The sequence below is a fragment of the Rothia amarae genome (genome assembly GCF_042677725.1).
GTDB classification, from domain to species: domain Bacteria; phylum Actinomycetota; class Actinomycetes; order Actinomycetales; family Micrococcaceae; genus Rothia; species Rothia amarae.
Window position 1 is genome coordinate 57,672 of sequence record NZ_JBHUCN010000002.1, and the last position, 57,671, is coordinate 115,342.

Consider the following 57,671-nt stretch of genomic DNA (forward strand, 5'->3'; position numbering starts at 1 on the left):
CAACGATTCCGAATACGATGCCGAACGGGCACTTTTCCCGGCTGATCTCCTCAAATGGTTGCAGATAAGCGATCCGCAAAACTACGAGCGCATCGTCAAACCTGGCTTGAGCGCTGATGAAACAGCCAAAGCCAAAGAACGTATTCTCGATTCACTCGTGCGCACACTTGCTACTCCTGAACTGCAAGGAGGCGGCACTCTTAACGTACTGCGCAAGGGTTTCAGAGTGCTTGGTGCGCGTCGCCCCTTTAAAGTACTTCAGCTACCCCCACAAGATAACCGCAACCCTGAGCTCTCGGACCTCTTCGAAAAGAACATCCTACGGGTAGTTGAAGAAGTCCATGCCTATCCTACTCAGCCCCAAAAAGCTCGGGTTGATCTAGTCTTTTTCTGCAACGGTATACCTGTGGCCACAGCAGAGCTCAAAAGCGAATATGCCCAAACGTTGCAACAAGCCATTAAACAGTACAAGCAAGATCGTGACCCCAAGCTATCCCCGCTCTTGCAGGAACACCGCGGTGCTCTCGTCCATTTCGCACTTGCCCAAGACGAAATTTTCATGACCACCCGCCTTGATGGGAAAGCCACCACCTTCCTCCCCTTCAATCGCGGCAAAGACAACGGTGCAGGTAATCCAATCAATCCTGAGGGCATCTCTACTTCTTACTTCTGGGAAGAAATTCTGCAACGTAATACCTGGATTACTATCCTCAGTAAATTCATCTACACCAACCACGAGAAGAAAGTAGATCCGTTCACCGGCAGGATTACTCATCACTCACAAACACGATTTCCCAGATACCACCAGTGGCGAGCAGTCACCAAACTCGTTGACGCGGCTCGGTTTGAGGGACCAGGGCACAGGTACCTTATCCAGCACTCCGCCGGATCAGGTAAAACAGATTCCATCGCTTGGACAGCCCACAGGCTCGCCAACCTTCATAATGAAGACGGCAACAAAGTCTTTGACTCCGTCATCGTTATTGCAGATCGGCAGGTTCTCGATAGGCAACTTCAGGACGCCGTAGGCCAGCTCGTGACTGCAACCGGGACCTTTCAACCCATTACCCGCGGAGGCGAGGGGTCTAAGGCAAAGCAGCTCAAAGAAGCTCTCGAATCCGGTGTGCAAATCATCGGTGTTACGTTACAAACCTTCCCCTACGCGTTAGAAGAAATGCAGAAGAGCGGCAGCCAGCTAGCGGGAAAACATTTTGCAATCATCGCCGATGAAGCGCACTCCTCCCAGGCAGGTAAAGCCACCGACTCCGTAAAATCGTTGCTCTACCAGGGTGCTGAAATAGACCTGGATCTCGAAGGCAATGAATCTGATGCCGACCAAGAAGCGCTCACCCGCATGGCAGAGCGGTTAGATTCCGCTCACCGCATCTCCTTCTTCGCTTTTACCGCAACACCTAAAGAAAAAACCCTACAGATTTTCGGACGCCGACCCGCACCCGAACTGCCACCAGTGCCTTTCGACCTCTACCCCATGAAACAGGCAATCGAAGAGGGCTTCATCCTCGACGTCTTAAAGAACTACACCAGCTATGAAATGGCTGCTCGCATTGCTCAACGTGCAGAAGAAGACAGCGCCAACGAAGAAATCGATATTCAAAAAGGCACTAAAACTCTCATCAATTTCGTAGAGCTCCACCCCACGAACATCTCCTCTAAAGTAGCGATTATTCTTGACCACTACACCGGCACCGTCAAAAATGAGCTGGGTGGCAAAGCTAAAGCTATGGTGGTTACTAACTCGCGCGCAGCAGCCGTACGCTACCAACGTGCTTTTGAAAAAGCGATTCGTGAACGAGGATTGCCGTTACACACACTGGTTGCTTTTTCCGGCGAGCTCCCTGACCCAGATGTAGAAACTCTTCCCGGTGGCGAAACACCCACTGTGACTGAGAGCTCCATGAACCCGCAACTTCACGGACGAGATCTCGCAGAAGTTTTCGCCCAGGAAGACCAGCATATTCTGATTGTGGCAAACAAGTACCAAACTGGTTTTGATCAGCCACTGCTCGTGGCCATGTATGTTGATAAAAAGCTATCTGGCATCACAGCGGTTCAAACTCTTTCTCGCCTCAATCGCCGCGCCGCTGGCAAAGACAACACCTACGTTTTAGACTTCGTCAATGATCCTCAGAAGATTCTGCAGAGCTTCAGCGAATACTATACCGAGGCAGAAATTCGCCAAGAATCTGACCTTGAGCTCATTTCCAAGCAAGTTTCAAAACTGGATACTGAAGGCATCTACACCGTCGAGGATGTAAAGCAATTCTGGGAAAAATGGTCAGCATCAAATGTACGCCAGGCGAATTTCGATTCCCTGCTCCGCCAACCCGCAGAACGTTTCGCCATTCGATGGAGCAACGCTCGCGAAGACGGCAACAAAGCAGAATTAGATAACCTCACCGACTTCCGCTTCACACTCACGCAGTACGTAAAAACATATGCTTTTTTCGCCCAAATCTTTGATTTTAATGACCCTTACTACGAGGAACTAGCCGCTTTCGCTGACCTTCTCAGCAGAAGATTACGCAAGTTCACCCTCGATGAGCCGAACCCTGAACAAGTAGATGTGGACGACGTCGTCCTCACTCACTTCCGCCTAGAAAAGATTCGAGAAGAAGACCTCAGACTCTCCAAAGGAGAAGCTAGCGGGCTCACGGGAATTACCGAAGCTGGCATGGCACAGGTGCGAGAACGGGAGCGCAAAAAGAAATCTGTAGTCATCGAAAAGATTAACGAGTACTTTCAGGGGCTCGATTTAGGCGACGAATTTAAGGTGGGATTCGTGTCCACCATGGTTGCCGAAATCGCGAAGGACTCCCGGTTGCAGTCCACGGCCAGATCTAACACCAAGGTTGATTTCCAATACTCCCCCGGCGTGCGCACAGCTATTGAAGATAAGCTTTGGCAGTACGAAGAGGGCACCGATGAAGTAGTGAAATACGCCCGCAACTTACCTGTTCAAGATTTACTCAAGCTCTTCTTAGAGCTAGGACTCTATGAGCGGCTGATAGAAGGAGATACAAGCTCCGAAGATACGGCAAGCTTACGAATCGTCTAGCTGAATTCGGCGGCTGATAGGTCCCTGCCCTTATATACACGGCAAGCGTTGAATGCTCATCTTGTTCGGTGAGCATTCAACGCTTTGAGTGTATTTTAGGCCGACCAGCCTGCCGCCGTCCTACAGCGCAGGCTGCATTTCGGCAGGCTCTGCAATCTTAGGCAAGCGGGAAACCTTCGTTCCGCCTGTCATGAAGAACAGCACAGCGCCCAGGGCGAAAGTGAGGAATTCGGTGACGGTCAGCGCCCAAACCAGGCCGGTGAAACCCCACCACATGTTCATCAGCAGAAGGACGGGGATGAAAAGCACTCCCTGAACCGACGCCATAATCATGGCTGGTGCCGCCTTGCCTGCTGCCTGGAACAACACCATGAACAGCATGGTCAAACCATTGAAGAGCACTGAAATCAGCATGGCGGTCATCATCTGATCGCCGCGATCCAGCAGAGCTTCGCCGCCGATGAGCAACAAAGCCTGGTCGCGGAAGACGAAGACCAGCGCGCCGAAGACCAGTGAGGTACCGGTAATCATCAGTGCTGCCGTGCGGATGGAATCACTGATTCGTTCCTGGTTACGAGCGCCCACCGAGTAGGCAAACAGCGACATGCCGCCGAGGGTAACACCCATCGAAATCATTTCGGGAAGCATCACAATGCAACGCATCTGGTGTACGGAATATCCACTGCTCCGGAACCTGTGACACGCACCCTCTGTGGATTACTGCATCTAGTGCTACTTATCCACATATAGCGACTCTCTCCTGCCCACAGATGTAAGCAATAGACGAGAATAAAAAGGATGCGAACTATAGAAGACTTAGGAAAGCTCCTTCTCACAAAAGACTGCCTTATACGCCAAGGCTATACAGATTACGGACTCCGCACGGCCATCCGGCAAGGGCATATTACTCGTCTACGACAAGGAGTATATATAGGAACGCAAAATTTACAGCAGATCTCCGCCTGGGAACGTTATCCTCTCCAGATCCTTACGCAATTCAAGAGTGCTCCGTCCACTGTTTTCTCGCATCAATCAGCAGCAGTTTTGCACGGCCTCGCCCTCATCAGAGTGAACCAGCAGAAAATACACCTTTACTGCAAGCCAAGTTCACGTGGGTATTCACCGGAGACTACTCGCCACGCTCTATTGCAAGAAAGCACTCCTTACGCAGTGACTCCCGTGGGCGCAATAACAACCGATATCCCCACGCTTCTCTTGGACTGCGCACGAACTTTACCCTTTGAGGAAGCAGTAGTTATAGCCGATTCGGCTCTTTATGCTCAAAAGATTTCTCTTGCTGAACTCTATATTTTGCTTCGTTCCTTTCAAGGCAGAGGAGCAGCCAAAGCATACAAGGTGGCAGAAAATCTCAGCTACTTATCTGAATCTCCCGGTGAGACTCTCACGCGTATGCGTCTTTCAGAATTGGGCATACGATTTCGCCAGCAAGAACCCGTGGTGCTAGGCAGCAAAACCTATCGAGGCGATTTCTACTTGATTGATTTTGATTGTTTTGTGGAATTTGATGGAAACATGAAATATAGCGATTTTGGCTCACCTGAAGTAGCTATAGCGAGCGAACGCGCTCGAGAAAGACAGTTTCTCAATTCAGGAGCAAGGATTTTTCGTACCGATTGGAGCGAGGTCTTTTCTCATCCTGAACGGTTTGAGAACAGGTTGAAGGTCTTCCTCCGAAAGATTTCTGAGCCCAACGTGCATAAAAAGCGGTGAATGCTCACCTTTTTCAATGAACATTCACCGCTTTGGCTGTACTTTTCCTTTAGTCAGCTAGCTCTTAAACCACAGGGTAGCCGAGCCAGGCACGTTCTCGCCGTCGAACTCGGCTGAGCCCAGCACGAACCGTGCGCCTCGCACAGCTTCGGGGAGGACGACGGCGTCCTGCCCAAAGTTGGTCACGCATACCCAGCCGTTGGGGCGGGTAAAGGCGAGCACCGATTCCGAACCTGTTTCGAGCCATTCCAATTTCTCGGCAGCCTGCAACTCCCGCCGAGCCTTCAGTGCAGCGCGGTAAAGATTCAAAGTAGATGAAGAATCTGCTTCTTCTACCTCGACCGCGTAATCAGCAAACCACGTTGGCTGAGGCAAGTGCGCTCCTGCTGGACCAAACCCCAAAGATTCTCCGGTGCGTGTCCAGGGCAGGGGCACGCGGCAACCGTCGCGACCCACATTGACTCCCGGCGAGCGGAAGAACGTGGGGTCTTGGCGGTCGGCATCAGGGATCTGACCAGCCTCGTGCAAGCCGAGTTCCTCACCCTGGTAGAGATACGCCGAACCGGGCAGCGCCAGCTCAAACAAGGTTGCCGCACGGGCGCGGCTCTCCCCCAGCTCACGATTAAGCTGGTCGTCGGGGGCACCGGCAAGAAGCCAAGCGCGGGCAATCTCTTCATTGGTCTTCTCGGTAGAGATAGGTAGACCATAGCGAGTGGCGTGCCGAACGACGTCGTGATTAGAAAGCACCCAGGTACTCGACGAACCTGACTTCGCCGAAAGTTCCAGATTCTGCGCAACAATCTTCTTGAACTCTCCGGCCTCAAAACGAGCGGTGAGCAAATCAAAGTTGAAGGCCTGCCCTAGACCATCGGGGCTGGCATAGGCGGGAACCCTCTCGCTTTCTACCCATGCTTCGGCGACGGCGGTGCGCGGCGGGTTGTATTCATTGAAGACCTCACGCCATTCGCGGTAAATCTTCTTGGTTTCATCGCGATCCCAAATAGGGTGATTGCCGTCTGACTTGGGAATAGTCTGGAGCTGAGCCTCAGTGGGGAGGTCTTCATTCTTCTCTGCCAAATCTTTGGTGAGCGCGTGTGCAACGTCGATACGGAACCCGTCCACCCCACGATCGGACCAGAAACGCAGAGTCTTCTTGAAGTCCTCGTGAACCTCGGGGTTCTTCCAGTTCAAATCAGGCTGCTCGGGTGCAAAGAGGTGCAGATACCACTGACCATCTTCAACCTGCTCCCATGCCGGACCGCCGAAAATTGCCACCCAGTCAGAAGGGGGTAGCTCGCCGTTTTCGCCGCTACCTTCGCGGAAGATATAACGGTCTCGCTCTGCTGAACCGCGGCCAGCCTTCAGCGCCGCCTGGAACCATTCGTGCTGGTCAGAGGTATGGTTGGGAACGATATCAACCACAATTTTAATGCCAGCTTCTTTCAGTGCCACCGCCATCTCATCAAAATCTGCCAGGGTGCCGATTTTGGGGTCAACATCGCGGTAGTTCGCGACGTCGTACCCACCATCTGCTAGTTCCGAGGGATAGAACGGGGAAAGCCAGACGGCGTCAACCCCCAGCTCTTTCAGGTAAGGAACGCGGGAGGTGATGCCCTTCAAATCACCGATGGTGTTGCCGTCTTGATCGGCAAAAGAGCGGGGATAAATTTGGTAGACAACCGCCTGCCGCCACCAATCGGGGTCAATTCCCACAGGGCCCGCAAAATTTTCGCCGTTGAAATTCTCAGCCATGATTCTCCAATCAATAGGTTTTCTTTAACGCTATCGAAGTGGTGCGGGTAACTGAAGCTTTCTGAAGTCGGTGAGTTTTCCAAAAATTGAAAATAAATTCCACCTATAATTTTTCTGTGGTGAATCTTTCTCCCTACGCGCAGAGGGCGCGCCGGTTCCTTCTCTCAGACACAGCGTTAAGAATCTCAGCATTCCTTGTGGGAATCATTATTTGTCTATCTGACTATGTGGATGGGTTATTCGATCATCAGGACACGCAAAGCATCTTTTTTCTGTCGCTTGCTTACGCACCTCTGGTTGCGGTTGCCCTTAATACTTATATAGGGGTGGGCGTCTGGTTTCTCGTGTGGTTTATCGTGGGAATGAATCCTACTGGTGAATCTATGAATCAGGTAAGTCTGGTGTTGCCAGCGACTCTCAGCAGCGGACTCATCGTCTACTTTTTACCGTGGCGTCAAGCCCTGTGGTACTCCATGATGACTTTACTCATGCTAGCTTTCACTCCCTTTTTGATTCCGCCGTTTGATTCGGCGGTTCATCTAGTAGCTACCATTGGGGTGTTGCTTGCTCTGATTAGCGGACTCCTCATTAATTGGTTCAAACAGACCACCCTTCAAACCCGGTCGGAGCTTCTGCTAAGCCAGGCATATCAGGAGCAGGTTCGCCAAGAAGAACGCATCAAACTTGCCCACGAGCTGCACGATATCGTGGCACACGAAATCACGCTGATTGCTATGCAGGCGCAACGCGCCAGGTATCTTAAAACCCCCGAACAAACGGAGATGATTTTAGAGAGTATTGGCAAGTCTGCTCAACAGACGCTGCAAGATTTACGCAGTGTTGTTTCTCTGTTAAAAAATCACGGCGCGGCAGTTGAAGAACCGCTTCTTCACTCCGAGGATCTTTTAGAGATCGGTGATCTTTCGGGTGAAACCACCGATGCTGAATCTTTAACGAACGATTTACACCGAATTGCTAAAGCACTGAGAGAACTCGGGTTTTCCGTGGACCTAGATATATCCGGGGACATCCGGGAGATCCCTCGCGCCATACGCCAAGCCTTACGCCGAACCGCCCGAGAGATGGCAACCAATGTGTTTAAACACGGCGACCCTCGGGTGCTGGTCAGAATATATCTGCGGATAAATAATCAAGGATTTAGTCTCAAAACAATCAACGGAATCAGTCACGAGAAATCGACCATAGGGTCTACTCAAACCGGTTTAGAGGCGATGAAAACAAGGTGCAATTCATTAGGCGGAAAATTAGAGATCGCAGAGGATAATAAGTTGTGGATTATCGAGGCAATTTATCCTTTGCACCGGTAAATTTTCAAGGTATGCCAGTTGCCTTGAATATAAAATGGCGAGCTCGAAAACGGTGCATTAAATCTAACAGGGGAAAGAACAATCAATGATAAAAGTCCTGATAGCAGATGATGAAGCCATCATGCGTGAAATTATTAACGATTATCTCGCCCATGAAAAGAATATTTCGGTAGTGGGAGAAGCCCGCGATGGGCAATCTGCTATCGTACAGGCGCGCGGTCTACGCCCCGATGTCGTCCTGATGGATATGCAGATGCCGGGAATTGACGGTGTGGAAGCTACTTCGATTATCCATCAGGAGTTACCCGATGTGCGCATCCTGGGGTTATCAACCTTCGCAACTGACCGGTATGTGGTGAACCTACTTCACGCGGGAGCATCCGGATATCTGGTAAAAAGTTCCTCCCCCGAAGAAATCGTTTCTGCCCTTCATACAGTGGTGGACGGCGGTTCGGTACTCTCTGCAGAAGTCACCCGCCATGTGGTTCACACACTCAAAGAAAATGGACCGGCATCCCCACAAAATGTTTCCCCCTACAAAGATCTTTTAACAGACAAAGAACTCGAGGTCATTAAATTACTCGCGCAGGGGCTCAATAATAAAGAAATGGCGGAGCAACTTTTCATTAGTGAATCGACTGTAAAAGCGCGTTTTGTAAAGATTATGGAAAAGATGCAGGTGCGGGATCGCGTGCAAATTCTTATCAAAGCGATTGAACACCATATCGTGGATGTGGGAAAGCTCTAAGACTTTTTCCTGCAATATATGCGGAAATGGAAAAGAAGACCCGCACGCTTTGATTACCTCAGCTAGGGCTAGCATCAACGCCCATAGAGGTTTTATGCGTTGATAAGCTCACCAGGGAAAGTGGCTGCAATAATCGCCGATTAAGGGGCAGTGTGCAGGTATAGGGGTCCCTGCTTCACGGTGTCCTTGAATCGGTTGAAATTCTGGATGATATGCGGGTCTTCTTCGCTATTTATTTATCAGATGAAGGGGAAACAGCCGTCATTTCATGAGAAGTTATCCCTGCTCGACCTCATGCATCATCGATCAGTGAATTATCATCTGGCTAGAATGAAATTCTGGCTTGAAAACTCTCCTTCATCTCTCACTCTAAAAGAGAGAAAGCGATTTCTTTTTATACTTTTGTATAGATTGTTGGGCTCTGTTTGACCAACCCGGTAGGAAAAATCGCGTAAACCAGGCAGGCAGTGGTGGTTCCTAACGTGAGCCCGGCAAGTACGTCGCTGCCCCAGTGCACTCCCACGTAGAGGCGTGAGCAGGCAACCGCGAGCATTAATAGCCCAAGAAGTATGCCTAAGATCCAACGAGCACGCCGGTTCAATACCACATAGCATGCCAGAAAAATGGAGACGCACAGTGCGGCAATTCCGGTCGAGTGGCCGGAGGGGAAAGAGAACGTGGTTTCGTGAACGAGACGGTCTACCAGCGGTGGGCGTTGGCGGTCGAGAATATTTTTGACCAGAACCATAGCGCCCGAAGAGAGCAACATCGTCAGCCCGATAGTCACCAAGGGCAGCCAGGAGCGCCGCCACAAACCAATAATCACAATGGCAACGACTGCGTAGGCCCAGTCTGGCAAGGTGTTGAATCCGGAGGTGAAAATTTCTATCGGTTTATTCGCCCAGCTCTCTCGTTCGGTGACAAAGAGGTTCCAGATGAAGCTATCCACGGCGTTTTGGGGGTTGCGAACATTGACCAAAAGCAAGCCGAGAAACAGAAGGAGACCGCCTACGGTAGCGCCGAGTAACCGCACCCGATGGTACTGGGTGATCAACGCAAGACGTGCCTGTGCGTCGTCCATCGTCTGCACATATTCGCGGGTGGAGGTTCGAACCCCAGGAGTATCTTTTCGTTGGGAGAGTGAGCTCACCAAATGATCTTTCTACTAGACCGATTTTTTCTCCGCAAAAAACTGAAGAACCACAGGAACCAACGAGACTGCAATGATTCCAAGAACGATGAGGTCCACATGGTCACGGATAAAGCTGATTTCACCCAGGAAGTGGCCGGCGATAGGTAATAGCGTACCCCAGGCAAGAGCGCCTATAAGATTCCAGCGTATAAAGGTGGCGCGAGGCATCTCGTTGATGCCTGCAAGCACAGGCACTACGGTGCGAATCAGCGGCGTCGTCCTCAATCACTAAAACTTTCATGCCGACACCGCTAGAGGGTAAAGAACCCTTCAATCGCGCGCGTCATGAATGCCATATCGTGCACGTGGCACATTTCGCGTGCCGAATGCATGGAGAGCAACCCGATTCCGACGTCGACGGTACGCATTCCCAGTCGGGTTGCCGTAATGGGGCCGATAGTCGAACCGCAGGGAACATTATTGTTAGACACGAATTCCTGATAAGGCACATCCGCCTTCGAGCACGCCAGCGCAAAAATTCCCGCCCCTACCGAATCCGTGGCGTACCTCTGGTTAGCGTTGATTTTCAGGAGCGGACCATGCCCTGGCTGAGGGTGGTTTGCTGGGTCGTGGTGCCCCACATAGTTAGGGTGAACCAGATGCCCGGCGTCTGCTGAAAGGCATACAGAATTGCTAATAGAGCGGCGGTATTCCTCAGTGTTCTCACCACGCGCGGCAGAAATGCGCACCAGAATGTCTTCAAGAAACGGTCCTGCCGCACCCGACCGGGAGGCAGATCCGATTTCCTCGTGGTCAAACGCTGCGAGCATCACGGTCTCTTGGGCTCGGCGGTTATGTTCCCCACCGGCGTAGCGTTCAAGCGCCGTCAAACCGGCATGAACCGATGACAGATTATCGAGACGTCCTGAAGCAAAAAATTCATTGGCTCCCCCAAAGACGCGCGGCGCCTGGGTATCTGCAAACAGCAGGTCATACCCCACGATGTGTGCGGAGTTAATTCGTTCTGCCTCTCCCCGCTCATTCTGGGCGTATTGGGCTACGAAACCCAGCACATCATTTTCAATATCTGCGGTGGACCAAACGGGGTAAAGATTGCCCTGTTTATCCAGTTTCAGCCCCTCGTTGGCGCTCCGATCGAGGTGAATTGCTAGCTGAGGCAACCGTGCGATGGGCCCGGTGGACACCAGAAAATCTTTGAGTTCAGACCCACAACGAACGGTGAGCCGCCCTGCCAAGCACAGTTCGCGATCCAGCCAAGAGTTCAGCAGAGGGCCACCGTAAATTTCAACGCCCACTTGATTCCACCCGGCGGTGCTCACCGAAGAATGAGGTTTGACCTTCAACGACGGCGAATCAGTATGCGCCCCCAGGATGCGGTAACCAGAGGCTTTCTCCCCCGCACCGCCTGCCCAAGCGATGACCGCGCCATCGCGCACTACAAAATGCTGCCCCGAGGCGACGTCGCTCCCCCATGCCTCCCGCTCGTTGAGCTGGCTGAACCCAGCTTGCTCTAGACGACGAGCCACCTCCTGCGCAGCGTGAAAACTGGTGGGGGAAGCCGCCACAAAGGCACCGAGATCTTCAATATTTTTCTGAGCGTCAAAGGTCATAAACCCAGTGTAGCTAACTCGCGAAAAGAGCAGAAAGAAGTGCACAAGCAGCTAGGTAACCTCCTCTGTGACGTAAAAGAAGCTCCCCATTCCTGCTAGGAAAAATTAACCCCATAACTGTTATACCCAGCCATGAGCGGAAAATGCTCATTCTTACTCGTATACCCAGCCAAACAGGTGACACTCTATAGGCTGTTATTCCAGAGTTAGGCGCGGACAATAACGCACGGTGCAATCGTTCCCATTTATAGACTTAAGCCAACCCCCGCACATTCACCACTTAGTAAATATTTTGAGGAAAAATCACTCATGGCTCTCATCTTTAATATGCCACCGAACTGGCCCCAGAAACCACGCGGATGGAAGCCTGAGCCTGGCTGGCAGCCCGACCCTGAGTGGGGCCCCGCTCCCGAGAAATGGCAGTTCTGGCGGGAGGAAAGCAATCTTCCGGCAGAGAACTCTGAACCCGAAGCTACAGCAGATTCTCACCCTGAAACTGCGGCAGAGGTCCACGACGACGTAACCCCCGCTGCCGCTCAAGAAGAAAAAGTGGCACCGTTAGCAGACCGCAAAGAAGAAGTAGCTCCTGCTGCCGCCGCTTCTGCTGCGCCCGCCACCTCTGCGGCTGCGGCATCTGCAGAACCTACCGAACCCGCGAAAGCTTCAGTTGCCGCAGAGGGCGAAAAGCCCCGCCGTCGTACCGGATTGTTGCTAGGCACCGGCGCGGCTCTACTGGCACTTCTCGCTGGAGGAATCCTCCTCGGTCATCACGAAGAAGAAACCACCAATGCTTCCCAGGATTCGACGTCCGCTGCGGCGCCGTCGACCTTAGAAACCAGCAGCGCTACCGCGCTTCAGTCAACGGTGGCACCTTCAAACTCACCTTCTGCGTCCGTAGTACCTGGCACTCCCAAAGAGGTCAAGGGCGAGTACAACGGCTACAGCGGCAAGGGCCTGGAAGTTTTCGACATGATTATCCCCGGCGGTGCAGGCGCCTACTACACTTACACGTTCAAGGGCAATGACGAAAACAGCAAATTCTCCCTCCAAGGGATGGATCTAATGGACAAGCCCAACGAATACTCCCGCACTTACCAGGGCAAGAACCTGAAGGGCGCTGGTCTCTTCGACGTCGTGCCTGGTGGCACCCGAACCTTCAAAATTAAGGCAGACGGCGACGGAGAGTGGAACATCAAGCTCTTCCCGCTATCGAGCACCCCCACCTATGAAAAGGGTGAAACCGCTAGCGGCGATTCCCCAAGCGCCTTCTTCTATGAGGGTGATTCCAGCAAACTTGACGTGCGTTTCGTGCCTGATGAGGGATCGAAAAAGAGCTCATTTTCCTTGCAGAGCGGAGTAGATGATGACCCGCTCGTCAAACCTGCGCTAGAGACCAAAAAACCTACCGTGAAGACCATCAAAGTGAAGGGTGGAAAGACCCTCTTCTTAGTCTCTGCCACCGATGGCAAATGGAGCGTGACCTTTAAGTAAGAGAGACTTCTCTGCGCAATCGATGCTGCCCACCGTACATAGATACGGTGGGCAACATTGTTTAACGAATCGCTTGAGCCTTTTCTTCAGCAGACATGTGCACCCACCGCTGAGGGGAAATCACTACAGGGAATGTGCCTCGCCGTGTGATACCTACCTTGCGGGCGGCGTACATAATCACCACAACCAGCAGCAACTCAATACCTGTTGCCCAGAGAAAATCTACAAAAGTTGATCCCTCCTGCGCGTAAGGATCAACGAGACCTATCACCCCCATAAACATCAGGTAAACGTTGTTCACCACGTGCATAGCAATCGAGGCTTCTAACCCGCCGGTGTACCAGACCATGAATCCAGCCGCCACACCCATGACCAGGATAGAAAGCTGACCCCACATATCGTAGGCATGGCCGAGCATGAACAAGGGAGCGGGCAGAATGATTGCCCACGCGGGATGTTTGAGCCACCGCCCGAGCGTCTGCATCAGGTAACCGCGAAAGACCAGTTCCTCGGCATAGCACTGTAGCGGAACCAGTAAAAAGACCAGAACCATCATCCAGATCAACGTGGTAGCGGGAATCCTGGCTTCAACGGCAAATGATCCTCCGGTGATCAGTTCAAACACCACCGGGAGCAGTACAAAGAGAACAATCGAAATCCCCATGCAGAGAAAGAGCCAGCTCCACCGCATTCGCCCGACAACCGAGTGAATAAGACCCCAGGGCTTGGGCCTGCAAATCAGTCGGGCAAGCCACAACGCAGGAAACATGAGAGCGACTGTGCCGAACATCAGGAAGAAGAAAGCAGGCGAAGAGAGGGACTTAGTCTGTAAGCCTTCCAACGTAAAATCAGCTTCCGTTGCCCCAGAATTCATAGCCCACACAGCAAAAATCAAACCAGCAACCACGTTAAAAATCGCATAAATAAAGCCGCCAGTTAGACCTTCTAGCAGCGGCGACCACCAGCGGGTTCGCGCATCCGCATGAGAGAGTCTGTGGTACTCAAGTTCTGTAAGTTCACGCGGTGGCTGAAATTCCCCGCCGAGAACAGGCGGCGCAGGCGGCATGATGCGCGGAGGTTCAGCAGGATGCTGCCCCTGGATAAAGGAGGCGTTTTGCTGCTGCCAAGGAATGGGGGTGCGGTTCGGTTCGGTCATGTATTAAGCCTAGTGATTATGGGTGCCAAGTGCATCATTCCAGAGGACGAAAGGCTGGGCGCATCGTCCAGCTGTACGTGAAGGAGTGGTCGCCCCGGCGCTGGGTTTAAGAGAAAAATCCCGCCTCAGTGTGCGTGAAAATTAGCTCTTTCACGCACGCTGAAGCGGGATAATCTATAAGAATCTCAGACTTATTTGCCCAATGCCTCTGCAAGTTGGATGCCCTGAGCTACGCCGGCAAGGGTCGAAGCAATACGGATTGCCTCATTGACCTGTTCCTTTGAAAGACCTTCTTCGCGGACGGTGTGCTCGTGTGCGGCTACGCAGTGAGAGCAACCGTTCACAGCGGACACTGCCAGTGAGAAGAACTCGAAGTCTACCTTCTCGATTCCCCCAGACTTGCCGATAATCTGCATGCGTAGGTTTGCACGCTGATCGTCGTATGCGCCGTCGAGGAAACCACGGGTGCGGTAGAGAACGTTGTTCATTCCCATGATGGTCGCTGCTCCGAGCGCGGCGTTGTAAGCCTCGTCGGAGAGGTGCTGCTTAGCTTCTTCAGCAATTTCAACGACAACCGAGTCAACCTTGGTAGCTGCTGCGGATGCGAGAATTGCACCCCAGAGCTGCTGTTCGGACAGCGAGGTGATGCGGGTCAGCGAAGAAAGGTTCAGGTTCATGTCCTTCGCGTAGGAGGGCAACGCTGAACGGAGGTTTTCAATGCTCATTACTTGTCACCACCCATTTCCTTGAAAGCGTCGATGGTTGCTGCGCCCTTCTTCCAGTTGCATGCGCAGAGTTCATCTGACTGCAGTGCGTCGAGCTGGCGAAGGATTTCATCGGTGTTACGCCCTACGGAGTCAGCGGTGATGGATACCGACTGAATAACGTTATTGGGGTCAATGATGAAGGTTGCGCGGTCTGCTACGCCATCGGCATTCTTGATGCCGAGCGCGGTCACGAGTTCACGGTTGAGGTCTGATGCCATGACGATGGGCAAATCCTGCAGTTCTTCGTGTGAACGACGCCATGCGTAGTGGGTGTACTCGTTATCAACCGATGCACCGATAACCTGGCAGTCACGTGCTTCAAACTCGTCAGCAAGTTTGCCGAATGCTGCGATTTCGGTAGGGCATACGAAGGTGAAGTCCTTGGGCCAGAAGAAGACGACGCGCCACTGATCTTCATCACGGTCCTTTGAGGATACGGTGGTGAAGTAGTCTTCTGGTTGCTGTGCGTCCACCTTGGAGAGATCGCCGGGAATAACACCGGTCAGTTCGTACTCGGGGAATTCGTCGCCAATAGTCAAAACGGGCATGTTTATCACGCTTTCTGTGGTGCGGATTCCGCGTGGAGCGCGGAATGATCGTTGAGTGCTTTCCCGGTTTGGGTTAGCTTCGCTTATCAGCTTATTATGAATTTATCATAATAGCAACACTCGGTGGATAGCAAATTTTACTTCGCAGTACCCCGCCTCTTTTGTATTACCCCTGCCTAAACAGGGGTTCAGTCAGTGCAAACTTGCTAGTTTTCTCTCGCCCTTCGCGGTTTACTAGTTCCATGAGACAACAGCACCTTGCCACCGCAGGAAATCCTCCGCGCGTCCCCGGCCCCTCTCCTGCAGAACGTAAAGCCGATTTATTGACCTCCGTTTCCCACGAAGCACGTTCCACCTTCAACCTCCACAACCACGAACCTCACAACAACAGCGCCTACCAAGAAAAACTCAACCGCCTCCGAGCGGCAGTGCTGGGAGCCAACGACGGCATTGTGTCTGTAGCAGCTACCGTAGTCGGTGTGGCAGGTGCGACATCATCCACTACAGCTATTGGCGTAGCGGCAGCAGCCGCAGTCGTCGGTGGTGCTATCTCAATGGCGCTGGGAGAATATGTATCCGTCTCTTCACAAGTAGATAGCCAGGAAGCGCTCATCGAAAAGGAAAAGACGGAACTCGCCCAAGAACCCGAAGCGGAACTCGATGAGCTCACGGCAATTTTGATGCAACGCGGGCTCTCGGAACGCACCGCCCGCTCAGCAGCAATCGAGCTCACCCACGAAGATGCCCTCCATGCCCACCTAGATTTTGAGTTGGGAATCGACGCCGAAGATATCCCCTCACCGTGGACTGCTGCGCTTGCTTCTGCGGGAGCTTTCTTTATCGGCTCCATGCTCCCCACCCTGTTGATTCTGCTCTGCCCGGTGGCTTGGCGAGTACCTGCAACTTTCATCGGCGTACTTATTGCACTAGCGATTACCGGCACGTTGGGCGCCAAATGGGGCGGTTCGCCCAAGTACGGGCGCGCAGCGCTTCGCGTCGTCATCGGCGGGGCACTGGCACTGGCGACAACCTACGGAATCGGTCTATTGTTAGGGGTCTCGGTAGCCTAAACAGACTCGGCGCGGTATAGGGCTTCCACCCTATACCGCACCATTTCTGTTTAATAACGCAGAGCCTCGACGGCGACGTCGTCGCCCGCCGCAGGAGTCGCAGCAATCTCCCGGCGGTGCTGCAGACCAACCACAATCCACAGCATCACCGTGATGAACATAGCGATAACCGGAATCGCTGAAATCACCAGGGGACCTTGCGCGATGTAGTCCAGATTGTCATTGGAACCGTGCAAGCGCGAACCAATCCACATGGGCCCGGCATACAAACCGATAACTCCAACCCACGCGCAGATCTGCGCGGCAATACGCATCCCGGTGGATGCGCGGGAGAAAAAGGCGGGGAAAGCGTCCAGCCACAGAGCTGCCACCAGCAGAGGCAGCCAGGTGTTGTGGTGGGACCAGCTGATAGGGCTCATGGAAACCATCAGGAAGGCGTTCAGTGCTACCTGTGAAAGCACCATCTTGTGCTTTTCGAGAATAGGAATAAGAAGCGCGATGCCCACCAGTAGCACGAGAATCAGCCCGTAGTGCATCAGCTTCAGTCCCGCACCGGTAAGCCCTAAGTGCATGAGCCAGCCCTGAATTGAGATGTTATCGAGGTAGTTAATATTGCCGACGCGCGAGGGGTCAGAAACCGCCGACGTCCAAAATTCCACTGCCTCAGAAGGCAAAAAGAGGAAACCGATGCCCACGGTTGCCAAAAATGAAAGACCGAGAGTGATAACGCCCTTGATATCCTTGCGCATCAACAAAATGAGACCAAACGCCAACGGGGTGAGCTTAATACCACCGGCAATACCGATGAAGAAGCCGCGGGGAAGACGAGTTGCCGGGCGCAAAAAGTCCCAGAGCACCAGCAACATAATGAGCGGGTTAATCTGGACCAGGTTCAAGCCGCGGAGCCAGGGACCGGACCACAGAATCACTGCCATGAGCAACACGATGGTACCGGTTCGCCCCAAATAGCGCTGCAACGGAAGCACGCGGCCGCGCTTATTGGCGTAGTTAAGAATAATGACCGAGAGCCAGAATGCCACCGCGTAGGCAAGGAGCATCATCAGCACCACGCCCAGCCACTTAGGAATGAAGGCAATCGGCACAAAGAGTAACGCCGCAAACGGTGGGTAAGTAAAGGGAAGGGAGAAGTTCGGGCCCAAACGAAGCAGGTCGATAACGTAGAGATCTTTGTCAAAGCCCTCGTTATTGAACACGGTCATCGCGCCATAACGGTACACCGAGAAGTCCAGCGCGCCCACGGTCAACGCATAGTTCATCGTGTACCCGATAACAAAGGCAAGTACAGCGAAGGCGGCAACAATCGCCCATTTTTTAGGCTGCATTGATCCGGCGGATATCGAAGGGGTGGGCGAGGTGCTCATGTGTGCTCCGGAGGTGGTAGGGGTGGTTCTAGTTAGCGCGGTGGGACGACGTTGAATCCGACTCCCCCTGCGGCGTCTTGGCAGTTGCCACCAAGTTAGTACCGCGGTTTTTACGCTTCTGACGTGCGGAGACTTTACGTTCCTTCTTGGGCTTTTTGGGGAGCGAAGCGATGATGAGCGCCAGCTCTAGAACAAGCAGGAAGAAAGAGGCGTAATACACGTAAATGGAGGGGTAGAAATACCACAGTGAGCCCACTACACCGACGATGGTGACAATCAAGCTGATGGCCGCCAGCCCCAAAATCATAAAGTGCGGCCCCTGAAATCGCTCAGAAGTTGAGGGGTTGCGCCATGACAGATAAACGATCATGAGCAGGAAGAGGATGGGGAAGAAGACCTGACCAGAAATCACCAGGGCGTTCCCGGTGTATTGGAACATTCCGAGGGCCTGGGTAATCATCGAGGCAACGAGCAACAAGGATGCGGGCAAAGATTTCACGACAGTAAGTCTACCTTCTACCCGCAAGTCGTCCCGTGAGATTTGCTATGGGGTCTGGCATCCAGCGCCTGGGTTAGTTGGCTAGGCAGTCACAAAATAGGTGATGGCGGCAAGGGCAAACACGGTTCCGGCCGCGAGCGCGCATCCGAATTCCACCACAATACCCAGGCCCATCGATTTGAGTGCCTGCAAGGTGGCTGGCACTGCTTGGCTGAAGTTGCGGCGTCGGTTAGCTTCGCTGAGGTAGAGACCTGCGGCAAAGCCTATGAACAAACCCACCACGGGAATGACGAACATACCCACTACTGCGCCCACTGCACCCCAGAGAGTGGACGAGTTGGGGATTCTTTCGCGTTTGAGGGTTCTGCCGGTGAGGAGTAGCTGCGCCGTCATGCCAAGAACAAGGAGGACGCCGCCGAGTCCCAACGCCCACCAGCCTTCAGGGGCGCGCACGGTAAAAGCCCACAGCACAATGCCGCCGAGCGCAAGAATGGATCCAGGCAGAATAGGGTAGATGATGCCTACGCATCCGATACCGATTGCTAGCGCCGAGATAATGGTAATGATTACGTCTAATGCCATGGGTTCACTTTATCCGAGGAAGCCCAGATTCACCGGGTTCAACGTCGAGAGCACACGATTTGCCCACGAGCACCGCGAAGAAGCGTGTGTTGTGGGAAGTTGCTGTGTTTTCGGCACAAACTATAATTGCATTATCCATGCAAATTTTATGATGCCCAAAGGATCCCATGCCTTCCCAGAAGCTCCCCCTCAGCACCTCCGCGAACTCGCCCTCGCCCTCGGCGGAGCAAATAGCCCGCCGGGCGTCGGGGCGCGCAACCTGGCATCGGAAAGCATCCAAGCCAGTGAGCGTATGGATGATTCTGCTGTTCATCCTTATCTTTGTGCACCGCTGGGTACCTAATTCCACCTGGCTGATGGTCCACATGGTTACCCTGGGGCTCATCACAAATTCCATTTTGATATGGAGCCAACACTTCACCGAAGCATTGCTCAAACTAAAGCTCCCCGACGAAGCGCGCAAGACGCAGGTGGGGCGTATTTACGGGCTCAACGCATCCATGATTGTGCTGATGGTGGGCATCGTTGGCGGGATTTATCCGCTGACTTTGCTGGGGTCCACCGGCGTGGGGCTGATGGTCGCCTGGCATGGGCTGAACCTTCTTCGTCAGTTACGCAGTGCGCTGCCCGCGCGTTTTGATTTGACGGTTCGTTTCTATATCGCAGCCGCTTGGCTTTTGCCGGTGGGAGCTACTTTCGGCGCGCTCCTTGCCCGCAATTCCACGACCACTGACCTGTACAACCGCCTGCTGCTGGGGCACGAGACAGTCAATGTTCTGGGCTTCGTAGGGCTTACCGTGGTGGGCACGCTCATGACGCTCTGGCCCACTATGCTCCGCACCAAGATGCACCCCGCAGCGGTTCAACTCTCCAAAATCGGTTTGTGGGGCATGGTCGCAGGAGTTACGGTCACGACGCTCGCTGCACTCCTCGACCTCCGCTCCCTCGCAGGCGCGGGGCTGGTTATTTATGCTCTCGCCCTGCTGGTCATCGCGGTATTAATGGTCAAAACCTGCGCCGCCAAAAAACCGCTCGATTACCCCACGCTCTCGGTAGCAGCAGGGTTCGCCTGGCTCATCGTGGGCACGGTGTGGACCGCGGTCATGGTCTTCACCACCGATTTCGCCCAGCTTCATCTGCGTACCGCCACCCCCGTCTTTGTCGCCGGTTTCCTGTTGCAAGTTCTCCTCGGCGCCATGAGCTATCTGCTGCCGGTACGCATGGGAGGTGGCCCCGCCGCCGTCCGCGCGTCAAACAGGGAATTCAACCGGTTCTCCTTCGGGCGCGTGGCTATTATCAACATCTGCCTCATCTTCTTCGTTTTGCCCGCGGAACTCACCGGGTCGATGGTACGCGCGCTGGTTTCCATTGTGGGCGCCATGACTCTTGCCGCCTTCATACCGCTGATGCTCCGTGGCGTGAAAAAATCTGTAGCAGCCCGCAAGGAAATGATTGCCGCACGCGCCCGTGGAGAAGCCCCTGCGCCCAGAACTCCTGTTGAGGTTGCTCCCCAGCAACCCAATGCCCGCAGGGAACTACTCATCGGTGGCGGCGCAGCTCTTGCCGCGGTGGCGACTGGGGTAGCGATTGCGCCGTCGTCGTCCAAGCTACTGCGCTGGGGTGGAACAAATGCTTCCCGCGGCACCGGAGAGGTCACCCGCATCCAAGTTCAAGCAACCTCCGACATGCGATTTGTGCCCAACTCCGTTGAAGTACCGGTAGGCAACGAGTTGGTGATTGAGGTCAAGAATATGGACGGCACCAACATCCACGACCTTTATATAGACGCTAACGGTGGCGCAGAAACCGGACGCATTAACCCCGGTGAAACCCGCACTCTCCATGTCGGGGTAATTACCGGCGATGCCGAGGGCTGGTGCACGATTATCGGCCACCGCGCGATGGGAATGACGTTCTCTGTAGTGGCATCGGGAGCAACGGAAGACGCTACCGGGCATGAAGGCATGCCCGGCACGGGGGCAGATTCAACCGTGATGAAGTCTAGCGAAATCGACTTCTCTGCGCCCCTGAGCAAGGACTTTAAAGTGCGCGACGCTACCCTCGACCCCGTCGAATCCGCAGAGATTCAGGACGGCGCACGGGTACACCGCATCGCCTTCGACGTTTCCGAAACCGAACAAGAGATTGCCCCCGGAATCACCATCAATTCGTGGACCTTCACCGACTCCTATATGGGCCCGGTCTTACACGGTAAGCTCGGCGATATTTTTGAAATTACACTCAAAAACAACGGGACTATGGGTCATTCGGTGGACTTCCACGCAGGAATGGTCTCCCCCAACGAGAACATGCGCACCATCGCTCCCGGCGAAGAACTGGTGTACCGCTTTGAAGCTACAGGCTCGGGAATCTGGCTTTACCACTGCTCCACTATGCCTATGAGCACGCACATTGCCGCAGGAATGTTTGGGGCGGTCATCATTGATCCCGTCTCATTGAGCACCGTGGACCGCGAGTTTGTGGTGGTTCAAAACGAAACTTACCTTACTGATACCGGCAAGAGCACCGCTGACGGAAACAAGATCGTGGACGTTGCCCCCGACGCCGTAGCCGACGGTGTCCCTACTCTCACAATGTGGAACGGCCATGCTACCCAGTATGTGGCAGAACCTCTCCAAGCTCGTGTGGGCGAGAAAGTGCGCATGTGGGTTCTTGCCGCTGGTCCTTCTAAGGGATGCAGTTTCCATGTGGTGGGCAGCCAATTCCACACGGTCTACAAGGAAGGCGCCTACCTATTACGCGATGCACAGGACGCCTTCGGCAACGACGGCGGACACGCCCAGTCCCTCGACCTCGCCTCTGCCCAGGGTGGGTTCGTGGAAATGGAGTTTCGCGAAGTCGGAACCTATAGCTTTGTGAACCACTCCTTTGCCGAGATGGAACGTGGCGCGCGGGGGCTCATCGAGGTGATGTGACCTCCGGTGCCGTTGCGGCGTCGTCGTCCATCAAAAACACACGTTTTACCCAAGAACACAGCGAACAACCATGTATTGTGAGCAAACCGTGTGTTCTCGGCGGGGCTAGCGTGTGTACGTTACTCTAGTAGACGATGACACAACGACACCCCGCACCCGAGTCTGACGCTTCGCAGAGCACTCAGACCTCCACATCTCAGGTAGCCTCAACCGTTGCACAAGGCTCCCGCCGCAACCCCGCCCTACGCGTTGGGGCAGGTATTCTTGCCCACTGGCAGGTACTCGCCTCGGGGCTCTTGCTGGGCGCCGGCGTCGTCGGATTGCACGAAACCTACGAAGACTACTGCGGGCAAACCGACCTCACCTACGCCCCCAACGAAGTACGCGACGCCCTCGAGTTGGCCTCCGAAGAATCTGGCTTTAGAACCGGCATCATAGCCTCGCAGGTTGAAACCGAATCAGACTGGCGCACCGGGGCGTCCTCCCACGCAGGCGCGAAAGGTCTCGCCCAGTTCACCGACGAAACCTGGGCGATGTACGGTCAGGGTGATCCCACCGACCCCGCCGCGTCTATTGCCGCGCAGGGTCGCTACCTCGATTATCTCAAGGAGCGCCTCGCTCCCTTTGCACATAACGACGACGAACTCTTACGGGTTGTCCTCGCAGGCTACAACGCCGGTCCCGCCGCAGTCGAAGAGTATAAGGGAATCCCACCCTTTGGGGAAACTCAGGCGTACGTCACCAAAATTACCGAACTGGCAGATACAAAATACAAGGTAACCTGCGATCCCGACCCGCAATTCTCCAAGGAAAAGCTCCACACCATCCGTTAGGGCAACTACTCCATCTCAACCGGGCCGGTGAGCCTAATTTCATCCATATCAGTGATATCCAGCAGGCGGATGAGCGCTTCGTCGTCAATCTTGCCCTCATCGCGGTAGCGAATCATATGCTGTCGACGTTCCCTGACCAGTGCGAGCTGAAGTTCTTTCATCTCTTCTTTAGCCTGAGATACTTTCTCTTCCCTGTTATCTGGGTCCATCTTCAACCAGCGATCCCGCTGTTTCTCCCAGCCAGCTTTTACTTTCTCTGCGGCAGTAGGGGAAACGTTGTGGCGAACTACAATCTGGTCGAAGTCCTTGTAAACATCCCGCATAGAGTCAATCATGGCGGCTCGTACCTCGCGGTCTTCTGCCTCGGGGTCTTCAGCATAGTTGGGTGCGGGGGCACGTTCTAATGCTTGAACTGCCAGCGGCAATAGGGCGCCCTGAACTACCAGCGAAAGAATCACGATTCCACTGGTCACGAAGATAATGACGTCTCGGAACGGAAACGCCTCGCCGTCTGCCAGGGTAATTGGAATCGAAAGAGCCACCGCCAGCGAGATACCGCCGCGGAAACCTGCCAGATCAGAGACCAAGCGGCTACGGAACGTGGTGCGGCGCTTCTTCTGTTGCGGACGGCGGTCAAGAAGTCGGATACCTCGAATGGTAATTTCCATGAACGCCATGCGAGCCAACAGCATAGTGAAGTAGAGAACGACCGTGCCCCATACCGCGTGCGTCAGGGTATCTGAGCTCAAACCGCGAGCAATGGTAGGGAGCAGGTAGCCCACGTAGAAGAAGAGGAACGAGTTCAAAATATAGGTAGTGATACCCCAGAATGGGCGCGCCAAATAACGGGAACCCGTGGACTGAAAACGCGGACCCACCTGCGCCATATACAAACCGCACACCACCACGGCAAGAACGCCAGATGCCTCAATTAGCTCGGCTAAGAAGAAAATGAGGAGCGGAGTGAGAATGCGGAAAAGGTTGCCCAGCATCGCGTTCTGGATGGGCGCACCAACGCGTGCAATAATCCAACCGCCAACAAGTCCAATAGCCGCGCCACCAACGAAGGAAATGAGGAAGGTGACAATCGCATGCGACGCCGTAATCTGCTGATGCTCCCCCGCATATTCCAAGGCGAGCGCAAAGACCACGAGCGCCGTACCGTCGTTAATAAGCGATTCAGCGCGCAAAACCACCATTTGTCCACGCGAAATTCCCCTGCCCAGAGCAGAGACGGCGGTGGCGTCCGTCGGGCCAACGGCAGCGCCAATGAGCAAAGCCGTGCCCAACGTGAATCCAATCCACTGGCCCACGAGGCCTACGGAGACGGCAACGAAAACCACCATCAGCGTGCCGGAAATAACGATGCCACGAAGAGCACGTTTAATGCCTCGTAGCGAGATGTTCAGAGCCTCCCAGTACAGCAAAAGTGGCAGGAAAACACTCAAGATAATTTCGGACTCTACCTCGACCCGGGGCAGGTGAGGGATAAAGGAGACGATCGAACCCACCACAATAAGAACAATCGGTCCCACCAGGCGAAAACGCGCGGCAAGACCGTTACTCAAAATGAGTGCAATGAGAATGATGATGAGGATTTCGACCACAGAGAGGACTTTCAGCCAAAGCGCACACGCGCGAAGAAAAGAGGTTGCTCTCTAGTATAAAGAAGAATCAAAGTCTCTGACCGGCGTAGCTCGTTTTGACCAGGTAGACATGGTCAAAACGAGCTACGCCGGTCAATGGATTATTTTCCCACCTTCGCCAAGTCCATAAATTCATGAGCGAAATCGGTGATAATCCCGTCTACGGCCCAGTTGAGAAGCTCGTTAGCTCGGGCGCGGGAGTTTACCGTCCACGCATTAATCGTGTAACCCGCCTCTTTCATCTGCTGCACCAGCTCAGGGGTGAGGGCAGCGGCGTCGGGGTGAACCGTATCTGCACCTATAAATTCAAGGGTGGTAAGCCAGTTGGACGCCAGCATTTCCGCACCCATGAGAGCTGCGACCGAATATTGGGGGCACGACGCTTAAACTCAGCCAGCGCCAAATAGTCGAAAGAGCTAATGACTACTTTACGGTCGTCATCTAGCTTGCCGAGCTCTGCAATGACGGCGTCGATAAGCTCCAACGCTTTCTCAGCACCTTGCCCATTGGGCTTGAGCTCGATATTCCCGTTGAGCTCCTTGCGGTTCATCAGCTCCACCAGCTGAGCCAGGGTCGGCAACTTCTGCCCGCGGTACTCACTCCCGAACCAGGCTCCCGCATCGATTCCCTCTAAGTCCTCTGCGGTGAGGTCATAGATGGAACCGGTTCTGTTGGTAGTGCGATCCAGGTGGGTGTCATGAATGACGACGGGCGTGCTATCGCCCAGAATATCCACGTCTGTTTCGAACCATTTCACCTTGTTTTCTGCACAAGCACCGATGGCAACCAGAGTGTTCTCTGGCGCGACGGAAGAAAGTCCTCGGTGGGCAAAGATGGTGCGAGGCATGGAATCTCCTTTGAAACTGAATACGTTTACACCGGCATAGACATAAAGCATGAGTGGTTCGAAAGAAATAACCCAAAAATCAGGGTGAATGACGCATGAACTTTGGGCTTTCTCTGGGTATTGCCAGATGATTTGAGCCATCTTCTGAGCATTTAGCCTCTTTGATGTGGAAGAATAACTTTCACTATCAATTACTTGAAGGAGAAAGCAATGTCTGAAAAAGTTGCTCTTGTCACCGGCGCTTCGTCGGGAATCGGTGAAGTCACCGCCCGCAAACTGCAGGAACTCGGCTATACGGTGTACGGCGCCGCGCGTCGTGTGGACCGCATGAAAAAGCTCGAAGAAGCCGGAGTGCGCACCCTCGCTATGGATGTGACCGATGATGCTTCTGTTACCGCCGCGGTGGAGCAGATTATTGCAGAAACAGGTCGCATCGATGTCCTGGTAAACAACGCCGGCTACGGTTCTTACGGCTCTATCGAGGACACTCCCTTGGACGAGGCGCGCCGCCAGTTTGAGGTCAATATTTTCGGTGCGATGAGCCTGACTCAGAAAGTGCTCCCCCACATGCGAGCGCAACGCTCAGGAACTATCGTCAATATTTCGTCGATGGGTGGCAAGATGTACACCCCCTTGGGGGGCTGGTACCACGGTACAAAATTTGCGTTGGAGGCCCTCAGTGATTCGTTGCGTATAGAGGTTGAGCCTTTCGGCATTGACGTGGTGATTATTGAGCCCGGTGGAATCGCGACCGAGTGGGGCGGTATCGCGGCAGATAACGTTGAGAAGGTTTCAGGCTCCGGAGCATACGCGGCACAGGCTAAGGCTGTGGCAAAGAGCCTTCGCGGCGGCGGCGTCAACAGGGGTTCTCAGCCCACCGTTATTTCTGATGCAATTGCAAAGGCACTGACCTCCGAGAAGCCCAAGACCCGCTACGCGGTTGGGTTTGGCGCACGCCCTCTGATTGCAGCTCACGCAATTTTGCCTGATCGCGCCTTCGATAAGCTCATTTCGATGGCGATGGGCGTCAAACGGCCTAAGAAGTAGGACGCGCGGGGCGGGGGCATCGCTGCGCGGTGGGTTTGGTGTCGTGTGAGGGCGCCCGCCGAAAAAGTACACACTTCCCGCAAAAGTACATGCTTGAACATGTATTTTCGCGGGAAGTGTGTACTTTTTATGCTCAAACCGGCCTTTAATAAATCTTAGAAGTTGTAAAACTTTTAAGCTATATTTATTCAATGTGGAGTATTGATGTGACGCTCATTGAGAGTTGGTTGCTGGAGTTGAATGAAAAGGACTATGCACAGGTAATTGCTGCTCTTGAAGTTCTCGAAGAACTGGGCCCATCGGCCGGTCGCCCTTTAGTGGATTCGGTCAAATATTCACGCTATAAAAATATGAAAGAGCTGAGACCTGGATCTTCGGGAAGAAGCGAGCTTAGATTGCTCTTTGCATTTGATCCAAGGCGGGAAGCCATATTTTTAGTTGCTGGAGATAAAAGTAATTCTTGGAGTAAATGGTATCTGCGTAATGTCCGCAGAGCTGATGAGTTATTTGCCGAGCATCTCAAAGGACTTGATAAACATGAGTAATCTGAACGATATTCGTAAGCGTAGGCCAGCCCAACCTGACCTGGTAGTCAACGCTAAAGAGCGCATTTACGCGGATATTAGGTCGTACAAGCTGCGCGAACTTCGGAAAGCTCAGAATAAAACCCAGGTAGAAATGGCTCAGGAGCTGGACGTCAGTCAGAATCGAATCTCGAAATTAGAAAATGGGGAGATTGATCGAGCTCAGATAGATACCATTCGCCGTTACGTGGAGTCGTTGGGTGGAAGCCTCAACGTAGAGGCGACCTTTGGCGATACGGTCTTTAAGATTGCCTAAATCCTGAGGGGACTAACACCGGTAATTGGCATTGGAATAAGCGGTGTGAGCTTTGGATTGTTAGCTCTTTCGTAAAAATGAGAACACACGGTTTGCCCACAACACATGCTTCTTCGCTGTGTTTGTGGGCAAGCCATGTGTTCTCGACGCGGATGTGACTCCCCCCCCCACAGCAAATAAAAAAGTACACCCTTCCCGCAAAAGTACATGCTTGAACATGTATTTTTGCGGGAAGGGTGTACTTTCTCGGCGGGTCTCAAAGACCCCTATAGCACCTCCGCCAAACGGCGCACGCCCTCTTCAAGCACAGACGGTTCCACCGAGGAGAACGCAATACGTAGCTGGTTCGCACCGGGGTTTTTGCCGTCCACAGTCTCGAAAAACGCCGACCCGGGCACGAACACCACACCGTTTTCGATGGCGGGCGCAAGAGCGTCAGCAGCGTCGGCGTACTTGCCGCCCTCTGGCAGCGTAAGCCAGGTAAAGAAACCGCCCGACGGCGTCGTCCAGGTGGTACCTTCTGGCATGTACTTTTCGCAGGCGGCGAGCACGGCCTCGCACCGTTCTTTATAGAGCGCAGCGGTACGGCGGGTGTGAGGTTCCCACATTCCCTCTGCCATGAATCCCAGCACCAAACGCTGCGACAGTACCGAGGGGCAGATGGTCACAGCTTCGCCAGCAATCTGCAGGAACTTTCGCACTCGTTCGGGAGCTACCATCCAACCCACGCGCACGCCCGGGGAGAAAACCTTAGAGAAGCTCCCCAGGTAAAGCACATTTTCAGGGTCATAGGAGTGCAGGGAACGGTGGCGCAGGCCGTCGAATGAGAGCTGGCCGTAGGGGTTATCTTCCACAATCAGGACGTCCAGCTCGCGGCAGATGCGGGTCAGTTCCTCGCGGCGGTCGTCGGAAAGGGTCACACCGGTAGGGTTCTGGAAGTTGGGGATGGTGTAGAGGAACTTGACCTCTTTACCCTCAGATTGAATAGCTTTGATAGCTTCGCGGACGGCGGCGGGGTCGAGCCCATCGCCGTCTAATGCAACCTGGCGTACGTCGGCTTCATATCCCTCAAAAGTGCCTAGCGCACCGGTGTAGGTGGGGCCTTCGGCGAGAATGACGTCGCCGGGGTTCACAAACAATTTGGTGGCGAGATCCAGACCCATCTGGGAGCCAGCGGTCATTTGAATCTCTTCAAGGGCAGGTGAAGATCCTTCAGATTTCATGAATTCGCAGACCAGCTCGGCGAGTTCTTCCAGGCCAGCGCCGGAGCCGTACTGTAGAACTTCCAGTCCTTCCTTTTCAATAATGCGGGCGGACATCGCCCCCAGCTCGTCGAGGGGCAACAAGTCTAAATCGGGATTGCCGCCAGCAAGAGAAATGATGCCCGGGCGCATTGCCACTTCAAAGACGTCACGGACGGCAGAGGGGCGAAAACCCCCTGCGCGGTTAGCGAAGTGCTTCATGATGCGCGCTTCTGCCGGGTTGGCGTCGTCCAAAAGTTCTTGAATTTTTACCACAGAGATTTCCTTTCGGTGGTTGATAAAGACTTATTTGCCGTAGGTGATGTCGGCTTCGCCGTACGCCGGTGAAGCGGTACCTGAATTGACGCCGGCGGCGTGCAGGGAGACGAGTTCGTAGACTACATGGGCGGCGGCAATGCCGGTGAGTTCTGCGTGATCGTAGGCGGGGGAAACTTCCACGAGTTCCGAGCCCACGATGTTGAGACCGCGCAGTCCGCGCAGGATTTCCAACAGTTCGCGGGAGGTGATTCCACCAGCTTCGGGGGTGCCGGTGCCGGGCGCGTGAGCGGGGTCGAGCACGTCAATATCGATGGAAATATAGAGCGGGCGGTCGCCAATGCGGGCACGCAGTAGGTCTACAACCTTCTTCACACCCAGGTAGTAAACATCGGCAGAAGATATGATGCCGAAGCCGAAGCGGCGATCGTCGTCGAGGTCCTCGGTGCCGTAGAGCGACGCGCGAGTACCCACATGGGAGAGCGCGCCGGTGTCCAGTAGGTCTTCTTCAAAGGCGCGGCGGAAGGGCGTTCCGTGGGTATATTCGGCGCCGAAGTAGGTATCCCAGGTATCTAGGTGGGCGTCGAAGTGCAGCAGGGCAATCTTGCCGTGCTGCTTTGCCATATTGCGCAGGTTAGCCAGGGCAACGGTGTGGTCGCCGCCGATGGTCACCAGCTTGGCGCCATCCCTAGTGAGTTCGTGTGCACCGGCTTCCATCTCAGTGAGTCCAGCTTCAATATTGAAGGGATTACCGATGATATCGCCCGCATCTGCCACCTGCGCTTCCTTGAAGGGAGAGATATTAGCGGCAGGGTTGAAGGGGCGCAGCAAGCGGGATGCCTCACGCACGTGGTTGGCGCCAAAACGAGCACCGGGGCGGTAAGAAACGCCAGAGTCCCAGGGCATACCTGCAATCACAATGTCTGCTTTTTCTACCTCGTCCAAACGCGGCAGACGAGCGAAGGTGCCGTTACCTGCCCAGCGGGGAACCTCAGCGGCGTTGACGGGGCCAACTCGTTCGACGCCGTCGGCACCGGTTGCGATAACGCGGTTGGGGTAAGCGGAGAACGACGGTTTAGCGTTCTCTGCGGCAGACTTTTGGTGTGTGCTCATGGGGTCCTCCAGGAATCTGAGGTCAGTGCAGACGGCGATGCCTACATTGTGGAATGTGTCGTATCCCACTATGCAACAATTTTTGGGTATTTGGGAATTTTGTGCAGCAGTATTTTTTGCGCCAGGTACTAGAAAAGCGAACGAGGTACCGTGCTGAGACGGTACCTCGTTCACTTTCCTGGTATCTCACCACCAGCCCTATATGTATTTTCGCGCCACTTTCAACGCCTGACGGGCGTAGTCCGCTCCAAAGAGCACGGCGTGGAGGAGCAAGAGGTGAAGCTGGTGGAGCTCAACCCGGTCTTCCCATCCCTTATCAAGGGGGCTTACCTGCTGATAACCCTGAATAATGTCATCCAAATGAGGAGCACCAAAGAGAGCGAGCGCCGCCAAATCGTCTTCAGGATGACCGCCATAGGGGGTTGGGTCAATGAGCACCGCTTCGCTCTCGGTCCACAAAACGTTCCCTGCCCACAGATCCCCGTGAACACGGGCGGGGGTTGCCCCCTCCCCGTAAGAGCCATCGAAGTTTCCCTCGCGCAGCAAAGCGCACAGTTCCCCAAATACCCCTCGCTCATGGGCACCATAATCTTCAACTTTGCGCACTAGAGGGGCGATGCGTTCTTGCGCCCACATTGAGCCCCAGTTGCTGTGGTGATTCAGGGGAAGTTCTAGCTGGTTACCGGCTGGTCCCTGCAACCCGGAACCTGCCCACCCGGCAGGGCCTGCGCCGTATGCTTCGGCCCCTGTCTGATGGGTTCGGGCGAGGCGAGCGCCAAAGTCACAGGCAATACTGCGATCAGGAGAGCTTTCGGGAATACGTTCAATAACCAGCCGTTCACCCTCTGCAGAAACGACCTCAGCCACACGCGCCCCGCCGTCGTCCTGCGCTTGCCCTAACCAGCGAAGGCCAGCTGCTTCCCAATCGACAGCGCGTTCAGTTCCGTGTTTACTAAAAATTTCCACAACGAGCTCCTCATCTGGGATTACTGGTAGGTGACAACCCAGGGTTTCGGGTTCAGGTTATAGGTCTGCTCGGGGGAGAGAGTGGGGGTGTCTTCATCGTAGAAGTTCTTCCACGAGGGGTAGATTTCTGGAGATAGCCCCTGCAAGAGAGCGTTATAGGTATCTTTTTTCAGGTCGGGTGTGCCGTGCCCATCTGCGTGGATGGTCAGCGCGAGTTCAGGGTGGGAGGTATCAATCAGCTCGCGGTTAGTAATCATGGTTTGGGTGAACTGATGGAGAACCACTAATTTTTGCGGAAGTTTTTCTTGTTTCACCACGTCAGCTACTACTTCTAAGGCTTCGTTGACTTCGGCGGCGTCCACGCTACCGATTTGTTGCAGGTGCATTTGCCCCGGCGCTAGCCGCCATTCGGGGTCAAGCCCAATACCTACATTGTGGCGTTTGAGGAGCTCCTCATACTGTTTCACCTGATGGGGAAAGGTATCGTGCCCCGGCTGTAAATCAAGAATGACGTACACCCCGTTTTTCTCTGCTTCCTCGATGAGAGGTAGGAGCTTCTTCACGGATAGCTCCCGGGAATAATCGCCATCCTCCCCAGCTTCGCTGCTGGCAACCGTAGCGATGATTTCAAACGCGGGTTGGACGGGTTCTTTGCTAAACGGTTGGTACTGCTCGGCAAGAGTTTTTGCTTGCTTTACTGCCTCTTGGGGTGAGTATTCGCCCAGCACACCCAGAGATGCATTTTCCGGTGACCCATAGAGCGCAACAAACCGTCGGTCAGGGAAGATTTCGGTTCCACCGCCGAAGAGTTCAGCGGGTTTTTGGTTGGTTTCGTCCGAGATGCTGGACGACGACGCCGCGGGTGATTCTGTTGAAGCTGAAGACTCGGTGGCTGCGGACGATGAGGCGTTCGAATCCTGAGTGTTCTCAGAGTTTGCCCCGCAGCCGGAGAAAATCATGGCAGTGGCAAGAGCCAGAGCGGTGAGGGGGAGGGCGCGGTGTGTTTGGGGAAAAGTCACAGGGGTTCCTTGGTGTTGAGGCGTGGGACTCTTCCAACTTATCAAATAATTAAGTACGGCTTGGTTTCGTTACTTTTAGGATCGAAGAATAATCATTTTGCACTTTCTGCAGTTAGTATGAACCCCCACCCTGCATCTTTATACGTGAGCTGGATAACATTTCAGAGAGAACAATCCTTAGATTACGCGGAACTTACTTATAAACTGTCATAGTCCCACCTGGGACAAACAGTTTCAGGGCGAACCACCCTGCCTGAGCTTCCCACCCCTCATGCGCATCCGCGCTATCAAGGAGACCCCTGTGGAAACTACTGAATCGCGCCGCAACGCAGGCTACGCCATTCTTGCAACCCTGAAAAACTACGGCATCGACACCATCTTCGGCATCCCAGGAACTCACAACCTAGAGTTCTACCGCCATCTGCCCGAGCTCAACATCAAACCGGTCACCACTCGCCACGAACAGGGCGCCTCCTACGGTGCCGACGGCTGGTCACAGGTGCGCGGGCTCCCCGGCGTCGTTATCACCACCTCCGGGCCCGGCCTTTTGAACTCTCTTTCGGGTGCTGCAACCGCCTACGCTGAATCGCGCCCGATGATTATCCTCTCCCCCGGCCGCCCCGTCGGCCAGGAATACCGCGACATCGGCGCCCTTCACGAAACCAAGAATCCCACCGGTGCGGTGAATTCAATCGTTGAATTTTCCCGCCGCGTGAACTCAGCCGAAGAAGCCATTGATATCATCCACACCGCCTTCCGCTCCTTCGCACACGCTCGCCCCCGCCCCATTCACATCGAGGTACCCCTCGACGTCCTCGAACGTGAAACCGACATCGACGACGCACTGTTGCAGGCTCGCCCCATCGGCAAGCCCCAACCCGCACCGCTAGAGGACGTCAAAGAAGCCGCAAAGCTACTGGCCGCGTCCAAGCACCCCGTTATCGTTGCTGGCGGCGGCTCGATTCCCGCCGCAGCAGACCTCCTCACGTTGGCAGAACTTCTCGAAGCGCCCGTCATTACCTCCATCAACGGCAAGGGCGCCATCCCCGAAAAGCACCGCCTCTCCCTCGGCGCGGACCTGCGCCTCTCCTCTGCCCACGAGTTCTGCCGCTCCTCAGACGCCATGCTCATTATCGGCTCGAAAATCGGTGAAGCCGAGCTGTGGGACGGCGACATCCGCCCCGCCGGGCCCGTCATCCGTATTGATATTGAGCGCTCGCAGATGCTCACCAACATCACCCCAGATATCGAACTTCCCGGCAATTCCAAGGCTGTTGTTCCTCAGCTTTTGAAGGCACTAGAAGAGGAGGGCGTGACCGAAGAAAGCCGCGAAGTTCGCGACCTTCAGAGTGTTTTTGACGCGCTCGATGACGAAGGCCGCGCGCTGGCTCCCGAGCTTGCCGCGCTCAACGAAAAAATTATGGACATCTTGCCGGAGAACACTATTATTTCCGGTGACTCCTCACAGGTTACCTACATGGGAACCACTACGTTCTACCGCGCGCCCCGCCCCAATTCGCTGCTGTACATGGCAACGTACGCAACTCTCGGTTACGGCCTTCCCGCGGCAGTGGGTGCTAAGATTGCCGCCCCCGATCGTCCTGTGGTCTGCCTTTTGGGCGACGGCGCGCTGATGTTCGCTATCCAAGAGCTCATGACTGCGGTGGAACAAAATCTTGACCTACCCATTATCTGTGTGGATAACGGCGGCTACGGCGAAATTCGCCAAAATGAGCGCGATCGCGGCATTGCGCCCATCGCCGTCAACCTCGTTCAGCCCAACTGGGTGCAACTGGCAGAAGGCTTCGGCGCTACAGGTATTGAAGCAACCATGGAGACACTGGCAGAGAGCGTGACTAAAGCTCTCGAAACGAGAGGACCTAGTGTTATTCATCTGAAGATTGGTGAAAAACTTAAATAGTCGCTACACGCTAGCAAGCTAGATTTCTCCCCAGAGCTCCCTGAGGAACACCAGGATTTCACAATCTCTTACGCTGATCTGGGGCTCAAAATGAAGAAGAAGACCCTCACCACGCAGTCACTGAGAGTCTCATTCCTCTAGAGCCTCCCCCGATAACGGGCTCTTTTGATAAAACCGTGCCGCACCATGGTGTTCATGATGCGGCACGGTTTTATCTTGCGTGAAAAAGCTTATACAGCTTTACGGCGCGAGGTCACTACTGCAGCGGTACCCAGACCAAGCAGGGTCATGCCGCCAGCGAAGATACCCATCGCACTAAAGCCTGTGTTCGCCAAGGTAGTCTCGGTCGAACCATAGTAAGCGTTAGCAGGGTCGCTGGACGCCAAGGAGTCCACAGAACGGGAATCATCCGAGGGGTAGATACCGTTGGTGCTAGAGGTGTTCTCAGAACCGCCCTGGTTAACTACGGTCTGCTCAGAGCCATTCTGAGTGTTCTCGTAGTCAGGAGTGAGTTCGCATCCGACGCCGTCGCCGTCGCGATCCAGCTTGGGCTCGTAGCCAACTTCGTTTTGGTGGATTTCACGACCCAGCTTGGCGTGAACATCGGCGCAGTTCTCATAGACAGAGGTGGACGCCGCAGCGGCGCGAGGGGCAACTGCCTGGCTTGCAGGAGCTTCAGCAGCCACAGCGGAAGTTGCTACTGCGTCAGTAGATGCAGGAGCCTGTGCCGCTACCGGTGCAGGTGCTTCTGCAGTCTCAGCTGGGGCAGTAGGTGCATCCGCAGCCGCAGCAGAAGTTACTGTAACCTCTGCCGGAGCGGGAGTTGCCGTCTCTACAGGTGCAGCGGTCTCGGTAGCTACGGGAACAGGAGTTTCTGATGCAACGGGAGCGGGAGTTGCCGTCTCTACGGAAGCAGGAGCCGCTGTCTCTACCGGTGCGGGGGTCTCCGTTACAGCTGGTGTAGGTTCTTCTGCTGCAACCACGGTGATTTCCAAGGTCACAGAACGTGTACCTTCGGTAACGACTCCCTGGGAGACCTCTGCGGAAGTGAAGGTAACGGTCGCAGTGCCAGGAGCTTTCGCCTCAATAGCACCTTGCGGGGTCACGGTCAGAATCGAAGGATCCGAAACGGTCCAGGCACCCAGCACGCGAGCATTGGGGTATGCCTTGATAGCCGCTCCTACAGAATTTTCAGCAATTTTTACCGTATCTTTTGTGCCAACGGTTAGCTCAGTCTTGGCTGATTCCAGAATGATTTCTAGGTTCTGAATTTCGGCGGACTCCACCGTAGCAAGACCGGTTGAAGTACCGTCCGCGGCGATAGTGGGGTTTTCGGCAGTTTCAATCAAGACGCCGTCGGCAAGGTTAACCGCGCTGTTAGCAACTACCGCTGCGGTAGCGGAGACTACCTGCTGGTTAGCGTCATCCGCTGCAAGAGCAGGGGCAAGAGTGCCTGTTGCAAGGAGGGCGATAGTTGCCGATGCAACGGAGGCAACCTTAAGGCCAGAGCGATTGCCGATTTTTACCTGAGACATGGGGGTTCTCCTGAGGGGAATAAGAAGTGTAAGTGAGTACTACTAAGCACCTAAGGGCACTTGTCTAAAAATACTAGATGCTTCTGGCATTTGTGGGTTACTTTGGGGTAACTTTTATGTTTTTCCACAAATACTTCTTCAGGATTTGAAAAAAGCCTGGTTGATGTGCGATTTTACACCTTGCGAAGATTGCAACAAACCGACACACACGCTTTTATTAACCCATATATTTCCAAGCACGAATGTAATCAACTTCCATGGTGCCGTCCAGCTTGTTACCTGCAGTGACAGGACCCCAATACTGGGTGCCGCCTTCAAAGTTGAGGCGCATGTGCATCTTAGTTCCGGGCTTTTTAGCAGCCAGCAAGCGAGGATCATTAGCAGGCACGTGGCAAAGTACATGCTTATTATCAAAAGTCACCACGATACCCTGGTCCGGTGTTACTTCTACCGCCCAGGTGTGCCATTCATTCTGCAAGTCACGGGGTTCCCGAGGAAGCCAGCCCATGCCGTAGACCGAACGGTTATCAGCTTTATTGCCACCGGTCTGGTCGAAGTGCACAGAGGTTTCGGTGCGCTGAGTAATATCAAAATTATTAGCTTTGCCCTGGTAGTTGACGCCGTAATACTCGTTGAGATCAATTTCCAACGAGGGAAGGGTGGCGTTGGGGTTGTACTCACCGTTATCGTCCGGACGGAACCAGAGGCATGCGTGGTTGCCGTGAGCATTAGGGCCCGAAGGCATTTTCATGCGAGTTTCCACACGGAAGTATTCGGCGGAGAACTTGCCGCGGCTGTCCAAGTATCCGCCCTTGAAGTCGCGGCGCTTGCCGTCAACCATCACGGGCTTTTGGAGCTTTTCAAGGTGGAATACTGCGCGCCCGTCTTTTACATTGACGCATTTTGCGGAGTTGACGGTGGGGGTATTCCCGGGGGCATTACCCCAGGTGCCGGGTACACCTGCAAGGAAAGGTTCACTATCTCGGATATTCCATTTGGTGGTATCTACTGCGTTACCATCAAAATTTTCATCAAAGGCAAGCTTCCACCGATTAATGCGTGGGCCTACCGCCTCAACAGCAGCGGCAGGGGTGGCAGCTGCTAGACCTGCTCCTGCAAGAGCGGTAAGTGATGAAGTAAGAAAGTTTCGACGATTGAAAGCCATAGGGGGGTTGCTCCAAATTGGGTGATGTTTATACGGGGGAAATGTGGTTCTGATTCTGAGAAAAGTTGGGGGTATTTTTCTCGCTAAATGAGATTACGACAGTTTGGGGGACAAATGCCAAGTATAGACAACTCTTTTCTTGTCTAATTCCTCAATTAGTGAAGAAAAATGTTTATCTGACTAGGGAAAACACTTGTATATATGAGCCGGAGCACATGATTCTTTGAGGTTATTTTTTCCAGATTTAAACAACACATACCCTTCATTTGTGGCTTATTAGGCATTATTTCCACTTATTTATGCATATTTTGAAAGAAACGGTTGACTTAGAAATATAAAATATGCAAAACGATGAAAATAATTGCCTATACAACCACCCTGCAATACCTTGATTTCGCGGGGGGGTTTTCACTCAAAAGCAAGTAAAGAGTTGTATATACTTACATTCAATAAGTGTTCCAAATCTCGTTTTCAGCCTTCTGTGATGGGACGCCTCAAAACCCTCTTACGCCTGCAATTCCGACCTACTGTCGTCTTCCCATCCGCACCTTCCACCCCTCTTTTCCCACATAATCACTGCCTATCTACTTGATATATTTCAAATTTTTATCTCTTTCGTTCAGAAGCACCCACCCCGGATATTTTTCATGTCGTATAACCAACGGCGCCCTCATTTACTACCAATACCCCAGGTCAACCCATTTTTAGAACGCACAGAACACCTCCTCAAACAGTCTTTTAAGGCAATAAAAAGCTCCCGGAACGAATCATTTTCGCCCCGGGAGCTCCCTTACAGCACAAGAAATAACTAAAACACGTTACTTATCGACCTTAAAAATTGCGCCCGTCATCACGCCATCCTCTACCTGTTCCAATGACTTACCGCGCGTCTCCGGCAGCATTTTCCACATAAAGAACACCGCAGCAGCATTCACGAGGGCAAACGCGAAGAAGGTGAAGCTCAGTCCCCACACTTCCATCACCGAGGGGAAGAACAAGCTCAATACCGCGTTACACAGCCATTTCACAAAGACCGAAGCGCCCATACCGAAAGCACGCATCCCCACGGGGAAAATCTCCGAGAGCAGCACCCAAGTAGCAATATTCAAGAAAGTCTGAATAGAACCAACCAGCAAAACAATGAGTACGAGCAAAACATAAGGACGCGCGGCATTACCCTCAGGAAACAGCACAGACGCCCCAGAAATCAGCAAGTGAAACAGCATAGTGAGCGAATAACCGGTAATTACCACGGTGCGGCGATTAATACGCTCCATAAAGCGCAATGCAACTAACGCCCCTACGACGCCGATAACTCCGGGAGCGATATTCGCAATCAGCGCCGCCTGCTCACCGAATCCGGCGTCGGTCAGGATGCTGTGCCCGTAATACATCACCGAATCGATACCGGTAAGCTGCTGGAACAAGCCCAGTCCCACGCCCACCATTAAGATGCGCAGGAGCCAGCGGTTTGCAAAAATGTCGCGAGCAGACATTTGCCTTCGCTCGGAGTGCTGCTCCAAGCTAATCTGGATATCCTCAAATTCTGCCTGCGCACGCTCATTGGAACGGATACTACGCAGTACCTCGTGGGCTTTTTCGTATTTCCCCTTGGACGCTAGCCAGCGAGGGGATTCAGGAACCCGCAACATGCCAATAAGAAGGAAGAACGCAGGAATCGCTGCCACGCCCAGCATGACCCGCCAGATGCCGGGAACATGACCCCAAACGTTACCGATAATGGCGTTCACGATGAATGCCGCCAGCTGACCGACCACAATCATTACTTCGTTGCGCCCAGAATATGTACCGCGGATTTCAAAAGGTGACATTTCCGCCAGGTAAACCGGTACCACAGTGGATGCACCGCCCACGGCGAATCCCAGAACAAACCGGCCGATGAGTAAGATGGCGAGACCCGGTGCAAAACTGCATAACGCCACGCCCAGGATGAAGAGGAAAGACAGAATAAACACTGCCTTGCGGCGTCCGACGGAGTCAGATACCTTTCCCATGACAATCGCACCAATTGCCGCGCCCACTAGCAGAGAAGAAGTAACCATGCCCTCCCCCAGAGCATCCAACCCAAGTTCCTGACTCAGGGGGGAAAGCGCGCCGTTGATTACGCCCGTGTCATACCCAAAGAGCAAACCGCCCAAAGTTACAACCGTGGCAACAAACCCTAGATGACGGCGGTGGGGACCATCCGTTAGCGCAGGTAATTTATGCTCGTTGGGAGTCGAAGCCGAAGTAGTCACTTCACCCTCACTTTCATACCCACAATAAAAACCGACCCTATACCGCCGCGGGCGGTCTAGGTCGGCGTATATATTGTGAAGATTTAATAATTAAGTAGTCTTAACTGCACATTAGCATGAGCCCCGGTTTTCGGGATTCGACTTGCAACATTCCTTGTGGGTTCGCGGCAAACTATTGTCTATCGCCGGTTTGTCCTTCATTCATTTATTGAAGTTACAACTAAAGAACAACATTCTTACCAGCACAAGGACCCCCATGAATCACGCTGAGCTCACTTCCCGTATCTCACCTTCTATTTCTCGCCGTCAAGCAGTTGGGATTGCGCTATCAGGCGCACTCGCTGGATCTGTAGCGCTCTCGACAACCACCCCAGCTCATGCCGCCGCCACATTCAGTTTGAGCAGCGGGAATGTTACGGCAACAGCAGGTTCGGTACGGGACGCTAACCAGCGGTGGCGCAGCTCCTATAAATTACTTACAGGCGATACCACTACCTCCTGGGATGCCTTGCCCTTCCACCAGTTTGAAGTTCCTGCAGAGAACACCCCCAGCGTAGATATTTACTGGGAGGGGAATTCTAATCCCGGCGCCCGTGTGCGTCTACTGGTGTGGAATACCTCGCTGGGTTCATTCGAAGAACTTGCCTCTACCGTGGCAGATTCGAAAGGTGCGGTGAAATTCTATCGGTCAGTGCCAACCGGATCACACGTCGTTGACGGAAAAGTATCAGCATTTCTTTGACGATAACGGCGACGGCGTCGCTGAGCGAACCGTCACCAACATTCTCTTTGATGCACAGGGGTTACCCGAAGGCGGTCAGGCCTTCACGCGTCTGATGCACTTTGATAATCAGAGCCAGCGGGTGCTATCCCGTAGCTACTCCCCTTATTTGAAGAAGCACACGACTAATCACTCGGCTTTTCCTAAGCCCTACCAGGAGTTCGTGCTTTCTTACGCGGAGCTGGGGCTGAAGATGAAATAGAAGACGTTGAAGACCACACATTTCTCGGCGCGGTTTGCCTAAGGCCTGTAGGCAGATGACCAGAGCAGCAACGGTGAACTAACCTTACTGCTGCGCTGGTCACCTGCTTATACAGCTTCAGTTGAACCTCTTAGAACAGCGCGATCTTCTCGGGGGCGGAGAAGATTTCGTCGAGCCGAGCCATGTCAGCTTCACTCAGTTGCAACGATGCCGCTTGGGCGTTAGCGCGCACCTGTTCAATGGTAGTTGCCCCAGCAATGACCGAAGCTACGGGGTTTTGTTGCGCTAGCCAGCTAAAGGCAACCTGTACTTCGGTGAATCCGCGATCTGCACAGAAGTCTGAAAATTCTTTTAGCTGGGTCCAATCGGTGCTTTCGAGCAATCCCGGTTTGGAATGGGAGAGGCGGGAGCCGGCGGGAGCTTTGCCCTCTGCGTACTTGCCGGTAAGTAGTCCGTTAGCCAGTGGGAAATAGGGAAGGACGCCGAGACCAAATTGGCGGGCGGCAGGCATCACTTCGAGTTCCGCACGTCGATCCAGCAGATTGTAATGGTTTTCTGCCGCGATAAAACGGTGAGTTCCCAGTTCTCGAGCTACGTATTCTGCTTGGGCAATTTGCCAGCCGGCATGGTTGGAGTTACCGATGTAGCGAATTTTTCCCTGCTCTATCAGAGTATTCAACGCAGAGAGAGTCTCTTCAACAGGGGTTTTGTGGTCTGGGGTGTGATAAAAGTACAGGTCAATGTGGTCGGTACCTAGACGTCGCAGTGAGGCTTCCACCGCGCGCATAATGTAGCGGCGGGATCCGCGCACCCCGTAATCCGCGCCGTTGGCCCCTTGCATGTCCATGCCAAATTTAGACACAATCACCACGCCGTCGCGAGCAGAAGAGCCCAGGGTCTTCAGCGCTTTGCCGAACATGGCTTCAGACAGGCCGGGTTCTTTGCCGTAGATGTCGGCGACGTCGAACAGCGTAATTCCTGTGTCAACCGCAGCGGCGACGACGGCGTCGGTGCCCTGTTGCTCTTCGGTGATGGTTCCCGCACGCCCTAGGTTGTTGCAACCCAATCCCACCGTGGAGACGGTCAATCCCGAATTACCTACTTGACGATATTCCATTGATTCACTCATATCTTCAGCCTAGTGGGAACTCAGTCTTGAGGCGAGAGCGGGCTTAAAGGTGGTGAGTGAGGCAGTCCCGCCAGTCCCACTCCCTACAGAATAAAACTCAAGCATCCACAGGCGTCCCCCAACCAGCCGAAAATACATCACATGTGCAAAATTATGTAAGCGCATGTACCCACAAAAAAGTTTTGAGAATCACCCAATTGCGAGAGTAAATTATGGGGAGTCGGTTACCCGTAACTGCTCTTTATCGTTTTTTGAGAACCACTATTGCATTCCCTAGATAACAACAAATCCCTGCGGGAAATATTGTTTCCCTATAGCAATTTCCCATATTCCATATCTGACCTGCTGAAATACTTCTCTCTTTAGAACCCTAGCTAAAGAGAGTTGCAGAAAATTAGCAGTGCATCCTGGCTCCCTCAAAACGATGAAGCGTATTTTCAAATAGCCCAGCTAGATGGAAATTTTACCCAGAGTCCTGACTGCTGGAAAAAGTAAAAGGTAACCGACACCTATCACCGTCAGAGATGATTTATGTATTTTTATTCCTCAATGCATATTTCACACCCCGAGAATGGACTCACACCATGAAAATCAATAAAGGTTTGGCAAGCACGGTTTCCGCTGTAGCGCTATTGAGCGCAGGTATGGGCGGCGCGAATGCGACCGAGGCTTCCCCCTATATTATTGGCGGCAACGAGGCAACCAGCCCCTGGATTGTTCAGCTCTCCTTCAATTCTTACGATCAGTCAGGTACCTTCGGCTGCACCGGCGAACAGCTCAACGACCAGTGGATTCTAACCGCCCGTCACTGCGTTGATGGTTCCCACAACATGCGCGTATACCAGAGCAATGACCAGGTAAACCCCGGTGAGCCCATCGCAGCAGACCGCCTTTACAGCGCGCCTGAAGGTGACATCGCGCTAGTCCACCTCTCCGAAAAAGCGCCCCTTTCCTCCTACGGCAAGATTGATTTCAACTACGAACCCGCAGTAGGCCAGCAGGGTGATATCTACGGTTACGGCCAGGGTGCAAACAGCTCTTACACTGACACTCTGCGTTCAGCACGCGTTTCTGTTATCGGTGATTCCTATGACGCATACAACGGCGCGGCAGTTCACCTGCGCGGCGTAAACGGCGCATCCAACCACGGCGACTCCGGTGGCCCCTTCATCCGCAACGGCAAGATTGTAGCTGTTTGCTCAACTGGTGACCGAGCTAACCCCGGTGCAGATATCAACGCTCAGTCCAACTACGCGTTGCTTTCCCAGTCGGCAAGCTGGATTGAGTCCACCACCGGCATCGACTTCGGTTCCTCAGCACCTACCGCTCCCGTTGTAGATACTCCGGAAGAGCCTGAGCCCACCACTCCTGCTACTCCTGAGCCCACTACCCCGGCCAATCCCGCAAAGCCCGTGGCTCCTGTAGCTCCTGTAGCTCCTACAACTCCCGAGCCCACCACTCCTGTAACTCCGGTTATCGATGATTACGTTCCCGGTGATGATTACATCCCCGCAGACGATTACACCCCCGGCGTTGACTCCTACGACCCCTGGTCATGGTCCGACTCCTGGTCTGATTCTTGGTCAACCTCGACCTCATCAACCACCGGTGCTCGCTGGAACATCTCTGCGACTAAGACTGCAGACGGTGGAACTCACTGGGTATCTAACTACCACTGGACTCGCTAAGTTCTAACCTCTTGAGCCCCTTATAACGACGCCGCCCCTCCCGAATGGAGGGGCGGCGTCGTCATATTAGAGAGAAAGCTAGATGCACAGCGCGGACTGTACCCGCCACGTGCCTTCAAAACTAATGTTTGGCGGTGGCTCGTCGCGGAATCAGTACAGCAATCACAATCGCGCTGAGAGCAATACACGCTGCCACGGTGAACGCCAGATGTACGCCAGCCGCCTGAGCCTCGACGCCGGAACCGCCGTGCGTGGCAATACCGATGCCCATCAGAGCCACGAAAATTGCCGTAGCGGCAGCGGCAGAAACCTGCTGAACAGTGGTCATGGCTGAAGAGCCGTAGGAGTACAAATGCTTAGGTAAAGAGCCAAGACCCAACCCCATCATGGGCGTATTCATGAACGGGATAACCGCGCTGAGAATCAGATAGACCAGCACCACGAACAGGGGTGAAGTGTTCTCATCAAAGAGCGTCAACAGCCAAATTGAACCGGCAAAGAGCGTGGCGCCGGGAATCACCAGCACACGGGGTGAGAACTTGTCTGAAAGATTACCCACGATAGGGCTCATGAGTGCCGAAAGAATACCACCGGGCAGAAGCATCAAACCCGTTGCCAGCGAGTCAAGACCGAGCACGTTCACCGTGTACATCGGCAGCAGAACCGAGCTGCCCAGCAGAACACCCATGGCTACCGAGCTCATCAGGACGGTCAGCACGAAGGGAAAAGACTTAAATACGCGAAGATCCATAAAGGGACTGCTGGTCTTCTGAAGCTGTAACTGACGCATCACAAAGACCACCAGGATTGCCGCAGAAATAGCAATCAAAATCCAGGGGTTCAAGGAGATACCGCCGCCGCCGTGAGCAGAGGAACCGCCCAAGGAGCTCAGTCCCAGAACCAACCCGCCAAAACCAAGCGTAGAAAGAATCATCGAAAGAACATCAAGGCACTGGTTTTCCCCACCCTCAGGCAGAGTGTTGGGAGCTAGCTTCAAGCCCACAAAGAGCGCAATCAGCCCGATGGGTAGTACTGACAAGAACAGCCAGTGCCAGGTTCCAATCCCCAGAATCAGACCGGACACCGTGGGCCCCAGCGCAGGAGCAGCCGAGATGACCATGCCGATCAGACCCATCGCGCGTCCAATTCGAGACGGCGGAACTAAGCGCATCATGGTAGTCATCAGCAAAGGCATGATGATGCCGGTGCCCATCGCCTGCAAAATACGACCCAGCAACAGGAAACCGAAAGTGGGTGCAAGCCCCGCCGCGAGCGAGCCAATGGAGAATACAGCCATCGCGCCCACGAAGACGTTGCGGATGCTAAAACGGGAGATGATAAAACCCGATGCCGGAGTGACCACGGCCATCGTCAGCATAAAGCCGGTGGAGGACCACTGGGTGGTTGACGCCGCCACATGCAAATCTTCCATGAGCACCGGCAGAGCCACACCCAGCAAGGTCTCGTTCAGAATGAGAATGAAGGCAGCAATGACCATCACCATGAGAAGCAGAAAATCTGCTCGCTCTAACTTATCTGCGCGGGGGGCAGATACAGAGTTTTTAAGATTATTTTCCACCGGACTCACGATAGGAACCGGGGCTGTGACTGCGGGGAGCGGATGCTCAACCTCGGGAAGATTACTTGAAGAAGCTGAATGAGTTTCGTGCACCCCAAAACCCTACCGGCGCACGACCCCGCGGGGCTAGAGTTCTTTGGCTAGGGAATGCTCACATGCGCAGAAGGGTGTTGATGAGATACAGAGAGCCGCTGGCTCACAGAGCAGGTTCTCCCTGCGTCATGCGAGTTCCAGCGGCCCTCAAAGTAATTTTTCGGCGTCTAATTTTTCGGCCTCAGCCAGCATTAGCTGAATTCTAGGCGCGAGCCGCCTTCACCGCGAAAAAGAGTTCCTCTTTATTCATGGTAGATCGGCCAGCGATTCCACGCTCGACTGCCTCAGCGTACAGCTCACGCTTAGTGGTGCTCTCTAGCGTGAACGACGCCGTAGAACCGGGAACTTCAAACGCTTGAGTCTGGGCCTCTTCAAGGTTCTGATGTTCTTCTTGTTCAGAAAGCTCCTCGATAAGTTGCTCCGCTTCTTCACTGAGTTCTTCCTCTGAATACGCAGAATCCTGCAGATCCTCCACCTCACGCAACGTGTCTATCGCAGGTTCAGATTCAACATCGGCATCTGCCGACGCATAGAGGTTTTCATCGGGAAGGTCCTCTTCGATAAAATCATCGATTTCAGACTTCTTGCTGGAACCACCGTTAAGCTCAGGATCACCCAAGAGGTAATCCTCAACGGGCATCGAAGAATCCTCGTCCTTCACTGTCTGAGGTTTTTCGTTCTTACCCTTTTTAGGAGCCTTAGAGGATTCCTTAGACTTCTTCTTCTTTGAGTCTGCTTTCTTCTCAGACTTCTTAGAATCTGACTTCTTATCTTTTTTCTTGTCGGATTTTTTGGAATCTGACTTCTTATCGGATTTCTTGTCAGCTTTCTTATCCGACTTTTTAGAGTCCGACTTTTTGTCTAACTTCTTATCGGTCTTTTTCTCAGACTTCTTAGCCTCAGATTTCTTCGAATCTGACTTCTTGCTTTCTTTCGTGGAAGGGGCGTCGTCGTCCTTCTTACGCTTCCACTTGCCGTCCGCCTTTTCATACTTCTTCTCTAGTGAAGCGTAAGCGGTGCGGTAGGCACGCTCTTCGTCGCCGTTGTATTCCTTGATAGCGGCGTCGTAGGTCTTGGCAAAAGTGCGTTGCGCTTTAGCGCTAGAACGCTTGAGGGTCTTGGGAAGTTCAGACTGTTTTGCTTCGCCTGATTTTTTGGTCTTAGCCATAAGTTCAGCTCCTTGAATAGAAGGAAAAATTGCTGTGCCGTACACCACCACTTTAGCGTGTCCACCCCTAGAGTTCTGCCCCGAAGTACCAGTTATATACACCGAGTACTCGTTTGACGCGGTACTTCGTCCACCCATCTGGTATCTCATACGAGCTACTCCTTCAAACGAGTAGCTTGCCGCCGTCGGGTCCAACCAGAATCCAGTTTCCACCGCGCAGAGCGAAATCTGGCATTTTAATAGCCCTATAGAAGCACTCCACCTAAACTGGGTGTCATGAGTAACAAGCCTTCTGGAATTAACACTGAATTTATGGATACGTCCGTTGCTCCTGGCGACGACTTCTTCCGCTACAACAACGGCACCTGGCTCGACACCCACGAGATTCCTGCCGATCGCCCTAAAGACGGCGGCATGTATACGTTGCGGGACGAGGCAGAGAAGAACGTCCGTGAGATCATAGAAAAGATTGCCGCTGATGAGCCCGGTAGCCGCATCGGCGCGCTTTTCAACTCCTTCATGGATACCGAAAAGATTAATAAGGACGGCGTAGAGCCCCTCCTTGCTGAGGTTCGCCCCATCATAGAGGCAACCGGCAAAACTGAGCTGCTCGACGTCGTCGCTGAAGCTGACCGCGCAGGCATCGGTTCCCCTTTCGGTTGGTACACCAGCATTGATGCCAAGAATCCCGAAAAGTACGTGGTGTATCTGGCGCAAGCTGGACTGGGACTGCCCGATGAAAGCTACTATCGCGAAGAAAAGTACGCCGAAATCCGAAGCGCCTACGTTGATTTCATTCAGCGCATGTTTGAGCTGACCGGACTGGCTGAGCCCTTCGGAATGACCGCTGAAACCGCCGCTCACACCATCATGAAGTTTGAGACCGATTTAGCACAGCATCACTGGGATAAGGTCACTTTGCGCGATGCCAACAAGCGCTACAATCCCGTTGCCGCCGCTGATCTTAATACCGAGTTCCCCGGCTTTGACTACACTCGCTGGATTGAAGGTCTGGGCTCGTCGGTGCAGAAATTTGGCACCGTCATCGTCGGTCAGCCTTCCTACTTTGAAGCTGTTTCTAAGATTTGGGAGACCGAGCCTATCGAGGCGTGGAAGCTCTACCTGGTCTGGAAAAACATCAGTGCGCGCGCAGCTTACCTCAACGACGAAATCGTGAACGCTAACTTCGATTTCTACGGCAAAACCCTCTCCGGCACCGAAGAGTTGCGGGATCGCTGGAAGCGCGGAGTCGGCGTCATCGAAGGTAACTTGGGCGAAGAACTCGGCAAGGAATACGTAGCAGTTCATTTCCCGCCCGAGCACAAAGCGAAAATGCTGAAGCTAGTAGACAATCTGCTTGAAGCATACCGTCAGTCGATTTCCACTCTCGACTGGATGACCGATGAAACCCGCGAGCGCGCTCTAGAGAAATTAGAGAAGTTCGTGACCAAGATTGGTTACCCCGATGAGTGGCGCGACTACTCGGCTCTGGAGCTAGTGGAGGGGGACTTGCTGGAGAACCTGCGCCGCTCCTCCCTCTTTGAGCACAACTTCCAGCTTGACCGTATTGGTCAGCCGGTAGATAAGCACGAGTGGCTGATGAGTCCGCAGACCGTCAATGCTTACTACATGCCGCCGGCGAATGAGATTGTGTTCCCTGCAGCGATTTTGCAGCCTCCGTACTTTGATCCCGACGCCGACGACGCGACAAATTACGGCGGTATTGGCGCGGTCATTGGTCACGAAATTGGTCACGGTTTTGATGACCAGGGTTCGAAATATGACGGCACAGGCGCGCTCAACAACTGGTGGACTGATAAGGACCGCGAGGAATTTTCCAAGCGAACTTCTGCGCTAGTGGATCAGTACAACCAGTACACCCCTACCGGTCTTGACCCTGAGAATTTCAAGGTGAACGGTGAGCTCACCCTGGGTGAGAATATTGGCGATTTGGGTGGTCTTTCGATTGCCTTGCGTGCGTATGAGATTGCTCTGTCACAGCAGGGGATTGACTCACTGGCAGATGCCCCGGTCGTGGACGGTTTCACCGGCATCCAGCGTCTATTCATTGCCTGGGCCCAGGGGTGGCGCACCAAGTCCCGCCCGCAGAATGCCCAGATGATGCTCTCGGTGGATCCGCACTCCCCCGATGAATTCCGTGTTAATGGGGTAGTACGCAACATTGATGAGTTCTACGAAGCATTTGGGGTCACTGAAGACAATCAGCTCTATCTTTCCCCGGAAGAACGGGTAAAAATCTGGCTGTAACACTCAATAACTAAGTGAGTTAGATAGGGGCAGGAGGAAACTCTTGCCCCCATTCCCGTTGGGCAATATCCCCATATCAGAGGGGCGTTTTTGCAACAAAAGAATGATTTTTCTGAGCCACTAGTGGACTACTCTCAATGAGTCACACGCACTTTTCCTTAGAGGTTTCCCTTCTAAAGAAAGATTACTCATGCAAAAGTTTTCGTTTGGTCAGAAAGTAGCCACCCTCAGCGCTCTCTCCTTAGCAACCATTGCAGGTTTCACTCCTGCCCAGGCATACCCCGCCAACTGGTGGACGTACAGCCCGTCGTCGAGCTCGTGGTCCTACCAGCCTGCAGCTTCTAGCTTCACGCCTGCTGCTTCAAATTCCCGTGCAGCAGATCCGTCTTCTTCCACTGCTGATTCTGATGGCGACGGCATTCCCAACAGTTGGGAGACTAACGGCTACGATTACAACGGCGACGGCCAGGTAGATTTGGATTTCCCCGCATGGGGTGCGAATCCCAATAAAAAAGATCTCTTTGTTGAGATGGATTACATGCCCGGTCTGCTCGCTTCTCAGTCGGAACTAGACACCATTGTGCGCACTTTTGCCAACTACCCTGTGAATAACCCTGATGGTAGCCGCGGCATTAACCTTCACCTCGACGCCGGTGATGCTTACGCCAAGTACGACCTCGGCGGCGGCAACGAGATTGATTATCAGGCTCTCCGCAATGAGCAGACCGTCGGCCAGCTACGCCAGGAGAATTCCGATCCGGCTCGTAACGGTATTTTCCACTACATGGTGTTTGGTGACTACTACACCGATGCTCCTGGCTCATCGGGCATCGCTCAGATTGATGGCCTCAACTTCGCAGTTACCTTGGGTCCTCAGTACTGGGGTAATAACGTTTCCAGCAATACCTACGTGGGTACCTTCATCCACGAGCTGGGTCACAACCTGGGCTTGTACCACGGTGGCGATGACGACGTGAACTTCAAGCCCAACTACTTCAGCATCATGAACTACCGCTATCAGATTCAGGGCGTTCCCCGCACCGATGGTTCTAAGTACTTCGGTTACTCAACCCAGCAGTACGACACTCTCAATGAGCATGCGATTCATGAGGAGAACGGCTTGGGCGCTAACAGCCACGGCTTCCTCTACGACTATGATTCTCGTGCGGTTGCCGATGCGCCCATCGACTTCAATGACAACGGAACGATTGACAACGGCGCTGTACAAACCGACGTCAACAACGACGGCGAACTTGGCCGTCTGACCGCGCAGAACGACCTGGCAGCGATTCGCTTCCAGGCTCGCGCTCACCAGGGTTACCGCTACTCTGTGGAGCGCCCCGAGGTAACCAAGAACGAGCTCACTGCCGATATGGCTCGTGAGCACGGTTTGCTGGACTAGCACCCGGCGTGGAGGCTTATTCCATGAGGTAAGAGCGAGGTAAGCACAGCATCTATGATTCTCTACCCGGTTCAGGCTGGAACCTCTTACCACCCATAACGGTTACCGCTGTCTGGCAGAAACGGGTATAAGAACCGACTGACCGGTTGAGCTCGTTTTGACCACGTATACCTGGTCAAAACGAGCTACGCCGGTCATTCAGTTTCCGCTTTGCGCACCATGAAGTAGGTCAGCGCGGAGGCAACGGTCATAATCCCCACTGACATCGCAGCCGTCCACACCACGCCCGCATCAAAAGCGTGCTGGGCAGAGAGCAGGAGCTGGGAGCCGACGTCGCCGCCGACTTCCTGCGCCGTATGCACCGCGCCGCCCAGCGTTTCGTGGGCGGAGTTCGCCTGTGCTTCAGTGAGCTGGGAGGGAACCTGAACGTTCATACGGTAGACCGCCGTGAGGATACCGCCCAATACGGCGGTGCCCAGGACCGCACCAACTTCATAGGATGTTTCAGAAATTGCCGATGCCGCTCCCGCCTTCTCCGGGGGAACGGAGGCAAGAATCAAGTCGTTGGAGATGGTCTCTCCCGCGCCCACGCCGATACCAAGCAGAATAAAGGCAATCATCAGCCCAGCGTTCGTCGATGCGTTGTCGGTGAGCGCAACCACCAGATATCCCAGAGCATTGACCAAGAGAGAACCTGCAACAATGACTGCCGGGTGAATACGGGGCACAAAGCGCACCACTCCCAAACCAGCAACGATAGTCAGAAGAAGCCCGGGTAACAGGAAGATTCCGGCGTCCATGGGGCTGAGACCGCTGACCATTTGCAAGTGCTGGGACACGAAAAAGATGAAACCCGTCATCGAAAGAACACTCAGCAGGTTCGCAAGAATCGCGCCGGTAAAGACCTTGTTGGTAAAGAGGCGAACGTCCAGCATGGGAACGGTGCGGCGAATCTGCCGGCGTACAAAGAGCCAGCCGCATACAACGCCGAGAATCAGCGTGAGCGGGCCGACGGCGTCCACACCTGCTGCGGCAAAATGTTTAATCGCAAAAACCACGGGAATCATGGCGGCCATGACCAACACGATGGAGATGCCATCTACCGGGCCGGGGTGAGGGTCTTTAGATTCAGGCAGGACCAGGGGTGCGCAAATCAGAAAGGGAATGAGTACGGGGATAGCCATCAAAAAGACCGAACCCCACTCAAAATGCTCCAGCAGAAACCCGCCGACAATCGGACCTAACGCAGCTCCCGCTGAGAACATAGATGCCCAGATGGCAATAGCGGTACGGCGCTCATTGGGGTTTTCAAAGATGTTGCGGATGAGCGACAGAGTTGAGGGCATGAGCATCGCCCCAAAGAAACCCAGAGTGGCACGGGCGGCAATCAGCCAGCCAGCCGACGGCGAGAAAGCCGCAAATCCCGAGACGAGCGCGAAACCCGTGCAACCAATAATGAGCAGTTTCTTACGCCCTATTCGATCGCCCATGCTACCCATAGGAACGAGCAAACCTGCCAGTACCAGTGAGTAACTGTCAATAATCCACAGTTGCTGGGTTCCGGTAGGCTCCAGTGCCCGCGCTATCGAGGGGATAGCAAAGGAAAGCACGGTGTTATCTACCGAGACTAAAAGCACCGGAAGCATCAGCACCACCAGCGCAGCCCAGCGCTGGCGTGGTGAGGTCTGAGGCTGGTTTTCTGCCGGGTTAATGATCTGGATAGGAGCTGTTTTCACGGATTATGCTTTGACTTTCATTTTTACAGAGGAATGTCCCGCAAAAGATGAAAGCGGGATGCCATTCCACTGTATCAACGACATCTTTTTCAGCACATCTTGAGATGAGGAATATAATTCATCAAATCTTCCGGTTACTTGGTAAGGTCTGCCCTTATTTGGCGTTGAAGTTTCTCTCGATTTCTTCAGGGGTCTGAATCGGCACCATATCGGTGAGTGGTAGCTGGTTTCGCTGCAACTTCTTTTTAGTGATTTGCCAAAGAACTGCTAGCACTACAAACCAGAGCGGGGTAAGCAGAAGGGCGATTCGGGTGTTTTCTCCTGCAGCGAGGGCGTAGACGATGAAAGCGAAGAATGCCAACACGATCCACGGCATCACGCGCGGGAAAGGCAGTTTGAACTGTGAAACTTTATGCTTTTCGGGTGATTTCTTGAAGTAGATGATGTAGCTGACCACGATGCTTCCCCAGGTGAACAAGATACAGGTGGAGCAAATCGAGGAAATCACGGTGAAGGCTGTGAGCAGGGTGTCGCCAGCGAGGAGCAGGGGTATAGAGAGGAACGTAAAGACGGCGGTGAAGAAGACCGCATTACGAGGTACTAGGCGAGGGCTTCTATGGGTGAGCCAGCGGGGTGCGTGTCGGTCGAGACCCAGGGAATAGACCATACGGCTCGCTGAATACAGGCCTGAGTTGGCGCTGGATGCAGCGGAGAGGAGCACCACGAGGTTTACGACGAACGCGGCGCCAGTAAACCCTGCCATACCGAACATGGAGGTGAAAGGGCTGGTTTCGGGGTCGATATCTACCCAGGGGGTCACCATCATGATTACGCTGAGCGCGCCCACATAGAAAACCAGGATACGCAGAATAATCGAGTTGATAGCCGAGGGCAGGTTCTTATGGGGGTTCTCGGTTTCAGCAGCGGTGGTACCGACCAATTCGATACCGATGAAGGCAAAAATACCCATCTGGAAGCCCAGGATGAAGCCGCTCAGTCCGGTGGGGAAGAATCCGCCGTAGTTCCAGAGATTGGAGACTTGAGCGTGGTTACCGCTGGGTGACTCATAACCGGTAAAAATCAGAATAAGTCCGACCACAATCAGCGCGAGAATAGCCACGATTTTGATGATTGCAAACCAGAATTCGGTCTCGCCGAAGGCTTTGACGGGCTGCAGGTTCAAAATAAGTAGGGCGAGCGCAGTGATGGCCGAGGGTAGCCAGATGGGGACGTCGGGGTTGAAGTACTGCACGTAAGCGGTGATTGCCACGAGGTCTGCAATACAGGCGATAACCCAGGAGAACCAGTAGTTCCAGGAGACAAAGAAGCCTGCCCAGGGACCGATATTGTCTTTGGCAATATCACCAAAGGTCTTGTAGTTGAGGTTGGAGAGGAGCAGCTCCCCCAGTGCGCGCATGACAAAGAACAGTACGAAGCCGATAATCATGTAGACGAAGATGACGGAGGGGCCCACCAGATTGATGAGTTTTCCCGAGCCGAAAAAGAGCCCGGTTCCGATAGCTCCGCCGATGGCAATCAGCTGAAGATGTCGATTGGACAGACCGCGTTCTAGAGCGGGGCCATCCGGCGTGTGGGATGATTCAGGGGCGTTCACAGAGGTCTCCGGCAATCTTCAAAAATGGATATATATAACTAAGTATAAATAACTATACACATTCCATCAGCCTTCTTCCTATTTCAGCACCCCACCTGGGCAGTCCCTAGGTGCCGCAGAAGCTGGTGAAGAATCGTGAATTATCAGGAGCGGTCTCTAAATCCTCTAGTCCATCCCGCCGCGTCATGGGCTGTCGTAGCGCATCTAACAACCTCTCCACGGGCTCACTATTCCCCTTCTCCACCTCCCGCAAAGCCGTATCAACCCTCATATTCCGCGGAATATAAAGGGGATTAGCACCTTCCATCAGACTCCGAGAAACTGCCTCAGCGGTACCCGTGACCCCGCGAAATTCCATTAACTCGCTCAGCCAATCCATCAGCTCCTCTGCTGAGTCCTCCCCACTCAACAAGGAAATCTGCTCAGGCGTATGCGTAAGGGTGTAGAAAAATTCAGTGAAATCTAAAGAATGCTTTTCCAGCAGCGTGAGCGTTTGACCGATAAAAGTTTTCAGCTGCTCCCGATGGGCAGTAGAAATATTCTCAACCGAAACACCCAGTTTTGCCGCAAAAATTTGCACCCAACGCTCCTGAAAGCGTTCGTCGAAAGCGGCCAGCACGGCAGTGGCGTCATCGACGGCGTCGTTGGGGTTCTCTGCCATTAAATCGAGAAGACTCTCGGCAAAGCGCGCCAGGTTCCACTGTGTAATGCCCGGCTGATTGCCGAACGCGTAGCGGCCCTGCCGGTCAATCGAGCTAAAGACGGCATTCATACGGAATTCGTCGACGAAAGCGCAAGGACCGAAGTCGATGGACTCGCCAGAAACCAAGACGTTATCGGTATTGAGCACACCATGAATGAAACCCAATCCCATCCACTGCGCCACCAAATCTGCCTGCTTTTCAGCGACCGCCTGAAGGAGCTTCAGAGCAGAGGAGCTTTCTTCCAAAGCATGTTCCTGCGTTTTCAGGTGCGGAAAATGACGCTCCAGCGCATAGTCAACCAGCCGTTTGCGCTGGTCAATGGGCATATTCATCTGTGCGTACTGAAAAGTCCCTACCCTAATATGGCTCGATGCCACCCGCACCACAATTGCCGCTGGCTCAGGTAGCGGACTACGCCGGCGGACCGTCTCACCTGTTTCAATGACCGCCAGTGCTCGCGAAGTAGGCACGTTCATTGCGGCAAAAAATTCCCCAATGATAACCTCGCGCCAGACCGCTGACAGCGGTGCTTTACCATCTGAACCGGGGCGGGAGAAAGGAGTTCGCCCGCTTCCCTTCAGGTGCAAATCGACCCGGTGAGAAAGAATATCGGGCGTATGCGCATCCGCCACCGGCAACTCGCCAATCAGGTGGGCGCGCCCGTCGCCCAATACCGGCGAAAGGTGGCCAAACTGGAAACCCGAGTAGGCAAGCGCATAAGAAGAACCAGCATCCTCGCCAGGTTCCGCTTCTTTTTGCCCAGTAAGCCATTTCAGGCCCTCGGCGCTTGCCAGCCATTCGGCGTTAAGTCCGAGGTCTTGAGCCAGTGGTTCGTTCACCCAGCTCACGCGCGATTCTGCAGGAATATCAGGGTGGGCTTGGACGGCGAGGTCGGGAAAGGTTCCGGCGTAGGTCTGTTCTAGTTTCATGCGAAAATACGGTGCAAGTTTGCTAGGGAGAGCGCAATGTTTTTGCGGTTCATACGGAAGCCACCATCCCAGTGATAAATCTTGTAGATGGGAATCCCTGCTATCACAGAACCGCGAGCGTCGAAGGTTTCGCGAACGGTTACGGTGCCGTCATGGTTATCAGTAATATCCCAAGACCAAGTGTGCTTGCCGGGGTGCGTCCAGGTCACACCGGAGTTTTTCTCGGCGCGGGTAACTTTCATGGGCAAGGTGTAGGGGATTCCCAGAACCATGTTTTGGCTGAAGGTATCGCCCTCAGCAAATTCGCCGTCGCTACCTTTATTGAGCCCGCGAATGGTAGTGCCACCGTCCAGCTCGGCATGGCGGGCAGGGTTGGCAACGAGCGCGTAAACATCCTCAGCAGACGCGCGAAGAGTGGTTTCTGCGGCAATGACGTTCGGGTCAATATCCACAAATTTGATAAGAGGCTGATTCATATATTCGAGTCTATACGGGTTGTGTTGACCGGCGCTGAGATTCGTGCCCACAATAGAGGAACGATATAAGGTCAAAAGATAAGGATAATTTCGTGATTTTTATTGTTGTGAAGTACCAGGTTAAACCTAGTGAAACCGAGAATTTCTTGGATGCCACGCGGGCGTTCACCGAAGCTACTCGCGCAGAGCCTGGCAATAAGTGGTTTGAGTGGTCACGCTCGGTTGAGGATCCCAACGAGTTTGTTTTGGTAGAGGCTTTTGCCGACGACGCTGGTGAGGCGCACGTCAATTCTGAGCATTTCGCTAAGGGTTTGGAGGCGATGCGCCCCTTGCTGGCTGAGACTCCCAAGATTATTTCGCGTCAGATTGATGGCGATGACTGGGATGAGATGGGCGAGTTAAAGATCAATTAAGCGCGGAGCGTCTCAATAATCTTCAACTCGCCCGCAGGGATGAGGGAACAGATTCCGAGCGTGCGAGGAAATAAATCTGTTTCCGAATCGGCGAAGCCGGGGTTAAAGATCAATTAGGCGCGGAGCGCAATCCTTAAAACACAGTCAAAGTGGCGTTCTGGGGTGCATTTTTACACCTCAGAACGCCACTTTGCCTGTGCCTTACCCAGCAGCTCGACGACGTCGTCGGGCATCGCATCAAAAAACTGGCTAGTTTTGCCCCGCATTTACGCCCCGCGCTCCCCCGCATTGCACACACGGTGAAATTCACCTTTATTCATTACAATGGTTCCTGTAATCATCTGTTCGGCTTTATCGGAGAGTAAATTTTATGACTGGTCCAGACAATCTTTCTCAGAGCCCCACGGTTAACCGCGATGAACACGATGATTCTGAGAACGGTTCGGTAACTCTAGCTGTTTCTACTGTAATTTTGGCGCTCCGCAAAAAGGAGGGCGAATCACAGAGTTCTTTGTGGCTACCGCTGGTGCGCCGCCTGCGTGAACCCTATAAGGGGCAGTGGGCTCTACCTGGTGGTCCTCTTCCGAGCGATCTTTCGCTGGAGCAGGCTGCAGGTTCTACCCTGAAACGCGCCACCGGTCTGGTTCCCGGATATTTAGAGCAGCTTTATGCGTTTGGTGACGTCCTGCGTACCCCCGACCATCATGTGAAGCGCGACGGCGGTCCACTCACTGTGCCCGCTGCAGATGAGGCTCCTGCGAACCGCACGGTTTCGGTGGTGTATTGGGCATCGATTCCTGCAACCGAAGTAAGCCGTACTCGCGTTCACGAAAATATCCGCTGGTTCCCCCTCGACGAGTTGCCCGTGCTAGCTTTCGACCACAACGAAATCATTGAATACGCTAAATACCGCCTGCAGAACAAGGTGGAATATTCACGTATCGCCCACTCTTTCTTAGGTGAAGAATTTACGTTGGCGCAATTGCGCGAGGTGTATGAGGCTATCCTTGAACGCCCTCTTGACCCAGCGAATTTCCGCCGCCAAATTGCTGCATCTAAGTCAATTATTGATACAGGTAGGCGTGTTGAAGGCACCCGCCACCGCCCGCCGCGTCTTTACCGCTACGATCATTCTCAAGCGTTCTCTGATCAGGGTCCGCTGGGTATGTATCGGGCAGCTGAACATGCCAAGGCTGAGGGTTCTAAAACCCAATAGTATTTCCCTTTCACTTCCCCCGAAGGATTCTTCATGAAGGTTTCCCCTCTTCTCGTTGCGCTAGGTGTTTCGGCCGTTGCGCTGACCGGTTGTTCGTCTGCGCAGGAGTCGTCGGCCCCTGTTTCCTCTCAGGCAAAGAGCCACTATCAGGACGGACAGAAAGCAACCGTAAAGTCGGTTGATACCGGTAATACAGTTACCGTTGAGATTGACGGCAAGTCCGAGCAGGTGCGTCTCTTGAACGTAGTCGCGCCGTCGGAGAATAATAACGTTCTTTCGGGGTCTTGCATGGTGCAAGAATCTAAGGATTTTTTGGCGTCTAAGCTTCCTGTCGGACAGGAAGTTACGCTGAATTTTGACGACGCTCAGGTGGGTACCTCTGGCTTCCTCGATGCCGCGGTACTGGTAGGCGAAGATCTCGTCAATGCTGAGGTAACTGGCGCTGGTATGGCAGCGACTACTTTCGCTACGCAGAAGGATGAGTTCTATCCGAAGGTGTCTGAGGCGCAGCAGCAAGCGGCGAAAGATGGCAAGGGGATTTACTCCACTGATACGGAGTGCACCGTTCCTCATGCGTTGAAGGACGCCATCGATCAGGTGAAGTCCGCTGGAGATAAGTCTAATGAGGACGAGCGCAAGGTGGTCTACCAAAAAGCCTCTGCCCTGTATAATTCGCTCGATGAATCAGAGTCCGCTCCTGCCAGTTATCTCGGCTCGATTGTGACTCTAGATGCTGTACAGAAGCAGATGGAAGATTTGCGTACCGCTCTAGGTGACAATTACTACGATGAGACAGGGCTTTCTCAGGCGGAGAAGCAATCCGCATCAGCTAGCGCAACGGCGCGCCCTGGCAGCAACTAGTCTGCCGATAGGTGCATAACAAGACGGCACGAGTTACAACCCCACGCTGTATATAATCGCGTGGTATTGTATATCTATTCTTGTTATTCCGCCCAAGGAGTTTGCGTTGGCAACTATCGCGCAACGGCTACTGAGCCGTAAATCCATCAGTGAAGATATTGGCATTGACGATGCTCACGGCAAACCCGGCTTAGTACGCAATATCGGCTTGCCCCAGCTAGTCTCCTTGGGCGTGGGCGCAACTATCGGTACCGGTATTTTCTTTATTCTTTCCGAGACCGTTCCCATGGCAGGGCCTGCCACCATTGTCTCGTTCATTATTGCCGGGGTTGTGGCTGGTTTGACTGCTCTATGTTACGCAGAAATGGCAGGAGCGGTGCCGGTTGCGGGATCATCCTATTCCTATGCGTATGCAACCATGGGCGAAGGTGTAGCTGTTCTAATTGGTGCCTGCCTCCTACTGGAGTACGGTGTTTCCGCCGCGGCAGTTGCCGTTGGCTGGTCCCAGTACATCAATGAACTGTGCAGTAATCTCTTCGGATTTGTTCTGCCCGAGGCGCTCTCGTATGCGCCTGAAGAAGGCGGCATTATCAACTTACCCGCCGTCGTCTTGGTGCTGGGTTGTGGGCTTTTGCTCTCTCGCGGTGCGCGCGAATCGACCACCGCAAACGCCATTATGGTAGGTATCAAGCTTGTAGTGTTGCTTCTGTTTATTGCGATTGGTATTCAGGGCTGGAACTCTGACCATTTTGCTGGTTTCTGGGACGCCGGTGCACAGGGGATTCTGGGTGCGGCAGGCGTTGTGTTCTTTACCTTTGTCGGTTTGGATGCCGTCTCCACCGCAGGTGCTGAAGCTAAGAATCCACGCCGCAACA

General features: G+C 53.7%; 47 protein-coding genes and 1 pseudogene (2 of these 48 cut by a window edge). 21 read left to right on the forward strand and 27 right to left on the reverse strand.

What is annotated here, in order from left to right:
• Positions 1-3,076, forward strand: partial view of a type I restriction endonuclease subunit R gene (locus ACFR81_RS00490; protein ID WP_343875863.1) — the 3' portion only. 80 nt of this gene lie to the left of the window's left edge; the window shows 3,076 of its 3,156 coding nt (coding positions 81-3,156); the start codon falls outside the window, past its left edge; its stop codon occupies positions 3,074-3,076.
• A gap of 120 nt (positions 3,077-3,196) precedes the next feature.
• Here ACFR81_RS00490 and ACFR81_RS00495 read toward each other — a convergent pair whose 3' ends face one another.
• A complete protein-coding gene (locus ACFR81_RS00495; RefSeq protein WP_343875865.1) occupies positions 3,197-3,739 on the reverse strand; it encodes an MATE family efflux transporter in 543 nt (180 codons plus the stop codon).
• Between the two features lie 381 nt (positions 3,740-4,120).
• On the opposite strand from ACFR81_RS00495, the gene ACFR81_RS00500 reads away from it, so the two are divergent.
• On the forward strand, positions 4,121-4,807 hold the full coding sequence (locus ACFR81_RS00500) for a hypothetical protein (RefSeq protein WP_141669440.1): 687 nt from the start codon (positions 4,121-4,123) through the stop codon (positions 4,805-4,807).
• A gap of 57 nt (positions 4,808-4,864) precedes the next feature.
• Here the strand turns inward: ACFR81_RS00500 and ACFR81_RS00505 are convergent, their stop codons facing one another.
• Positions 4,865-6,559, reverse strand: coding sequence for a glycoside hydrolase family 13 protein (locus ACFR81_RS00505; RefSeq protein WP_343875868.1), 1,695 nt, complete (start codon positions 6,557-6,559; stop codon positions 4,865-4,867).
• Positions 6,560-6,942: 383 nt separating this feature from the next.
• Here ACFR81_RS00505 and ACFR81_RS00510 point away from each other — a divergent pair, with 383 nt between their 5' ends.
• Together ACFR81_RS00510 and ACFR81_RS00515 are read left to right on the forward strand one after the other, a co-directional pair.
• Positions 6,943-7,887 (forward strand): sensor histidine kinase, encoded by a 945-nt coding sequence (locus ACFR81_RS00510; RefSeq protein ID WP_377148585.1) that lies wholly within the window; start codon positions 6,943-6,945, stop codon positions 7,885-7,887.
• Between the two features lie 85 nt (positions 7,888-7,972).
• Positions 7,973-8,635, forward strand: coding sequence for a response regulator transcription factor (locus ACFR81_RS00515; protein WP_343875872.1), 663 nt, complete (start codon positions 7,973-7,975; stop codon positions 8,633-8,635).
• 394 nt (positions 8,636-9,029) lie between these two features.
• Here the strand turns inward: ACFR81_RS00515 and ACFR81_RS00520 are convergent, their stop codons facing one another.
• The 3 genes from ACFR81_RS00520 to ACFR81_RS00530 are packed head-to-tail and all read right to left on the reverse strand — an operon-like array spanning position 9,030 to position 11,398.
• Positions 9,030-9,785, reverse strand: coding sequence for a phosphatase PAP2 family protein (locus ACFR81_RS00520; RefSeq protein WP_343875874.1), 756 nt, complete (start codon positions 9,783-9,785; stop codon positions 9,030-9,032).
• Positions 9,786-9,800: 15 nt separating this feature from the next.
• Positions 9,801-10,052: a DedA family protein gene (locus ACFR81_RS00525; RefSeq protein WP_343875876.1), complete on the reverse strand. Its 252-nt coding sequence runs from the start codon at positions 10,050-10,052 to the stop codon at positions 9,801-9,803.
• 26 nt (positions 10,053-10,078) lie between these two features.
• Positions 10,079-11,398, reverse strand: a complete 1,320-nt coding sequence (locus ACFR81_RS00530; RefSeq protein WP_343875878.1) for a M18 family aminopeptidase — start codon at positions 11,396-11,398, stop codon at positions 10,079-10,081.
• Between the two features lie 309 nt (positions 11,399-11,707).
• Here ACFR81_RS00530 and ACFR81_RS00535 point away from each other — a divergent pair, with 309 nt between their 5' ends.
• Complete coding sequence (locus ACFR81_RS00535) at positions 11,708-12,889, forward strand: hypothetical protein (RefSeq protein ID WP_343875880.1); 1,182 nt, start codon at positions 11,708-11,710, stop codon at positions 12,887-12,889.
• 61 nt (positions 12,890-12,950) lie between these two features.
• Here ACFR81_RS00535 and ACFR81_RS00540 read toward each other — a convergent pair whose 3' ends face one another.
• The 3 genes from ACFR81_RS00540 to ACFR81_RS00550 form a co-directional block, all read right to left on the reverse strand.
• The gene (locus ACFR81_RS00540) at positions 12,951-14,045 is read right to left on the reverse strand and encodes a CPBP family intramembrane glutamic endopeptidase (protein WP_343875881.1); all 1,095 of its coding nucleotides are present in this window, start codon (positions 14,043-14,045) and stop codon (positions 12,951-12,953) included.
• Between the two features lie 191 nt (positions 14,046-14,236).
• A complete protein-coding gene (gene ahpD / locus ACFR81_RS00545) occupies positions 14,237-14,770 on the reverse strand; it encodes an alkylhydroperoxidase, AhpD family (RefSeq protein ID WP_068172800.1) in 534 nt (177 codons plus the stop codon).
• The gene (locus tag ACFR81_RS00550; RefSeq protein WP_068172797.1) at positions 14,770-15,360 is read right to left on the reverse strand and encodes a peroxiredoxin; all 591 of its coding nucleotides are present in this window, start codon (positions 15,358-15,360) and stop codon (positions 14,770-14,772) included. Before ACFR81_RS00550 ends, ahpD begins: the two co-directional genes overlap by 1 nt.
• 242 nt (positions 15,361-15,602) lie before the next feature.
• Here ACFR81_RS00550 and ACFR81_RS00555 point away from each other — a divergent pair, with 242 nt between their 5' ends.
• Positions 15,603-16,430, forward strand: coding sequence for a VIT1/CCC1 transporter family protein (locus tag ACFR81_RS00555; RefSeq protein WP_083147351.1), 828 nt, complete (start codon positions 15,603-15,605; stop codon positions 16,428-16,430).
• 50 nt (positions 16,431-16,480) lie between these two features.
• On the opposite strand, the gene ACFR81_RS00560 is transcribed toward ACFR81_RS00555, so the two are convergent.
• From ACFR81_RS00560 to ACFR81_RS00570, 3 genes are all read right to left on the reverse strand, one after another.
• A complete protein-coding gene (locus tag ACFR81_RS00560) occupies positions 16,481-17,812 on the reverse strand; it encodes a glycosyltransferase 87 family protein (RefSeq protein ID WP_151145705.1) in 1,332 nt (443 codons plus the stop codon).
• Positions 17,813-17,840: 28 nt separating this feature from the next.
• On the reverse strand, positions 17,841-18,311 hold the full coding sequence (locus ACFR81_RS00565; protein ID WP_068171863.1) for a hypothetical protein: 471 nt from the start codon (positions 18,309-18,311) through the stop codon (positions 17,841-17,843).
• 81 nt (positions 18,312-18,392) lie between these two features.
• Positions 18,393-18,893, reverse strand: coding sequence for a DUF456 domain-containing protein (locus ACFR81_RS00570; RefSeq protein ID WP_343875887.1), 501 nt, complete (start codon positions 18,891-18,893; stop codon positions 18,393-18,395).
• A 167-nt stretch (positions 18,894-19,060) separates the two neighbouring features.
• Between ACFR81_RS00570 and ACFR81_RS00575 the strand changes: the two genes are divergently transcribed.
• Both ACFR81_RS00575 and ACFR81_RS00580 read left to right on the forward strand, forming a co-directional pair.
• Complete coding sequence (locus ACFR81_RS00575) at positions 19,061-21,829, forward strand: multicopper oxidase domain-containing protein (RefSeq protein WP_343875889.1); 2,769 nt, start codon at positions 19,061-19,063, stop codon at positions 21,827-21,829.
• A 134-nt stretch (positions 21,830-21,963) separates the two neighbouring features.
• Positions 21,964-22,662: a lytic transglycosylase domain-containing protein gene (locus ACFR81_RS00580; protein ID WP_141669423.1), complete on the forward strand. Its 699-nt coding sequence runs from the start codon at positions 21,964-21,966 to the stop codon at positions 22,660-22,662.
• A gap of 5 nt (positions 22,663-22,667) precedes the next feature.
• Here ACFR81_RS00580 and ACFR81_RS00585 read toward each other — a convergent pair whose 3' ends face one another.
• Together ACFR81_RS00585 and ACFR81_RS00590 are read right to left on the reverse strand one after the other, a co-directional pair.
• A complete protein-coding gene (locus ACFR81_RS00585) occupies positions 22,668-24,269 on the reverse strand; it encodes a Na+/H+ antiporter (RefSeq protein WP_343875892.1) in 1,602 nt (533 codons plus the stop codon).
• 140 nt (positions 24,270-24,409) lie between these two features.
• Positions 24,410-25,296: pseudogene (locus tag ACFR81_RS00590) on the reverse strand (glycerophosphodiester phosphodiesterase family protein).
• Positions 25,297-25,365: 69 nt separating this feature from the next.
• On the opposite strand from ACFR81_RS00590, the gene ACFR81_RS00595 reads away from it, so the two are divergent.
• From ACFR81_RS00595 to ACFR81_RS00605, 3 genes are all read left to right on the forward strand, one after another.
• Complete coding sequence (locus tag ACFR81_RS00595; RefSeq protein ID WP_343875898.1) at positions 25,366-26,202, forward strand: oxidoreductase; 837 nt, start codon at positions 25,366-25,368, stop codon at positions 26,200-26,202.
• A 206-nt stretch (positions 26,203-26,408) separates the two neighbouring features.
• On the forward strand, positions 26,409-26,747 hold the full coding sequence (locus ACFR81_RS00600; RefSeq protein WP_343875900.1) for a type II toxin-antitoxin system RelE/ParE family toxin: 339 nt from the start codon (positions 26,409-26,411) through the stop codon (positions 26,745-26,747).
• Positions 26,740-27,042, forward strand: coding sequence for a helix-turn-helix domain-containing protein (locus tag ACFR81_RS00605; RefSeq protein ID WP_343875902.1), 303 nt, complete (start codon positions 26,740-26,742; stop codon positions 27,040-27,042). Before ACFR81_RS00600 ends, ACFR81_RS00605 begins: the two co-directional genes overlap by 8 nt.
• 266 nt (positions 27,043-27,308) lie before the next feature.
• Here the strand turns inward: ACFR81_RS00605 and ACFR81_RS00610 are convergent, their stop codons facing one another.
• The 4 genes from ACFR81_RS00610 to ACFR81_RS00625 all read right to left on the reverse strand — a co-directional run bounded on the left by ACFR81_RS00610 (position 27,309) and on the right by ACFR81_RS00625 (position 31,657).
• The gene (locus tag ACFR81_RS00610; RefSeq protein ID WP_343875904.1) at positions 27,309-28,559 is read right to left on the reverse strand and encodes an aminotransferase-like domain-containing protein; all 1,251 of its coding nucleotides are present in this window, start codon (positions 28,557-28,559) and stop codon (positions 27,309-27,311) included.
• A 30-nt stretch (positions 28,560-28,589) separates the two neighbouring features.
• Positions 28,590-29,672, reverse strand: a complete 1,083-nt coding sequence (gene speB, locus ACFR81_RS00615) for an agmatinase (RefSeq protein ID WP_343875906.1) — start codon at positions 29,670-29,672, stop codon at positions 28,590-28,592.
• A 198-nt stretch (positions 29,673-29,870) separates the two neighbouring features.
• Positions 29,871-30,638, reverse strand: a complete 768-nt coding sequence (locus ACFR81_RS00620) for a fructosamine kinase family protein (RefSeq protein ID WP_343875908.1) — start codon at positions 30,636-30,638, stop codon at positions 29,871-29,873.
• 20 nt (positions 30,639-30,658) lie between these two features.
• On the reverse strand, positions 30,659-31,657 hold the full coding sequence (locus tag ACFR81_RS00625; protein ID WP_343875910.1) for a hypothetical protein: 999 nt from the start codon (positions 31,655-31,657) through the stop codon (positions 30,659-30,661).
• Between the two features lie 301 nt (positions 31,658-31,958).
• Here ACFR81_RS00625 and ACFR81_RS00630 point away from each other — a divergent pair, with 301 nt between their 5' ends.
• Positions 31,959-33,578, forward strand: a complete 1,620-nt coding sequence (locus tag ACFR81_RS00630; RefSeq protein ID WP_233126041.1) for a thiamine pyrophosphate-binding protein — start codon at positions 31,959-31,961, stop codon at positions 33,576-33,578.
• Positions 33,579-33,808: 230 nt separating this feature from the next.
• On the opposite strand, the gene ACFR81_RS00635 is transcribed toward ACFR81_RS00630, so the two are convergent.
• The 3 genes from ACFR81_RS00635 to ACFR81_RS00645 all read right to left on the reverse strand — a co-directional run bounded on the left by ACFR81_RS00635 (position 33,809) and on the right by ACFR81_RS00645 (position 38,536).
• Complete coding sequence (locus ACFR81_RS00635; protein WP_068171883.1) at positions 33,809-35,113, reverse strand: excalibur calcium-binding domain-containing protein; 1,305 nt, start codon at positions 35,111-35,113, stop codon at positions 33,809-33,811.
• Between the two features lie 217 nt (positions 35,114-35,330).
• Positions 35,331-36,278, reverse strand: coding sequence for a glycoside hydrolase family 16 protein (locus ACFR81_RS00640; protein ID WP_068171885.1), 948 nt, complete (start codon positions 36,276-36,278; stop codon positions 35,331-35,333).
• A gap of 818 nt (positions 36,279-37,096) precedes the next feature.
• Positions 37,097-38,536 (reverse strand): sugar porter family MFS transporter, encoded by a 1,440-nt coding sequence (locus ACFR81_RS00645; RefSeq protein WP_068171889.1) that lies wholly within the window; start codon positions 38,534-38,536, stop codon positions 37,097-37,099.
• 256 nt (positions 38,537-38,792) lie between these two features.
• Here ACFR81_RS00645 and ACFR81_RS00650 point away from each other — a divergent pair, with 256 nt between their 5' ends.
• On the forward strand, positions 38,793-39,278 hold the full coding sequence (locus ACFR81_RS00650) for a hypothetical protein (protein ID WP_343875916.1): 486 nt from the start codon (positions 38,793-38,795) through the stop codon (positions 39,276-39,278).
• The gene (locus tag ACFR81_RS00655) at positions 39,250-39,519 is read left to right on the forward strand and encodes a metallophosphoesterase family protein (RefSeq protein WP_343875918.1); all 270 of its coding nucleotides are present in this window, start codon (positions 39,250-39,252) and stop codon (positions 39,517-39,519) included. The genes ACFR81_RS00650 and ACFR81_RS00655 overlap by 29 nt, the downstream gene beginning before the upstream one ends.
• A 130-nt stretch (positions 39,520-39,649) precedes the next feature.
• Here the strand turns inward: ACFR81_RS00655 and ACFR81_RS00660 are convergent, their stop codons facing one another.
• On the reverse strand, positions 39,650-40,648 hold the full coding sequence (locus ACFR81_RS00660; RefSeq protein ID WP_343875920.1) for an aldo/keto reductase: 999 nt from the start codon (positions 40,646-40,648) through the stop codon (positions 39,650-39,652).
• 584 nt (positions 40,649-41,232) lie between these two features.
• On the opposite strand from ACFR81_RS00660, the gene ACFR81_RS00665 reads away from it, so the two are divergent.
• Positions 41,233-42,336, forward strand: coding sequence for a S1 family peptidase (locus ACFR81_RS00665; protein WP_343875922.1), 1,104 nt, complete (start codon positions 41,233-41,235; stop codon positions 42,334-42,336).
• A gap of 121 nt (positions 42,337-42,457) precedes the next feature.
• Here ACFR81_RS00665 and ACFR81_RS00670 read toward each other — a convergent pair whose 3' ends face one another.
• Together ACFR81_RS00670 and ACFR81_RS00675 are read right to left on the reverse strand one after the other, a co-directional pair.
• The gene (locus ACFR81_RS00670) at positions 42,458-44,008 is read right to left on the reverse strand and encodes an MDR family MFS transporter (RefSeq protein ID WP_343875924.1); all 1,551 of its coding nucleotides are present in this window, start codon (positions 44,006-44,008) and stop codon (positions 42,458-42,460) included.
• 202 nt (positions 44,009-44,210) lie between these two features.
• Positions 44,211-45,176 carry a ChaB family protein gene (locus tag ACFR81_RS00675; protein WP_343875926.1) on the reverse strand — a complete coding sequence of 322 codons (966 nt, stop codon included), beginning with the start codon at positions 45,174-45,176 and terminating at the stop codon, positions 44,211-44,213.
• 276 nt (positions 45,177-45,452) lie between these two features.
• On the opposite strand from ACFR81_RS00675, the gene ACFR81_RS00680 reads away from it, so the two are divergent.
• Positions 45,453-47,444: a M13 family metallopeptidase gene (locus ACFR81_RS00680; protein WP_343875928.1), complete on the forward strand. Its 1,992-nt coding sequence runs from the start codon at positions 45,453-45,455 to the stop codon at positions 47,442-47,444.
• 190 nt (positions 47,445-47,634) lie between these two features.
• The gene (locus ACFR81_RS00685) at positions 47,635-48,846 is read left to right on the forward strand and encodes a zinc-dependent metalloprotease family protein (RefSeq protein WP_343875930.1); all 1,212 of its coding nucleotides are present in this window, start codon (positions 47,635-47,637) and stop codon (positions 48,844-48,846) included.
• Between the two features lie 194 nt (positions 48,847-49,040).
• Here ACFR81_RS00685 and ACFR81_RS00690 read toward each other — a convergent pair whose 3' ends face one another.
• The 4 genes from ACFR81_RS00690 to ACFR81_RS00705 form a co-directional block, all read right to left on the reverse strand.
• Positions 49,041-50,492 carry an MFS transporter gene (locus ACFR81_RS00690; protein ID WP_343876009.1) on the reverse strand — a complete coding sequence of 484 codons (1,452 nt, stop codon included), beginning with the start codon at positions 50,490-50,492 and terminating at the stop codon, positions 49,041-49,043.
• Positions 50,493-50,736: 244 nt separating this feature from the next.
• Positions 50,737-52,197, reverse strand: coding sequence for an amino acid permease (locus tag ACFR81_RS00695; protein WP_343875932.1), 1,461 nt, complete (start codon positions 52,195-52,197; stop codon positions 50,737-50,739).
• A gap of 106 nt (positions 52,198-52,303) precedes the next feature.
• Positions 52,304-53,830 carry a protein adenylyltransferase SelO gene (locus tag ACFR81_RS00700; protein ID WP_343875934.1) on the reverse strand — a complete coding sequence of 509 codons (1,527 nt, stop codon included), beginning with the start codon at positions 53,828-53,830 and terminating at the stop codon, positions 52,304-52,306.
• Positions 53,827-54,306: an SRPBCC family protein gene (locus ACFR81_RS00705; RefSeq protein WP_343875936.1), complete on the reverse strand. Its 480-nt coding sequence runs from the start codon at positions 54,304-54,306 to the stop codon at positions 53,827-53,829. Before ACFR81_RS00705 ends, ACFR81_RS00700 begins: the two co-directional genes overlap by 4 nt.
• A 92-nt stretch (positions 54,307-54,398) precedes the next feature.
• Between ACFR81_RS00705 and ACFR81_RS00710 the strand changes: the two genes are divergently transcribed.
• From ACFR81_RS00710 to ACFR81_RS00725, 4 genes are all read left to right on the forward strand, one after another.
• Positions 54,399-54,719 carry a putative quinol monooxygenase gene (locus ACFR81_RS00710; protein WP_068171918.1) on the forward strand — a complete coding sequence of 107 codons (321 nt, stop codon included), beginning with the start codon at positions 54,399-54,401 and terminating at the stop codon, positions 54,717-54,719.
• A gap of 370 nt (positions 54,720-55,089) precedes the next feature.
• The gene (locus ACFR81_RS00715; protein WP_190617373.1) at positions 55,090-55,935 is read left to right on the forward strand and encodes an NUDIX hydrolase; all 846 of its coding nucleotides are present in this window, start codon (positions 55,090-55,092) and stop codon (positions 55,933-55,935) included.
• 33 nt (positions 55,936-55,968) lie between these two features.
• The gene (locus tag ACFR81_RS00720; RefSeq protein ID WP_068171922.1) at positions 55,969-56,796 is read left to right on the forward strand and encodes a thermonuclease family protein; all 828 of its coding nucleotides are present in this window, start codon (positions 55,969-55,971) and stop codon (positions 56,794-56,796) included.
• Between the two features lie 106 nt (positions 56,797-56,902).
• A protein-coding gene (locus tag ACFR81_RS00725) for an APC family permease (RefSeq protein ID WP_190617375.1) crosses the window boundary here: on the forward strand, positions 56,903-57,671 show its 5' portion. Its footprint extends 680 nt past the window's final position; only the first 769 of its 1,449 coding nucleotides appear in the window; it begins with the start codon at positions 56,903-56,905; the stop codon falls past the right edge of the window.

Excerpts from the sequence above, each read along its gene's own strand:
- ACFR81_RS00495 (WP_343875865.1), bottom strand. The coding sequence starts at position 3,739 with ATGCGTTGCATTGTGATGCTTCCCGAAATGATTTCGATGGGTGTTACC.
- ACFR81_RS00505 (WP_343875868.1), bottom strand. The coding sequence starts at position 6,559 with ATGGCTGAGAATTTCAACGGCGAAAATTTTGCGGGCCCTGTGGGAATT.
- ACFR81_RS00510 (WP_377148585.1), top strand. The coding sequence starts at position 6,943 with ATGAATCAGGTAAGTCTGGTGTTGCCAGCGACTCTCAGCAGCGGACTC.
- ACFR81_RS00515 (WP_343875872.1), top strand. The coding sequence starts at position 7,973 with ATGATAAAAGTCCTGATAGCAGATGATGAAGCCATCATGCGTGAAATT.
- ACFR81_RS00530 (WP_343875878.1), bottom strand. The coding sequence starts at position 11,398 with ATGACCTTTGACGCTCAGAAAAATATTGAAGATCTCGGTGCCTTTGTG.
- ACFR81_RS00535 (WP_343875880.1), top strand. The coding sequence starts at position 11,708 with ATGGCTCTCATCTTTAATATGCCACCGAACTGGCCCCAGAAACCACGC.
- ACFR81_RS00540 (WP_343875881.1), bottom strand. The coding sequence starts at position 14,045 with ATGACCGAACCGAACCGCACCCCCATTCCTTGGCAGCAGCAAAACGCC.
- ahpD (WP_068172800.1), bottom strand. The coding sequence starts at position 14,770 with ATGAGCATTGAAAACCTCCGTTCAGCGTTGCCCTCCTACGCGAAGGAC.
- ACFR81_RS00550 (WP_068172797.1), bottom strand. The coding sequence starts at position 15,360 with ATGCCCGTTTTGACTATTGGCGACGAATTCCCCGAGTACGAACTGACC.
- ACFR81_RS00555 (WP_083147351.1), top strand. The coding sequence starts at position 15,603 with ATGAGACAACAGCACCTTGCCACCGCAGGAAATCCTCCGCGCGTCCCC.
- ACFR81_RS00560 (WP_151145705.1), bottom strand. The coding sequence starts at position 17,812 with ATGAGCACCTCGCCCACCCCTTCGATATCCGCCGGATCAATGCAGCCT.
- ACFR81_RS00570 (WP_343875887.1), bottom strand. The coding sequence starts at position 18,893 with ATGGCATTAGACGTAATCATTACCATTATCTCGGCGCTAGCAATCGGT.
- ACFR81_RS00575 (WP_343875889.1), top strand. The coding sequence starts at position 19,061 with ATGCCTTCCCAGAAGCTCCCCCTCAGCACCTCCGCGAACTCGCCCTCG.
- ACFR81_RS00580 (WP_141669423.1), top strand. The coding sequence starts at position 21,964 with ATGACACAACGACACCCCGCACCCGAGTCTGACGCTTCGCAGAGCACT.
- ACFR81_RS00595 (WP_343875898.1), top strand. The coding sequence starts at position 25,366 with ATGTCTGAAAAAGTTGCTCTTGTCACCGGCGCTTCGTCGGGAATCGGT.
- ACFR81_RS00605 (WP_343875902.1), top strand. The coding sequence starts at position 26,740 with ATGAGTAATCTGAACGATATTCGTAAGCGTAGGCCAGCCCAACCTGAC.
- speB (WP_343875906.1), bottom strand. The coding sequence starts at position 29,672 with ATGAGCACACACCAAAAGTCTGCCGCAGAGAACGCTAAACCGTCGTTC.
- ACFR81_RS00635 (WP_068171883.1), bottom strand. The coding sequence starts at position 35,113 with ATGTCTCAGGTAAAAATCGGCAATCGCTCTGGCCTTAAGGTTGCCTCC.
- ACFR81_RS00640 (WP_068171885.1), bottom strand. The coding sequence starts at position 36,278 with ATGGCTTTCAATCGTCGAAACTTTCTTACTTCATCACTTACCGCTCTT.
- ACFR81_RS00650 (WP_343875916.1), top strand. The coding sequence starts at position 38,793 with ATGAATCACGCTGAGCTCACTTCCCGTATCTCACCTTCTATTTCTCGC.
- ACFR81_RS00660 (WP_343875920.1), bottom strand. The coding sequence starts at position 40,648 with ATGAGTGAATCAATGGAATATCGTCAAGTAGGTAATTCGGGATTGACC.
- ACFR81_RS00665 (WP_343875922.1), top strand. The coding sequence starts at position 41,233 with ATGAAAATCAATAAAGGTTTGGCAAGCACGGTTTCCGCTGTAGCGCTA.
- ACFR81_RS00675 (WP_343875926.1), bottom strand. The coding sequence starts at position 45,176 with ATGGCTAAGACCAAAAAATCAGGCGAAGCAAAACAGTCTGAACTTCCC.
- ACFR81_RS00680 (WP_343875928.1), top strand. The coding sequence starts at position 45,453 with ATGAGTAACAAGCCTTCTGGAATTAACACTGAATTTATGGATACGTCC.
- ACFR81_RS00685 (WP_343875930.1), top strand. The coding sequence starts at position 47,635 with ATGCAAAAGTTTTCGTTTGGTCAGAAAGTAGCCACCCTCAGCGCTCTC.
- ACFR81_RS00690 (WP_343876009.1), bottom strand. The coding sequence starts at position 50,492 with ATGCTTCCGGTGCTTTTAGTCTCGGTAGATAACACCGTGCTTTCCTTT.
- ACFR81_RS00700 (WP_343875934.1), bottom strand. The coding sequence starts at position 53,830 with ATGAAACTAGAACAGACCTACGCCGGAACCTTTCCCGACCTCGCCGTC.
- ACFR81_RS00705 (WP_343875936.1), bottom strand. The coding sequence starts at position 54,306 with ATGAATCAGCCTCTTATCAAATTTGTGGATATTGACCCGAACGTCATT.
- ACFR81_RS00715 (WP_190617373.1), top strand. The coding sequence starts at position 55,090 with ATGACTGGTCCAGACAATCTTTCTCAGAGCCCCACGGTTAACCGCGAT.
- ACFR81_RS00720 (WP_068171922.1), top strand. The coding sequence starts at position 55,969 with ATGAAGGTTTCCCCTCTTCTCGTTGCGCTAGGTGTTTCGGCCGTTGCG.